Raw genomic sequence first — 56,465 nt, 5'->3', positions numbered from 1 at the left:
ATGGTTGCGCTATCGCGCGGTGATCTGCACCGGCATCCTGACGGGATTGGCCGGTACCTATCTGGCGCTGGCGCAGAATGCCGGCTTCGTGAAGGACATGTCTGCCGGCCGTGGTTTCATCGCGCTCGCCGCTCTCATCTTCGCCAAGTGGAAACCCGTGCCGGTGATGTTCGCCTGCCTGCTCTTCGGCTTCCTCGACGCGACATCGATCCGGTTTCAAGGCACGCCCCTGCCGCTGATCGGCCCCGTCCCGGTGCAGTTCATGCAGGCGCTGCCTTACATCCTGACCGTCATTCTTCTGGCTGGCTTCATCGGCAAGGCGATCCCGCCGCGTGCCGGCGGGCAACCCTATGTCAAGGAGCGCTAAGCATGGCGCATGATCTCTTCGAGGCGGCGGAAGCGGCTATGCGCAAGGCTTATGCGCCTTATTCGAAATTCCCGGTAGGCGCCGCCCTGCGCACCGCCGAAGGCAGAATCCATGCTGGCTGCAATATCGAGAATGCCTCCTATCCCGAAGGCTGGTGCGCGGAGACGACGGCGCTCGGTGCCTTCGTCATGGCAGGCGGCGGGACGATTTGCGAAATCGCGGTCGTGGCGGAGAAGATGCCGCGCATCATGCCCTGCGGCGGATGCCGGCAGCGCCTGTCGGAATTCGTCGCCAGCGATGCGACCCTGCATCTGTGCGACGAGACCGGTATCGTGGAATCCGTCCCGTTCACGTCCGTCTTCCCGCGCGGTTTTAACTTGGAACAGAACCGGTGAAGGAGGCTGTCGATCGTCTCGTCGAAAGGCTGGGCGGGCTTGCGCCGACTGTTGCCGTCGTACTGGGTTCCGGTCTCGGCAGTCTCGTGGAAGACGTCGAAAATGCGCTTCGCATTCCCTATGCGGAGCTTCCCGGCTTCCCGCAGAGCGGCGTGACCGGACATGCCGGGGAACTGGTCGCCGGCATGTTTTCCGGTTCGCCCGTCATCATGCTGGCCGGACGGTCCCATTATTATGAGCACGGCAATGCTGCGGCCATGCGTCCGGCGATCGAAGTCCTTGCGGGGATAGGCGTGACGACGCTGATTCTGACCAATGCAGCGGGATCCTTGCATGCGGAAATGCCGGCCGGCTCCGTCATGCTGATCGAGGACCACATTAATTTTTCCGGCGCGAATCCGCTCATCGGGGAGGCGAGCGACCGGCGCTTCGTTGGTCTGACCGAGACCTATGATGCTGATCTGCGCGCGGCGATACTCGCAGCCGCCGAACGCGTCGGCCTTCGGCTTCACCGCGGCGTCTATATGTGGTTCTCCGGCCCTACCTTTGAGACGCCGGCCGAGATCCGCATGGCCCGCATTCTCGGTGCGGATGCGGTCGGCATGTCCACCGTTCCCGAGGCGATCCTGGCCCGCTTTTGCGGGTTGAAGGTCGCCGCCTGCTCGGTGATCACCAATCTCGCCGCCGGCATGACGGGCGCGGAGATGTCGCATGAGGAGACCAAGGATATGGCCCCCATCGGCGGCGCCCGGCTGGCGATGGTCCTCAAAGAGCTGCTGAAGGCACGGCTGGATGGATGAGCCAGCGCGTATCACCCCCCACGGGGATGGCATAGAACGAGAACTCCCTGGCAAGGCAGCTTGAGCCATGCTCGCCCAGGAGATCATCCGCAAGAAACGCGACGGCGACGCGCTGACCGCCGACGAGATAGCGGCCTTTGTGTCCGGGCTCAGTTCCGGCGTCATCTCCGAGGGGCAGGTTGCCGCCTTCGGCATGGCTATATTCCTCAATGGAATGAGTCGCGAGGAAACCGTCGCGCTGACCCTTGCCATGCGTGATTCCGGCGAGGTGCTCGACTGGTCCTATCTCCCCGGCCCGGTAACGGACAAGCACTCCACCGGCGGCGTCGGCGACAATGTCTCGCTCATGCTGGCGCCGATCGTGGCGGCTTGTGGCGCGTTCGTGCCCATGATCTCGGGACGCGGCCTGGGACATACGGGCGGCACGCTCGACAAGATGGATTCCATCCCGGGCTATCAAAGCCAGCCGGACAATGCCCTGTTCCGCAAGACGGTGCGGGAGGTCGGCTGCGCCATCATCGGTCAGACGGCCGATCTGGCTCCCGCCGACAAGCGTTTCTATGCAATCCGCGACGTCACGGCGACCGTCGAATCCATACCGCTCATCACCGCCTCGATCCTGGCAAAAAAGCTTGCCGCCGGCCTGCAATCGCTGGTTCTCGACGTGAAATCGGGAAATGGCGCGTTCATGGCCGATGCCCGCAAGGCGCGCGCGCTTGCGGGCAGCCTTGTCGAGGTGGCCAACGGCGCCGGGCTTCCTGCCGCTGCGCTCATTACCGACATGAACGAGCCGCTTGCCTCGGCTGCGGGCAATGCAGTCGAGGTGATCAACGCCGTCGATTTTCTTACCGGTCGCAGACGCGATCCGCGACTCGGCGAGGTCGTGATGGCCCTGGCGGCGGAAATGCTTCGGGCCGCGGGCATCGCGGCCTCCGACCAGGAAGCATCTTCACGCACCCGCGAGGCGCTGGATAGCGGCCGCGCGGCAGAAATCTTCGGCCGTATGGTCAAAACCCTCGGCGGTCCCCCGGATTTCATCGAGGATTGTCGGAAGCATATGCCGGAAGCGAAGGTAAAAGTCCCGGTCAAGGCCCGCCGCGACGGGTTTGTTTCGGCGATTGCCACGCGCGATATCGGGCTCGCCGTGGTCGAGCTCGGCGGCGGCCGGAGACGGCCGGAGGACAAGGTCGATCACACCGTGGGTCTGACGGAATTCCTGCCCATCGGCGCCGAAGTGCGGCGTGGCGATCCGCTGGCGATGGTTCATGCCCGCTCGACGGGGGATGCCAAGCAGGCCGTGGCCAGCGTCACCCGTGCATACGGCATTGCCGATGAAAGACCCGTGCCGCGAAATCCCGTCATGCGCCGCATTGCCGGCGAAGAATAGGACCTATTTCGTCCCGTACATCCTGTCGCCGGCATCGCCGAGACCGGGCACGATATAGCCGGACTCGTTGAGACGCTCGTCTATGGCAGCCGTAAATACGGGTACGTCCGGATGCGCTGTCGTGAAGCGTTCGATGCCCTCCGGCGCAGCCAGCAGACACAGGAAGCGGATATTGGTCGCCCCCCGGCTTTTCAACTTGTCGACTGCCGCGATGGCCGAATTGGCGGTCGCAAGCATCGGGTCCACGACAATGACGAGGCGGTCGGCGAGATCGCTTGGCGACTTGAAGAAATATTCCACCGCCTCCAGGGTCTCATGGTCCCGGTAAAGGCCGATATGCGCGACCCGGGCGGCGGGTACCAGATCGAGCATGCCGTCGAGGAGACCGTTGCCGGCGCGCAGAACAGAAGCGAAGACCAGCTTCTTGCCCTCAAGCGTCGGCGCTTCCATGGTCTGAAGCGGCGTTTCGATTATCCGCGTCGTCAGCTGCAGGTCGCGGGTCACTTCGTAGCAGAGCAGCAGCGATATCTCGCGAAGCAACTGTCGGAACCCTGCCGTCGAGGTCTCCTTGTCGCGCATTATGGTGAGCTTGTGCTGCACCAGCGGATGATCGACGACGGTCACGCCGTTCATTTGCACTCTCCGGTAAATATCTGTCGGTTTGATACTAGCGGCTTCGAGCGCCCGACAACACCGCAAAGAAAATCGCGATCACAGCTTTGTCTCGTCGGGCGTGTGCTGCTCGAGGGACGCAAGAAGTCTGGCCCTGGTCCGCTCGTCGACGAATGCGGCCTCGATTGCCACTCGCGTGATGCCGGCGAGTTCTCCTTCCGTCAGCCCGAAATGCTGGGCTGCCACTTCATATTCGCGCGCGAGGCTGGTCGCGAAATAGGGCGGATCGTCGGAATTGAGCGTCAGCCTGCATCCCGCTGTCCGAAGCTGCGGAAAGGGATGGTGGGCAAAATCCGGAAACACCTGCAGCGCGACATTGGAGACAGGACAGACTTCCAGAACCACGCTCTCATCTGCGATCTTGCGCACGAGATCGGGATTCTCGATGGCCCGGACACCGTGGCCGATCCGCGACGGACGGTAATGGTCCAGCGCGGCGGCGACGCTCTCCCAGCCTGCGAGTTCGCCGGCATGGACCGTTATCCCGAGGCCGGCGTCGCGGGCAATGTCGAAAGCCCGGATATAGTCCCGGGAATCGCCAAAGCGTTCTTCGCCCGCCATGCCGAAACCGGTGACCAGCCGATGTCGGCAATCCGCGGCAAAGCGGGCGGCTGCTTCCACTGCTTCGGGGCCGTAATGACGGATGCCGGTCACGATCATCCGGGCTTCTATTCCGGTCTTCTCCTTCGCTCGCCGGATGCCCTCGCCGAGCGCGTCCGTGTATTTGGCAGGCGGCAGGCCTGCCGTTCGCGCATGATCCGGAGAGATGAAGATCTCGGAATAAAGGGCACCCTCCCTGGCCAGGCCGGTCAGATAATGCTCGGCAAGCAAAGCGTAATCTTCCCCGGTCCGGAACAGGCCGGCCGCCGCGTCATAGGTGGCAAGGAAGCTGGTAAAGTCGTGCCAGACGAATGCGCCGTCCCGAACGAAGGCGGAAATGTCCTTACCGTATTTCTGTGCCTGCCGCTCGACCAGTTCCGGCGGAGCCGCCCCTTCGATATGGCAATGCAGTTCGGCTTTTGGAACCATATCCAGGCCCTCTTGTTCTTCCGCCGCGGCGCTTCGATGCGGCGCCGGGCTTGACAATAGCGCCCCCACCAAGGATGGGCTATGGTCCCTCGTTCCATTGGAAGATGACGATGTCCGAACAGCGCACGACAGCACACGGAGGCATGGAGACCAGCTACGGTTTCCGCCAGGTGGGTGAGCATGAGAAGCAGAGGCTGGTCAACGACGTCTTCCATCGCGTCGCCAACCGCTATGACCTGATGAACGATCTCATGTCCGGCGGCCTGCATCGGCTGTGGAAAGATGCCATGATCAGCTGGCTGAACCCGCCGAAACGGCCGGGCTGGAGGGCGCTGGACGTTGCCGGCGGCACAGGGGACATAGCTTTCCGCATCCTCGAGGCTTCCCGCGAAAATGCGCAGGTTACCGTGCTCGACATCAACGGCTCCATGCTTGGCGTCGGGCGCGACCGCGCCGCGAGGGCGCATCCCGGCGCGGCCATCGATTTCGTCGAAGCCAATGCGGAAGAGCTGCCCTTCGAGGATTCGATTTTCGACGCCTATACGATCGCCTTCGGCATCCGCAATGTGCCGCATATCGACCGCGCCCTTGCGGAAGCTTTCCGGGTGCTTCGGCCCGGCGGACGCTTCCTCTGCCTCGAATTTTCGCAGGTGGAGATGCCGCTTCTCGACAAGGTCTACGAAGCCTGGTCGTTCCAGGCCATTCCGAGGATCGGGAACGCCGTTGCAGGCGACGGCGAGCCTTATCGCTATCTCGTCGAATCGATCCGCAAGTTCCCCAATCAGGAGAATTTCGCCGCCATGATACGCCGGGCCGGCTTCGAAAGGGTCACCTGGCGCAATTATTCCGGCGGCATTGCCGCGCTGCATTCCGGCTGGAAGCTTTGAAAATCGCCGCATGAGCATAGTCGGCGCATATTTCCGCCTCGCGCATGCGGGCTGGGTTCTGGTACGCGAGGGCGTCGTCACCGCGCTTCCCGGCGACCAGCTTACGGGCCTGCCCCGTTTCGGCTGGCGGATGGCGAAGCTCCTCTCACGCCGCCGTTCCAGCAAGCGCGACCGGTCGGAACGGCTGGCCAAGGCGGTCGACAGGCTTGGTCCATCCTATGTGAAGCTTGGCCAGTTCCTGGCGACGCGGCCCGATGTCGTCGGTCAGCAACTGGCCCGCGATCTGGCCAATCTCCAGGACCGGATGGATACCTTTCCGATGGCCGAATCCATCGCCGCGATAGAGGATTCCCTTGGCCGGCCGCTGGACGAGATCTACGGCGAGTTCAGCGAGCCCGTGGCGGCCGCATCGATAGCGCAGGTGCATTTTGCAACGATCGACCGGGACGGGGAGCAGGTGCCCGTTGCGGTGAAGGTCATCCGGCCGGGTGTGCGCAGGCGCTTCGCCAATGATCTGGAAAGCTATTTCCTGGCGGCCCGCCTGCAGGAACGCTTCATACCCTCTTCGCGCCGCCTGCGCCCGGTGGAAGTGGCGCGGACGCTTGCCCAGACGACCAAGATCGAGATGGATATGCGCCTCGAGGCGGCCGCCATTTCCGAGCTTCACGAGAACACCAAGGACGATCCCGGCTTTCGTGTGCCATGGGTCGACTGGCAGCGGACGGGCCGGGACGTCGTTACCCTCGAATGGGTCGACGGCATCAAGATGTCCGATGTCGAGGGCCTGCGCGAGGCTGGGCACGACCTCGAACGCCTGGCGACAAATCTCATCCAGTCCTTCCTGCGGCACACGCTGCGCGACGGCTTCTTCCATGCCGACATGCATCCGGGAAACCTCTTCGTGCAGGCCGATGGCACGATCGTCGCGGTCGATTTCGGCATTATGGGCCGGATCGGAAAGAAGGAGCGGCGGTTTCTGGCCGAAATCCTCTACGGTTTCATCACGCGCGATTTCCGCCGCGTGGCCGAAGTGCATTTCGAGGCAGGCTATGTGCCGGCCCATCATGATGTCGCTGCTTTTGCGCAGGCCTTGCGCGCCATCGGGGAGCCGATCCACGGCCAGTCTGCCGAGACCATCTCCATGGCACGGCTGCTGACGCTGCTGTTCGAGGTCACCGAACTTTTCGACATGCAGACACGGCCCGAGCTGCTTCTGCTGCAGAAGACCATGGTGGTGGTGGAAGGCGTGGCGCGCACGCTGGATCCGCATTTCAACATGTGGAGGGCCTCGGAGCCGGTCGTGTCGGACTGGATAGCCGGCAATCTCGGCCCCCGCGCCTTGATCACGGATGCTCGGGAGGGCGTGGCTGCCTTGCTGGCATTGGCCCGCCAGGCGCCCGAGCTCGCCGCCCGCACGGAAAGGCTTTCGCGCGAAATCGACGCCATGGCGGAAAAGGGCCTTCGTTTCGATAGCGAAACGGCCGAGGCTATCGGCCGCTCCGAAGCACGTCATAGCCGTTTTGGGCGCATCGCCCTCTGGCTGATGGCACTGGCCCTGATCTGGATCGCCTGGCAGGTGAGCTGACGCCTGCATGGCATGCAGTGCTAGCATTGCATGCAGATTGTGTCGGCGCTATCTTCCCTGGAAAAGGAAGAGTTCATGGGTACTCTCACGATCCGTAATCTTGATGACACGGTGAAAAAGGAACTGCGCAAACGCGCGGCGGAGCATGGCGTCTCCATGGAACAGGAGGCCCGCAATCTTCTTGCCGAGAGCCTTGGCTTGAGCAAGCGCAGGAAAGTTCCGGTGGAGAAGATCCTGGAACTGGGCATCAAGCCCGAGACGCCGTTCGACCTTAAGAAGGTCAGCGATGAGATGTGGGACGAGGGCCTTCTTTGAAATCTCTTGTTGTGGACACGTCCGTCCTGATCGCAATCCTCAACAAGGAACCCGAGGCCCGTCTTTTTGCCACGACCTGCCATGCGGCGGAGACCTTGTTCGTCAGTGTTGCGACGCTTCATGAGGCTCACTGTGTTGCTGTCCGACGCCGGATGGAAGATGGCCCCGCGCGACTTGACGAATTGGCCGGACGGCTTGAATTGATTTCTGTCCCTTTCGACCGGCCCCAGCTTGCGGCCGCAAGGGTCGGCTACGCGAAATATGGACGCGGCACGGGTCATCCGGCGAACCTGAACATGGGTGACTGCTTCGCCTATGCTCTCGCGGCAACCCGCGACCTGCCGCTCCTTTTCAAGGGCGATGATTTCGTCCATACCGATGTGCGGCCGGCGCTGACGCCGGCATGAGCGAGGGATGCCGGCAGCCCATGATCCTTTCCGGAAAGCGTATCCTCCTGATCATTGGCGGAGGGATTGCCGCCTATAAATGCCTTGATCTCATCCGCCGCCTGCGCGAGCGGGGCGCGTCGGTGCGCTGCGTCATGACTCAGGCGGCGCAGGAATTCGTCACGCCTCTTTCCGTCGGCTCGCTGTCGGCGGATCATGTTTTCACGGATCTCTTCGACCGCAGGGACGAGTACGATGTCGGCCATGTGCGGCTGTCGCGCGAGGCGGATCTGGTCGTGGTCGCCCCGGCGACGGCCGATCTCATGGCGAAGCTTGCGGCCGGCCTTGCCAACGACCTCGCATCCGCCGTCCTTCTGGCGACGGACAAGAAAGTGCTCATGGCGCCGGCCATGAACCCGCATATGTGGAGCCATCCGGCGACCCGGCGCAACCTTGAGACCCTGAAGGGCGACGGCGTCCGCTTCGTCGGCCCGAACCGCGGTGAAATGGCAGAGACCGGGGAGGCGGGCGAAGGCCGCATGGCGGAGCCGCTGGAGATCGTCTCGGCAATCGAAGGCATGCTGGACCCGGGTCCGAAGCCTTTGGCAGGACGCGTGATCGTCATCACGTCAGGCCCCACCCACGAGTCGATCGATCCGGTGCGCTATATCGCCAACCGCTCCTCGGGCAAGCAGGGCCACGCCATTGCTGGCGCGCTCGCCCGTCTCGGCGCCGAGGTTCATCTCGTTTCCGGGCCGGTGGCCATTCCTGACCCCCTCGGCGTTGCGACGACCCACGTCCAGAGCGCCCGCGAGATGCATGATGCCGTCGAAGCGCTGCTGCCTGCCGATGCCGCTATCTTCGTCGCGGCGGTGGCCGATTGGCGGCCGAAGATGGAGAGTGGCGAAAAGATGAAGAAACGCGCCGGAGAAGGTGCGCCCACCCTTCCTCTCGTCGAAAATCCGGACATTCTGGCCTCGGTGGGTCGTCACAAGAAGCGGCCCCGGCTCGTCATCGGCTTTGCCGCCGAGACGGAGAACCTGATCGAGCATGCCCGCGCCAAGCTCGCGAAAAAGGGTGCGGATATCATCATTGCCAATGACGTTTCCCATGACAGCGGACTCGGCCCGTCCGGCGTGATGGGCGGAGACCACAATCTGGTTCGCGTCGTGACCGCCGACGGCGTGGACGAATGGGAGGCCATGGGCAAGGACGAAGTAGCGGAAAAACTCGCGGCGCTCGTGGCGGAACGGTTGACGACGCCGGGGCATGACAAGACAACGGAGAAGCGGAAATGAATTGGCGTCCGACGGAAAACCGGTACGAAACCATGATCTATAACCGATGCGGCCGTTCCGGGCTCAAGCTGCCGGCGATTTCTCTCGGTCTCTGGCACAATTTCGGCGACGCCACGCCGCACACGACCAAACAGGCGATCTGCCGCCGCGCCTTCGATCTCGGCATCACCCATTTCGATCTGGCCAATAATTACGGCCCGCCTCCCGGTTCGGCCGAGATCGCCTTCGGTACGCTCCTGCGCACGGATTTTGCCGGCCACCGGGACGAGATGATCATCTCCACCAAGGCCGGTTACCGGATGTGGCCCGGCCCTTACGGTGAATGGGGCAGCCGCAAATATCTGCTGGCCAGTCTTGACCAGAGCCTGGAAAGGCTAGGGATCGATTATGTCGATATCTTTTACTCACATCGTTTCGATTCCGAAACGCCTCTCGAGGAAACCATGATGGCGCTGGATCAGGCGGTCCGGTCGGGAAAGGCGCTTTATGTCGGCATCTCCTCCTACAATTCGCGCCGCACCCGCGAGGCGGTCGCGATCCTGAAGGAGCTGGGGACGCCGTGCCTCATCCATCAGCCCAGCTATTCCATGATCAATCGCTGGATCGAGGAAGACGGCCTTCTGGACACGCTGGATGAACTCGGCATCGGCTCCATCGTCTTCTCGCCGCTGGCCCAGGGGATGCTGACGGACAAATATCTTTCAGGCATCCCGGAGGAGAGCCGGGCGTCGAAAAAGGCGTCTCTTTCGCAAGACTTCCTGACCGAGCAGAATATCCAGAACATCCGGGCGTTGAACGAGATAGCCAAACGGCGCGGCCAGACACTGGCGCAGATGGCGATTGCCTGGGTTTTGCGCGGCGGACGCGTCACCACGGCCCTTATCGGTGCAAGCCGTCCCGAGCAGGTGGACGACTGCGTTGGCGCGCTGCAGAATCTTGAATTTTCGAACGAGGAACTTTCCGAGATCGACCGCTACGCCCGCGACGCCAACATCAATCTCTGGGCGGCATCGGCGGAACGGAAAGGCCCCGCCCGCCGCAACTGACATGTCCGGAACGCTGTGCATCCAGTGGTGCACAGCGTTCCGGATGTTTGATTGATCACCGGATCATTCCGAAAAACGAATCCGTTTCGATCCGATTGTTCAGGCAAGCGTATAGGCGGTCTTGACCGTCGTATAGAATTCCGCCGCATAGCGCCCCTGCTCGCGCGGACCGTAGCTCGAGCCCTTGCGTCCGCCGAAAGGCACATGGAAATCCACACCTGCCGTTGGAAGGTTCACCATGACCATGCCTGCTTCCGCATTGCGCTTGAAATGCGTCGCATGTTTCAGGCTGGTCGTGCAGATGCCTGCCGAAAGGCCGAAAGGCGTGTCGTTCGCCAGCGCCAGGGCCTCGTCATAATCCTTGGCGCGGATCACGTTCGCCACCGGGCCGAAGATTTCCTCGCGGGAAATGCGCATTTCGTTGGTGGTCTCGGTAAACAATGCTGGCTGCAAATAGAAGCCTGGGGTCTCGCGATTCAGCCGTTCTCCGCCGAAAACCAGTCTGGCGCCCTCCTCGCGGCCTATGCCGATATATTTCTCGTCCTGGGCGAGCTGGTTCTCGTCCACGACGGGACCGATATGCGTGCCCTCCTTCAGGGCATTGTCCACCACCAGCTTCTTCAGCCTCTCGGTGACGGCGTCCACGAAGCGGTCGTGGATGCCCTCCGTCACGATCAGGCGCGAAGAGGCGGTGCAACGCTGGCCGGTGGAGAAGAATGCGCCGTTCACCGCGCATTCGACTGCCGTGTTCATGTCGGCATCGTCGAGCACGACGAGCGGATTCTTGCCGCCCATTTCGAGCTGGAACTTGCGCATGTGCTCGACCGAGGCGGCTGCCACCCGCTTACCCGTCGAGACCGAGCCGGTGAAGGTGATCGCGTCGATATCCGGGCTGTCGAGCATCGCCTGGCCGACGACCGAACCCTTGCCCATGATGAGGTTGAGGACGCCCTTCGGCAGGCCGGCCCGGTGCAGGATATCGACGATCGCCCAGGAGCAGCCGGGCACGAGTTCGGCTGGCTTGAAGACGATCGTATTGCCGTAGCAGAGCGCTGGTGCGATCTTCCAGGCGGGGATTGCAATGGGGAAGTTCCACGGCGTGATGATGCCCACCACGCCGACAGCCTCGCGCGTGATTTCGACACCGACGCCGGGACGCACGGAGGGAACGGTCTCGCCGGAAAGCCTCAAGGCCTCGCCGGCGAAGAAATCGAATATCTGCGCGGCGCGCACGGTCTCGCCAATGCCCTCGGCCAGGGTCTTGCCCTCTTCGCGCGAAAGCAGCCGGCCCAGCTCGTCCTTGCGAGCCAGGATCTCGTCCGAGGCCTTGCGCAGGACCGCATGCCTTTCCAGAAGCCCGGAGCGCGACCAGGAGGGGGCGGCGGCCTTGGCCGCGGCAATCGCCGCTTTGGCGTCGTCCGCCGTTGCCCGCGCATATTCGCCGACCACGTCGTTCGTGTCGGAAGGGTTGATATTCGCAACGCCTTCCCCTTCGATCCATTCGCCGTCGATTAGGTTCTTGTGCAGTGCCATGGAATTCTCCTGAGAAAGGCAGACAGGTCGCCCCTCCTTCAGCATGAAGCCGTCCGCCGCGTCAACCGCTGATCCATTCGGCAAATGCCGGCCGCCACCGGAATCAGGGCTTGCCGTATTGTGGAGCCCGCTGTCATAGAAAGGTAACACAGCGCGCCTACGCCGATTCATCTTCCCTCAATGGCAAGGAGCGTGTGATGCATATAATTGTGAAGGCCTTTGTCGCAGGCGCTGCGCTGCTGGGCGCGGTTTCCGGCGCGGCGGCGGTGGAGGGTACGCTGACCCTGTACACAAGTCAGCCGAACAACGATGCCCAGCAGACCATCGATGCTTTCATGGCAAAATACCCGGACGTGAAAGTGACATTCGTTCGTGACGGCACGACGAAGCTCATGGCGAAGCTGCAGGCGGAACTGGAAGCCGGCTCCTCTCCCGCCGATCTGCTCCTGATCGCGGACAGCGTCACGATGGAGGACATGGCAAAGGACGGCAAGCTGATGGCCTATCCGGAAGCGGACGTTTCCGCCTATGACGAGGCGATCCAGGATCTGGAGCGGATGTGGTTCCCGACCAAGCTGATCACCACCGGTATCGTCTACAACACGAATGCACCAATGAAGCCTGCCTCCTGGAGCGACCTTCTGAAGGAGGAGGCCAAGGGCCAGGTGGCAATGCCGTCTCCGCTGACCTCGGGTGCCGCGCTCATCCATACCCAGGCGATCGTCGCCAACCTGGAGCAGGGCTGGAATTACTACGAGCAACTGGCCGCCAGCGGCGCGCAGGCCTCCGGCGGCAATGGCGGCGTTTTGCAGGCGGTTGCCGGCGGCGAAAAGCTTTATGGCATGATCGTCGATTTCATGCCGATCCGCGAGAAGGCGAAGGGCGCTCCTGTCGATTTCGTGTTCCCTGAAGAGGGCGTCTCCGCCATTTCCGAGCCGGTCGCCATTCTCGCCAATACGAAGAACCCCGAGGCCGCCAAGGCATTCGTCGATTTCCTGATCTCGCGCGAAGGTCAGGAAATGGCGGTGTCTCAGGGTTACATGCCGGCTCATCCCGATGTGGCGCCGCCGGATGGCTTCCCTCCGCTTTCCGAGATCAAGGTCATGCCCTTCGATCCGCAGAAGGCATTGGAATCCGCGGAAGCCGACAAGGAAAAATTCGCCGGCATCTTCGGCCAGGACTGAGCCGGACGGCATGTGCGAAAGACCGGCATGACATCGCATTCCATCGCTTCCGTTCTCGACCCTGGACGCCGGAGAACGGAAAGCTGGTCGGACAGCGAGGGCGGCTTCATCTCCGCTCTCGTCGTTGCGGCCGTGTTGGTATTCTGCCTCGTGCCGATCATTCAGCTCGTCGCGGCCGCCTCGCACGTCTTTGCATCGGGTGCAGCCGAGGCGGTCGCGCTTTTGACCGAGCCCGCGGTCATGCGGGCGACGCTCAACACGCTGGCAATCGCCGCCGGCTCCACGCTTCTGGCGGTCCCGGTCGGAAGCCTCGTCGCCCTTGCCCTGGCGACGATGGAACTCAAGACCCGGCGCTCGCTCGCCTTTGTGTTCGTGCTCTCGCTGATGGTGGCGCCGCAGGTAACTGCGCTGGCCTTCAAAACGCTGGCGGGGCCTTCCTCTCCGATCCTCAATTTCCTGGGTCTCGCGCCGCCGCCGGGAACCGCCAATCCGATGCTTGGTTTCGGGGGCATTGCCCTTGTCATGGGATTGCACCATGCGCCCCTGGTCGCCATCGTGATCGCTTCGGGGCTTGTCCGCGTCCCGAAAATGCTTGTGGAGGCGGCCATGCTGGATGGCGCCCGTCCCTTGGCGATCGTCAGGGACGTGATCCTTCCCGTCATCCGGCTCAACATTTTCTCGGCCATCCTTCTTTCCTTTGTGGCGGGTGTCGGCAATTTCGGCATTCCAGCATTGCTGGGCCTGCCGGTCGGTGTTTTGACCCTGCCCACGATGGTTTACCGGCGACTGGCGAGTTTCGGAGGCGGCGCGATCAACGACGCCGCTCTGGTGTCCCTGCTGATCGCGCTGATCGCGGGGACGGCCGTGGTCGCTTCGGCCTGGCTGATGTCCCGACGGAATGTCAGAACGGATGCCGAGCGCCAGATGGAGCCGTTCATCCGCCGGCGGGCGGTAACCGGTCCCACCGAGGCTGCCTTGTGGCTCTTTTTCGCGGCAACCATTCTGCTGCCCCTGGCCTCGCTCGTCGCCAGGTCGCTGGTGCCTGCCTACGGCGTGATGCTGAGTTTCGAAACCCTGACCCTGTCCCAATATACCGAAGTGCTGTGGAGGCAGGCGCTCATTCAACGCGCCTTCGCCAATTCGCTTGCCTATGCGGGAGGAGCCGCAGTGATCTTGGCCATCCTGTCATTCCTCCTCGCCTATGTCATCGACCGGCGCCTCGCATGGGCGCGGATGGCGATACTTCCGGTCGTGGAAATGCCCTATGCCCTGCCTGGCGTGGTCGTTGCGATCGCCTGCATACTTCTATTCGTGAATCCCTTGCCGCTGGGCGGCCTCACCATCTATGGCACGGCATGGATCATTGTCTTCGCCTATCTGGCGTCCTTCCTGGCGATTGCCCTGAAGCCGGTCATCGCGGCTGTTTCGTCGCTTGAGCGCGATGTGGAAGAGGCTGCCCTGATAGATGGCGCGGGGGTCGCGGCGCGTCTTTGGACCATCATCCTTCCGCTCGTGCTGCCCTCGGTCGCGGCGGGAGGCTTGATGGTGTTTCTGCTTGCCTTCAACGAACTTACCATTTCCGCTCTCCTGTGGTCGGCGGGCACCGAAACGCTCGGCGTCGCTCTCCTCAATCTCGAGGACGCGGGTCTTGGGGCCGAAGCGGCAGCACTTGCAGTCGTGGCCACCGGCATTATTGCCGCGCTCATGGTCGTTCTCGAAATGGCAAGCTCTTGTTTCCCGGAAAATGCATTGCCCTGGCATCAGTTGGCGGTGCCGGGCAGGCGCCATTGACAATCCCCAGATCGCGCATTTGCACCACGCTGCCGCAGCGGCTGGGCGATCGGGTTCGACGGCCCCAAGTCCTGGAGCGACAATCGTATTGTCGCTCGGGCCGGGAACAATCCTTCATGGCTCAAGTTAGGGCGCGTGGCGGAAAGGAACGCTTCTCCCGGCACCCTCCCTGGCCTCTCCGCTGCGTCACTTTCTCTCTGTGCACCTCCCCGGCCGCCGCGAGTGGCGGCCGGGGCAAGGAACTGCGCAAATGAAGGCTGAAGGCCCCCGCTCGTAAGCGCCCGGCGCATCGCTGACCGCCCAGCCGGATCGGCCATGCAAGCGACGATTCGGGCTTGGACAGGGAAATTTGGGGGGAAAGATGGTGCCCAGGAGAGGACTCGAACCTCCACGCCTCGCGGCACACGGACCTGAACCGTGCGCGTCTACCAATTCCGCCACCTGGGCTAGGTGCGCTGCCGATGTAAGCGGGCGAGCCTACCGTGTCAACGCGGATTTCTTGTCGCGGCAGCAAAATCCGCCTTGCTGGAGCCTCAGCCCTCAAGCACCTCCTTGGAGGCAACGGTCGAATCCGCGTTGAGCTTGTAGATGATCGGAATGCCCGTGCCGATCTCCATCTTCACGATCTCGTCGGCCGAAAGCCCGTCCAGCACCATGACCAGCGAGCGCAGCGAGTTGCCGTGGGCGGCCACGAGGACGCTCTCGCCGCGCAGGACATGCGGCTGGATGGTGCGGATGTAATAGGGCCAGACGCGCGCGCCGGTGTCCTTCAGGCTCTCGCCGCCGGGTGGCGGCACGTCATAGGAACGGCGCCAGACATGCACCTGCTCCTCGCCCCATTTGGCGCGGGCATCGTCCTTGTTCAGGCCGGAGAGGTCGCCGTAGTCGCGCTCGTTGAGCGCCTGGTCGCGCAGAGTCTCAAGCCCGGTCTGGCCAAGCTCCGCAAGGATCAGGTCATTCGTCACTTGCGCGCGCTTCAGAACCGAGGTGAATGCGATGTCGAACCTGAAGCCGCGTTCCTTCAGCTTTCTGCCCGCCGAGCGCGCTTCCTGGTCGCCCTTCTCGGTCAGCCCGGGGTCCTTCCAGCCGGTGAAAAGGTTCTTGAGGTTCCATTCGCTCTGGCCATGGCGGACGAGGACGAGGGTTCCGGACATGTCTTAAGCTTCCTTCCTTACGGTGTGGTTGGAAATGTCAGCTGAGCCCGAGCACGTCGAGCATGGAATAAAGCCCCGGCTTCCTGTCGCGCGCCCATAGCGCCGCCTTTACCGCGCCGCGGGCGAAGATCGCGCGGTCCTCGGCCTGATGCGTCAGCGTCACGCGTTCGCCGCTGCCCGCCAGGATCACCGAGTGGTCCCCGACGACGGAACCGCCCCGCAGGGTGGCGAAGCCGATCGTTCCCGGTTCGCGCGGGCCGGTATGGCCGTCGCGCACGCGAACGCTTTTCTCCGCAAGCCGGATTTCCCGGCCGGCGGCAGCCGCCTCGCCGAGCAGCAGCGCCGTGCCCGAAGGTGCGTCGACCTTGTTGCGATGGTGCATTTCGACGATCTCTATATCGAAATCCTCGTCCAGAGCCCTTGCCGCCTGCTTCACAAGAACGGCGAGCAGATTCACGCCAAGGCTCATATTGCCGGACTTGACCACCGTTGCATGACGCGCCGCAGCCCTGATCTTTGCCTCATGCTCTTCCGAGCAGCCGGTCGTGCCGATGACATGTACGATGCGAGCCTGCGCCGCATAGCCGGCAAATTCCACCGTGGCATCCGGCGTAGTGAAATCGAGCACGCCGTCGGCGCGGGCGAAGACTGGCAGCGGGTCGTCCGAGATCGGCATGCCCAGGCTGCCGAGGCCGGCAAGCTCTCCGGCATCCTTGCCCAGATGCGGCGAGCCCGAACGCTCCACGGCCCCAACGATGCGGACGTCTTCCATGGAATGAACGGTCCGGACCAGCGTCTGGCCCATGCGGCCGCCGGCGCCAACGATGACAAGGCCCATATCGCTCATCTGCGATCCTCCTGGTCCGCCGTTTCCGTCCTTGCAGGTTCCTTCATTCCGCCGGCATCGCCCGAAACGTCCTCGAGAAGGTTCTCGCTTTTTTCGCGCTGCATCCTGTGGAAGCGGGCATAGACGCCGCCGGGCTTCCTCACAAGCGACTTGTGCGTCCCCTGTTCCACGAGACGACCGTCTTCCAGCACGACGATGTGATCGGCGTTGACGACCGTGGAAAGGCGATGCGCGATGACCAGCGTCGTGCGCGTGCGCATGATCCCCTCGAGCGCCTCCTGCACTTTCGCTTCCGATTCGCTGTCGAGTGCGGATGTCGCCTCGTCGAGGAGCAGGATCGGCGCATCGCGGACGATGGCACGCGCAATGGAAAGTCGCTGCCGCTGGCCCCCCGACAGGGTCATGCCGTTCTCCCCCACCATGGTGTCGTAGCCGTTCGGCTGCTGGCGGATGAATTCGTCGGCATGGGCGAGGCGCGCCGCTTCCTGGATCTCCTCATCGGTGGCGTCCGGCCGGCCGTAGCGGATATTGTCACGGATCGACCCTTCGAAGAGGTAGGGCTGCTGCGAGACATAGGCGATCGAGCGGCGGAGCGACTTCTTCGTCACCCCGGCAATATCGCATCCGTCGATCTCGATGCGCCCGCCATCCACGTCATAGAAACGTTGCAGGAGCGCAAAAAGCGTCGATTTTCCGGCGCCGGAGGGGCCGACGATTGCCGTCGTCTTGCCCGCCTTCGCCTCGAAGCTCACGCCCTTCAGGATGCGCAGCTTTTCGGCATAGGAGAAAACGACCTTGTCGAACCTTATATGGCCCCGATCGACCGTCAGTTCGGACGCCCCCGGAACATCGCCCTGCTGCGGCTCGATGTCGAGGATCTCGTAGATCATGCGCGCATTGACGAGCGCGCGCTCCAGATTGACCTGCACCCGCGCAAGCCGGCGGGCGGGGTCATAGGCCAGCAGCAGCGCGGTTATGAAGGCGAAGACGGAGCCGGGCGGCTCGGSGGCGGTGGTCGCCCGGTAGCCGGCATAGGCCAGCACACCGGCAATGGCGAGGCCGGCGAGAATTTCCGTTATGGGGCCGAGGCGTTCCGAGACGCGGGAAATCCGGTTGGCGCGCGCTTCCGCATTGGAGATCAGCGTGCTCATCTTCTCGGCAATCTGATCCTCCATCGTGAAGGCCTTGATGATGGCAATCCCCTGAGTGGATTCCTGCATGGCCCCGAGCAGGCGAGAATTGATCTCCACCGCTTCGCGCGTCGCCTTTCTCAACCGCCGCATCAGGTAGTTGACGGACAGGATGAGGGGCGGGCCGATGGTAAGAGCAATCAGGGACAGGAACGGATCCTGCATGATCATGACTGCCACCAGCCCGATCAGGGAGAGCGCGTCGCGGGCGACGGAGGTCAGCGTCATGTTCAGGAGGTCGCGCACGCCGGTCACATTCTGGCTGATCTGCGCGGCAAGCTGGCCGGAGCGGGTCGTCGTGAAGAAGCCGATGCCGAGCTTCATCAGATGATCGAAGATGCGGCGCTGATAGCGGGCGACGATATTGTTGCCGATCCTGGCGAGGAGGACCGCCTGACCGTAGGTCGCCAGCCCGCGAATGGTGAAGGCGGCGATGATGGCGAGGCAGATGCTCCACAGCAGGTTCCATCGTTGCCGGTAGAAGACCTCGTCTATGATGTCGCGCATGATCCAGGCCGTGAAGGCCGTGGTGGCGGCGATTGCCACCATGCAGATAACCGCCAGCACATAAGACGGGACATATTCGCGGCCGTTCTCCGAGAGCACCCGCCTGAGGACGGCAATGACCTCGCCTGGATCCGCCTTTTTCCCTGTTCTTGAGCCCAACAACCAGATCCGCTCTTGATTCCCGCCGCCCCCTCAGGGGGCAATCGGCATTGCCGGGATGCGTATGCCTGCTCCCGGCGGCCGTTGCAATCGCAGAATTGCCGAGGGTCCGCGCAATCAGGCCTTGCTCAAGCGCCCCGCCATCTTCTTCCGGCAGTCTCGACACCAAATCGTGCAGGCGTGCGGGCGTATGCCGCGATGCCCGTCAATGCCGCGGTCGGATGCGTGATGACGAAGACCGGCATGGCCGACAGAAGCGCTCTGTGAGGCGCCTTGTCCTCGAACGCGGCGCGGAATTTGCCGTTCTTCAGCGCGGGAACGATCTTCTGCGCGATGCCGCCGGTAAGATAGACGCCGCCGCGGCTCATGAAGATCAGAGCCAGGTCGCCGGCGAGCCGGCCCAGGCAGGTCACGAATATGTCGAGCGATTCGACCGCGATCGGATCGGCGCCTTCCAGCCCGGCCGCCGTGATTTCCGACGGGGTGGAAAAGGCCGGCTCCTTGTCGTCAGCTTTCGCCACCGCGCGGTAGATATTCACCAGACCGCGGCCGCACAGCAACTGCTCGGCCGAAATCCGGCCTTCGATCGGCTCCAGATGCGGAAAGACCTGGAAGTCCCGCGGTGAACGCGGGCCGAGATCGACATGCCCGCCTTCTCCGGGCACGGGAATCCAGATGCGGCGGGAGTTGACGAGGCCCGCCACGCCCAGGCCGGTACCGGGACCGAGCACCACCCGGCTGCCGGCTTCTTCCGCAATGCCGCTGCCTATCCTTTCGAGATGTTCTTCGCCAAGCGCGACCACGGCGAGCGCCTGCGCCTCGAAATCGTTGAGGATCACGATATCGGAAAGGCCCAATTCGGAGATCAGCTTGCGCGGGCGAACCACCCAGTCGCAATTGGTCAGGTCGATCTCGTCGCCGTCCACCGGTCCGGCGACGGCCAGAACGGCCGAGCGCGGTTGCAGCGAGGTCCGGTCCAGGACCGCTGCCTGGATAGCTTCGTCGATCGTGGCGTAATCCGCGGTCTGGACGACAGGAAACGCCTTCGGTTCGGCATAGGAATCGACCAGTATCGCGAACCTGGCGTTGGTTCCGCCGATATCCCCGATCAGGATCGGAAAACTGAGGACGTCGTTCTGGATGGACATTTCAGACGGATCCGGCTCCCGAATATTGTGCGTGACTGCCTGCGTATAACAATTTTCGCAGCCGCTTCGTTCGATGCCATCCCATGACACAACCGATTGCAAGCCGCATCAGCGCCTGCGCTCTACATCACGCAGCACGGGTGTAAATCGGTTGAAGCTATATGCAAGGCCGCCGGCAAGGGAAAGACCTTTCCGGCAAGTTCAGCGCCCTGTCGGTCGGGGCATGGGCAGGGGGATCGCCGAAGCCGGAATGCTCGAAAGGGCTTCCGCCGGGTCGATGGTGTCATAGGCCTTTACCGTGGTGGCCATGACCGGGGCCTCGGGCCCCGTGACCGTCACGGCAAGTTCGGACGGCGGCGAAGCGGCGGCCAGCACGGTGCGGCAGGCCGGCGGCAATTGCGCCAGGGTCATGATGTCGCGCGCCTTGGGCTTCTCCGGACCTTTGGCGGGCCGCCACGGTTCCTCGGTGAACCACCAGGCAAGAGACTGATCGCAGCCGTCACCTCGAGGCGGCGGATTCTGTGAGCTGCAACCGGGCGAGCCTTTCGGACATGAGATTCGGATGTGAAAATGATAGTCGTGCCCCCAGAAGGGCCGGACCTTGCGCAGCCAGGAGCGATCGCCTCTCACGGTATCGCAGAGCTTCTTCTTGATGCCGGGATGGACCAGTATGCGTTCCACCTCCGGATAGCGGGCCGCGTTCTTCAGAAGCGCCGCATGCAAGGGCGTCCATTTCCGGTCGTCCACATGGAGCGAGCCGTCCCGCAGCATGGAAACCGCGCTGACGGACTCGCGCTCGGCCGCCGTAAGCCTGCGGTTCGGCATGGGCGTGAACCAGATATCCGCGTCAAGCCCGATCTGGTGCGAGGCATGGCCGGTCAGCATCGGTCCGCCGCGCGGCTGGGAGATGTCGCCGACCAGCAGGCCGGGCCAGCCAGCCTTTGCCGCATCGCGCGAAAGCCGCTCGATCAGCCGGATCATATCCGGATGGCCCCAGCGACGGTTGCGCGAAAGCCGCATGGCCTGCCAGTGCGGCCCGTCGGTGGCGATTGCCATGCCGCCGGAGAAGCATCCCTTGGAATAAAATCCGTATGATGCTGGTTCTGCGGCGGCGGGAAGCGTTTTGGCGCCGAAAAGCTCCTTTGCAAGCGGTTCGCCCGCTGCATCGGAGGAAAAGGCCCCAAGGACCAGGCTGGCGGCGAGAGCAAGAAGCCGCAGGCTCGAATTCCACATTCGGTCGCAAATCCCCTTCCGGGCCCCTCGCGGCGAATCATACCATGTCTGGCCCTGATTTTCGAGGATGTCGGGTTCAGGCTTGGCCGCGCCACGCGCCTCGCCGCCACATGTCGTCAAGCGCGGCGATATAGTCGGGATACCGAAATCGGTATCCTGCCGCCTTGATGCGGCCATTCGCCACGCGCTTGCACTCGTCGTAGAAGGAACGCGCCATCGGACTGAGCCCGGCGCTCTCGAAGGGAACCTCCGGCGGAGGTTCGATACCCATCAGCCGGGCGGCATGTTCCACCACGTCCTGCGGCGGGGATGGCTTGTCGTCGCTGACGTTGAAGATGCCCCCGATGCGGCCCTGCGCGAGATGGAGCAGTGCGCCGGCAATATCATCGACATGGATGCGGTTGAAGACCTGGCCGGGCTTTATGATCCGCCGCGCAGTGCCCCGTTCGAGATTGACGAAGGCATTCCTTCCGGGCCCGTAAATTCCCGAAAGGCGCAATATTGCGAGCGGACAGCCGCGCTCCCTTCCGAGCCCCAGCCATCTTTCCTCGGCCTGGAGCCGCGCCGCCGACCGGCGCGAGACCGGCCGGCATTCGCTTTCCTCGTTGACCCATGCACAGCCATGGTCGCCATAGACCCCGACGGTCGAAAGATAGCCGATCCATTCAAGGGCCGGCATGGAGCACAGGATCGTCTCGCGCGCGGCGAGGAATGCCGGATCGGAATCTTCCCCCGGAGCGATCGAGATGACCAGATGCGAGACCGAAGAGAGCGCGGATGCGATTTCGGCCGAAAGGGCATTTCCCTCGAAAAGAAAGGGCTTCATGCTGCATCTCGCCAGGGCCGGCGCTTTTTCGCGCGAGCGGGTCGTCCCACCGACGAACTCCGCAGTGCCTGCGATCTCTTTCGCAAATGCCTGGCCGGAAAAGCCGGCTCCGAAAACAAATACCCGCACCTCTACGCCTCTATCATCGCATCGGGCGCAAGAACCGCGTCCCATTCCTCCAGCACGTCCGCATCCCGTTCCAGAAGCCGGGCCCGCTCGGCGAATTTCCTCAATTCGGCCGCGGGAAGAAGGCGCGACAGGGCCCATGCGGCCGCGCCGCGCACAAGGGGCGAGGCATCCTCGGCGAGCCTCCGGCAGGCGGGGGCCAGATCGCGGTCGCCGGAATTGCTTGCGGCGATCAGCACGTTGCGGATGAAGCGGTCGCGGCCGATGCGCTTCACCGGCGAGCCGGAAAAGAGGCTGCGGAAGGCGGCGTCGTCAAGCAGCAGAAGATCCCCGATCCGCGGCTCCTTCAGATCCTCGCGCGCCTTCAGTTTCGCTTCCGAAGCCTCCTCCGCGAACTTGTTCCAGGGGCAGACGGCGAGGCAGTCGTCGCAGCCATAGATGCGATTGCCCATCTCGCTGCGGAATTCGGCCGGGATCGGCCCTTTATGCTCGATCGTCAGATAGGAAATGCAGCGCCGCGCATCGAGTTGATAGGGTGCCGGGAAGGCGTCGGTCGGGCAGATGTCGAGACATGCCCGGCACGAGCCGCAATGGTCGGTTTCGGCTTCGTCGGGCGTCAATTCCGCCGTCGTGAAGATCGATCCCAGGAACAGCCACGAGCCCAGCCGCCTGCTGACGAGATTGGTGTGCTTGCCCTGCCAGCCAAGTCCCGCCGCGGCGGCCAGCGGCTTTTCCATCACCGGCGCCGTGTCCACGAAGACCTTCACCTCGGCTCCGCTGCGGGCGGCAAAGCGGCCGGCCAGCTCCTTCAGGCGGCCCTTGATCACATCATGATAGTCGCGATTGCGCGCATAGACAGAGATCGCCGCGCGATCCTTCTTTTTCAGGATGTCGAGCGGGTTCCCGGCCGGCCCGTAATTCATGCCGAGCATGATGACGGAGCGGGCTTGCGGCCAGAGATTTTCAGGCGCGGCGCGGCGTTCGGCCGTTTCGGCCATCCAGTCCATGGTCCCGTGGCGGCCCTTGCGCAGGAATTCGGAAAGCCTTTCGCCGCTTTCGGGCACGGCACCGGGTCTCGTCACCGCCACGACGTCGAAGCCGGCCCTTTCCGCCTCGGTCTCGATGAATGTGCGGAGCCGGTCTGCCTTGTGGGAGATGCCGGCGGGTTTCATCAGAAATCGAGGTCCGCGTAGTGGGAGACGGGCGACAGGCCGCGCACGCGATCGGCGAGCAGCGGGCGGAAGGAGGGCCGCGATTTCATGCGGCTGTACCAGTCGCGGGCTGCGGCATATTCGCTCCAGTTGATCTCGCCGAGATAGTCGAGGACCGAAAGCGTGGCGGCGGCGGCCAGGTCGGCATAGCTCAACCGCGGCCCCGCGAGCCAGTCGCGCGTGCCGGCGAGCCAGTTCGTGTATTTGAGATGCTGGCGTATGTTGGCGCGCGCGGCGCGGATGGCTGTGGAATCCGGCGAGCTGCTGCCGTGCTCGCTCCCCATGAGCGGCTTCAGTGCCCTTTCGCGCACAAGATGGCGCGCAACGTCGCTGTCCGTTTTCACGAGGTACCAGTCCATGAGCCGGCGGATCTCGGCACGCTGGATGGGATCTTCGGCCATGAGCCGCCTTTCGCGCCGCAAGGCGCCGCGGGTCTCGTCGAGATATTCGGCGATCACGTTCGCGCCGACGATCGGATGATCGCCTTCGGCGAGGAGTACCGGCACCGTGCCGGCCGGATTGATGGTGAGGAACTCCTTGCGCCGCATCCAGGGCCGTTCCTCGATGAGGGCAACTTCCTCGCCATATTCGCCAAAGGCAAGCCGGATGAAGCGGCAGGATGCATAAAGAGGATGATGGAACAGGGTCAGCATGATCGGCTAATTTTTATGATCGCTCTGGCCATTTCGTGGCCGCAACGCTAATCCTCAGGCGCCCGATTCCCCGGGCGCTGGAACGTCGCTCCGAGCTATAGGGGCGTTAAAAGGCCATTACAAGCGGCTCCCGCTCCGGAGGCATCTTGGACCATCAGACCATTGTGGAAGCGCTTCTGCTCGGGCTCCTTGAGGGACTGACGGAGTTCATACCCGTCTCCTCCACGGGCCATATCCTGCTGGCCGGCCATTTCCTGGGTTTCGAATCGACCGGCAAGACCTTCGAGGTGCTGATCCAGCTCGGTGCGATTCTCGCCATTCTCAGCGTCTATTTCGGGCGCCTGCGGCAGATGGTGGTGGATCTGCCGCGCGACCCCCGGACCCGGCATTTCGTCGCCGGCATCCTGCTCGCCTTCCTGCCGGCGGCGGTGATCGGCGCGCTGGCGCATGGCTTCATCAAGACCGTGCTCTTCGAGACGCCGATGCTGATCTGCATCATGCTCATCCTGGGCGGCTTCGTGCTGTTGTGGGTCGATGGCTGGGCCACCCAGCCGAAATACAAGGACGTGACCGCCTTTCCCATGCGGGTCTATTTCGCGATCGGCCTTTTCCAGTGCCTGTCCATGATCCCCGGCACCTCGCGTTCAGGCTCGACCATCGTCGGGGCGCTGCTCTTGGGGGCCGACAAGCGCTCGGCGGCGGAGTTCTCCTTCTTCCTCGCCATGCCGACCATGGTGGGAGCCTTTGCCTACGACCTGTTCAAGAACCGCGGCATCCTGACTGCCTCGGATTTCACCCTCATCCTTGCCGGCTTCATCGCGGCATTCGTCATGGCCGTCATCGTCGTGCGCTGGCTGCTGGATTATGTCTCCAGGCGCGGCTACCGCCTTTTCGGCTGGTGGCGGCTCGCCGTCGGCACCTTGGGCCTGATCGCCCTGCTGATCTGGGGCTGATCCTAAAGAAGTCCCATGATCCCGCGCCGGACGAGATCGAGCGCCAGCAGCGTGAGGCCGATCCGGAACCAGCGGCGGAAGGTCTCCTCGGGCAGCCTTTCCAGCCAGCGCGTGCCGTAGACGGTTCCCAGATAGCCCGACAGCACCATCAGGGCGATCAGGGGCAGCCAAGCCGCGAAAGCAAAGCCGGCAAAGCCGAAGACGACGATCTTGAGCGCGTGCTGCACGGTCATTCCCGCGGCATGGGTGGCGACCAGGGCCTTGCGGTCGCCGGCGAATATCTGCGCCAGCAAGGCCGAGAGCAGGGGGCCGGTGGCGCCGACGAACATGCTCAGAAGCGCCAGAAACGCGCTGCCGACCGCAAGCCCGGCGGCGCTCAGCTTCTCCACGCCCGGCAGTTTCGCCCAGGTGACCGCGATGACGAACAGGCCGAGCACGAGCTTCAGAACCGCGTCGGGGATCTGGAAGACGAAAAAGACGCCGACAATGGCGCCGAGCAGGCTTCCCGCCACGAAAGGCACGGCTATGTCGAGGCGGATATTTGCCCGCTGATGCCATGCGCGTCCGGTATTGGAGCCAAGCTGCACGGCCCCATGGACCGGGATCAGCGCCGCGACCGGCAGAAAGAAGCCCATGAGCGTCAGCATGGCGACGCCGCCGCCGACCCCGAAGGCGGCCGTCAGCGCCGATGTGAAGAAGCTGGCGGCGACGAGAAGCAGGGCCGGAAGGGCGGCGAGCCCGTCCGGCAGCAGGATTTCGCCCAGCCCCAACGGTGCCGCCTCAGTGCTGCGGTTTGGTGAATTGTCCGGCCGGACGATAGGTCCACAGATAGGAAGGCACGATGGCGTCGATGGAATGGGCGCCGATCCCCAGCCCGTTCAGGGTGCGTTTTTCCTCTTCGGCGGCCTGCGAGACGACATTGTCGATCTGCAGCAGCTTCACCTGATCCGGCGTGAGCGGCGGATTGGGCAGCATGCCCAGCACCTTCGCCTGAAGGCGCGCCACTGGCCACGGCACGGAGACGAACATGCGCCTGCGGTTGATGATCCGCAGCATCTCCTCCATGCATTCGCGGAAGGTGAGGACTTCCGGGCCCCCGAGCTCGTAGATGCGGCCGCCCTCTACATCGCCATCGACGGCGCGCGCATAGGCTTCGGCCACGTCCCCGACATAGACGGGCTGGAGCCTGTTCGAGCCGCCGCCGAGCAGCGGCAGGACGGGCGAGATCCGCGCCATGGCGGCGAAACGGTTGAAGAACTTGTCCTCCGGGCCGAACACGATCGAGCTGCGGAAGATCACGGCCTCGGGGACGATTTCCCTCACCGCCGCCTCGCCGAGCGCCTTCGTCCGGGCGTAGGAGGAGGGGGAATTGATGTCGGCGCCGATCGCGGAAACCTGCGTCAGCGGCGCGCCTGCCGCGCGTGCCGCCTCGGCCACCGCGCGCGCTCCCAGATGCTGCACGGCGTCGAAACGCTGGTGGCCGCTCTCGGCGAGGATGCCGACCAGGTTTATGACATGGTCGGCGCCTTCCACCGCCCGGTCCACCGACCAGCGATAGCGCAAATTGGCCTGGATGGGCTGAATCTGCCCCATGCTGCCGAGCGGCTGCAGGTAATTCGCAAGCTCCGGCCGGCGGCAGGCCACGCGCACCCGGTAGCCCCGCCGCGCCAGCGCCTGCACCAGATGCCGCCCGACGAAACCGGAGCCGCCAAACACTGTTACGAGCTTCGGCTTTGCGCTGATCGTGACCATGATCTTCCCGATTTCCTTGGTTTTTCCGGGGCTTCATAATCGGTTTTGGACGAAAGGCAAAGGGTGCTGTGAGCGACTTCGGCAACCGTCCCGCTCTGCCGCTTTGCATGACGGTACCGGCTCACCGATTACAACAAGGGCGATCCGGTCAGGATGGCGATCCTCGTTAAAGGAAAGCCGGTCGACGCGCCATTCGCCGGAGACGCAGGGATCCTCGCAGACGGTGTTCTTCGAGCAAATGAGATGAGGGATTGGCCACTTGCAAAACCCTCACGGGATTTTGGGCAAGCACCCCCCCTAAACGCCCTCCTGGCTCGACTCTTCGACAGGCACACCACTCACCGTCAAGGGCCATTGCCACACTCTGCATCATTTGGAAGAAATGTGGCCAAAGGAGTTTTCTCTCAGCCCATGCGATCCCTCATCCAGCGCGTCTCCTCCGCCTCCGTCACCGTTGACGGCACTGTCACCGGTTCCATCGGTCCCGGCCTCCTGATCCTCGTCTGCGCAATGCAGGGCGACACGGAGAAACAGTCCGAATGGCTGGCGCGGAAGGTCGTCAATCTGCGCATCTTCCGGGATGATGAAGGCCGGATGAACCGCTCGCTTATCGATACGGGCGGTGCGGCGCTGATCGTCAGCCAGTTCACGCTGGCGGCGGAAACGAAAGGCAATCGCCCCGGTTTCTCCACTGCCGCCCCGCCGGAGGAGGGCAGGCGCCTTTACGAGCACTTCTCGGCGCAAGTCGCCTCGCATGGCGTGACCGTCGCCAACGGCGTCTTCGGCGGGGATATGAAAGTGGCGCTCGTCAATGACGGGCCGGTCACCATCTGGCTCGAAACCCCAGGCTGAGCCTGGCTTTGCGGGCCTTCGAGCCCGCCTCCCTGCCGGTGGCCGCCATCCGTAAACCGGCCAATTTATCCCCGCCCGTTTTTTCTCCCTTATGATTGTTCGCGTTCCTCCCGCCGGGGACGCATCTCGAGACGTCGTTGTGCGGGGAGGGGCCGGCGCCTCCGTCCTGCCCTCGTAAGGCGGGGCCGGGGAGGTTCCGTCCAAGGGTTCCCCTCCCGGTACTAYGGCCGGGGCGTGCTGGACGAGCACACAGCCCTGCGATGGCAAGCAGGGGCAGCGGAACGGGCGGAAACGGAAATCGCCGGACGGGCGGTTGCGAGATCGCACCAAACAACAAAAAGATGAGCGATCCTTCGACCGCCCGTCTCCCCCAAATTTTCAACAACCCGGCCTGCGGCGCGGGAATGCCTGCGCGCGGCCGTCATTTCCCCAACCGACAAACGAGAGGCAGGAAAGATGGACGACGAGAAAGACAATGGCTTCGACCCGGACTGGACCATCGCCGGTGCTGCGGCCGGAATGGGGTTCGATCCGGAGGAGGACTGGGACAGGATCCCGATGAAGGTCCGGCCGCTGGCGGATTACCGGACGCCGAAGCCCGTATACAAGCCGATGGACTGGAGCAATCACGAGGTCACGGACCGCTACGACTTTGTCCATATCCCGGCCGACGATCCCTGGCCGCGCTTCAAGGTCCGCCATTTGCCGCGCCGTCCCGGCGAGACCGATGCGCAACACGCGGTGAACCGGCGACTGGCGGAGGAGGACCACCGCTGTATGGGCGTCTATCTCGGGCTGGCACAGCACGCTTCGACCTTGTGCGATCATTTCCGCGATTGCCGCGAGGGGGTATGCCGGCGCGCCGGAAAATGCCTATCCCGGCGCCCGGAGGACGACTGGACCCTCCTTGGCGGACCGATGATACCGCCCTGCTGCGACACGGAGGAACGGGTCGAGAGGGTCCACGGCATGATCCGCGATATGGTCGATGAGCTGATGAACCAGCCGGCCGATGGGCCAGCGGATGGGCCAGCGGATGGGAAAGCGGATCGGGAGGGCTGAATCAGCGCCTTGCGTGACCGTCTGCCGACCAAAATCGGGAACCCCGACGGCGTTCGGCGGTTTTATGCGGCGAGGGACGTGAAAACGACCAAGGAACGAAAGGAAGAATAATGCGTAAGCTTCTTCTCGCTACTGTGGCCCTTGCCGCTCTCGGTGCCGCTCCCGCCATCGCGCAGGATCCTCCCGCCGTGTCGCAAAGGGACAATGGCGCTGTGCAGACCGAGCGTGAAACGACCGAAACCAGAAGCCGCGGCGTCGGTGCTGCCGGCGGCGCGGCCACCGGCGCCATTGCCGGCGCGGTTGTCGGCGGACCGATCGGCGCCGTGGTCGGCGGCTTTACCGGCGCGGTGATCGGCGCCGAGACGGCCGTGCCGGAACCCGCCGTCGAATATGTGGTCTCCAACCCGGTCGAGCCGGTGACGCTGGAAGGCCGCATCGTCGAGGGCGCTGTCGTGCCCGAGACCGCGACGCTGCAGCCGATCCCCGACTATCCGGACTATGCCTATGTCTATGCGGATGGCCGTCCGGTCATCGTCAAGGCGCAGACGCGCGAAGTCGTCTATTCGCCGGGCTATGTCGTGCCCGACCAGACGGTGACCTATGTCGAGCAGAACCCGGTCGATCCGGTAACGGTCGACACCACCATCACCACCGGTTCCGTCGTGCCGCCGGAGGTGGAGATCAGGCCAGTGCCGGAAGACCCGGCCTATGGCTATATCTACACCGAGACCGGCCCGGTTCTGGTCCAGCGCGACACGCGCACCGTCGTGTGGACGCGCTGACGCACAGGCATACTGCAATCATTGCGCCGTCGCGGGAAACCGCGGCGGCTTTCCTATGTGCCGAAGCTGCGGTAGGAGCATTGATCCTGAAGCGGGGAAATTGTCCCCGGTGCGGGAAAAGCCGTTACGATGCACACAAGGAACCAGCCGGCCGGGCCGCTCAGCCTGGGCATAGACACCGGCGGCACCTATACCGACGCCGTTCTCTTCTCCGAGGCGGCCGGCGCCATGGCCAAGGCCAAGGCGCTGACCACGCGTCACGATCTGGCCGTCGGCATCGCGGGCGCCGTGGATGCGGTGCTGGCGGAATCGGGGATCGATCCGGCGCGGATCGGGCTGGTCTCCATGTCCACCACGCTCGCCACCAACGCCCTGGTGGAAGGCCAGGGCGGGCGAGTGGCGCTGGTCATGGTGGGCTTCTCCGAGGCCGATCTCGCCCGCGACGGGTTGAGGACGGCGCTCGGAGCCGATCCGGTGATCTTCCTGCCCGGCGGCCATGACGTCCACGGCAACGAGACTCCGCTTGATATGGAGGCTCTGGAGTCGGAGCTGGATGCTCTCGGCCGATCCGTCTCCGCCTTCGCGGTCTGCGCCTATTTCGCCGTCCGCAATCCGGCGCATGAGATTGCCGTGCGCGAAAGGGTGCGGGAGGCGACGGGCCTGCCGGTGACGGCAAGCCACGAGCTCTCCTCCCGGCTCGGCGGCCCGCGCCGGGCCCTCACCACGCTTCTCAATGCCCGCCTCGTCTCCCTCATCGACCGCCTGATCGCCGCCACCGAAACGTTCCTTCAGGATCGTGGCATCTCCGCCCCGCTGATGGTGGTGCGCGGAGACGGCGCTCTGGTCTCGGCCGGCTTCGCCCGCCAGCGCCCGATCGAGACGATCCTGTCCGGCCCCGCCGCCAGCCTCGTCGGTGCCCGTCACATGACCGGCCTCGACGATGCGATCGTGTCGGATATCGGCGGCACCACCACGGATGTCGCCGTGCTCGACAAGGGGCGTCCGCGCATCGACCCGGAAGGGGCCACCGTCGGCGGCTTCCGCACCATGGTGGAGGCGGTTGCCATGCGTACCTTCGGCCTTGGCGGAGATTCGGAGATCGGGCTGGAGGAAGGCGCGCTCGATCCGCGCCTCGTGCTCGGTCCGCGCCGGCTGGTCCCGCTTTCGCTGGCCGCCCACCTGCATGGCCGGGTCGTGCTGGAGGGGCTGGAACGCCAGCTCCGCCAGCCCAATCCCGGCCGCTTCGACGGGCGCTTCGCCTTCCGTGCGGGCATCCCCGACCGCTTTGCCGCCGGCCTCTCGCAGGCTGAGGAAAAGCTTTATGGCCGCATCGGCCCCGAGCCTGTAGCATTAGACGGGCTTTTGACATCGACGGCACAGCTTGCGACCCTGAACCGGCTCGTTTCGCGCGGCCTCGTCCACATAGCCGGCTTCACGCCCTCCGACGCCGCGCATGTTCTCGGACGGCAGGAAACCTGGAACCGGGAGGCCGCCCGTCTCGGCGCGGGCCTCTTCGCCCGCCGCCGCGATGGCCGGGGCCAGGCCATAGCGGACACTCCCGAGGCGCTTTGCAAGCGCGTTCTGGCCGCGCTTGCCCGCCGTTCGGCGGAAGTGATCTTCGAGACGGCTTTCGCCGAAGACGGCATGGATGGTCCGGCGACCGTCGCCCATGCACTGGTGCGCCGCGCCGTCGATGGCGAAAAGGGCATAGCGCGTTTCTCGCTCACCCTCGACCGTCCGGTCATCGGCCTCGGGGCGTCCGCGCCGCTGCACTATGCCCGGCTGGGCGATCTGGTCGGCAGCGAATGCATCGTGCCGGCCGATACGGACGTCGCCAATGCGCTGGGTGCGGTGGTCGGCCAGGTGCGGGTGAGCGCCGAGGCGAGGGTGAGCCAGCCCAACGAGGGGCTTTTCCGCGTCAGTGCCGGCACGACGATCCGCGATTTCCCCGACGAGGAGGCGGCCATGGCCTTTGCGCAGGAGACGATTCGCAGGATCGCCCGGGAAAGAGCCGAAGCGGCGGGCGCCGAGGAAGCGAGAACGGTGCTGGAGAACGATATCCGCGCCGCCACGGTTGAAGGGCAGCGCAAGTTCATCGAGGCGATCGTCACCGCTGTCGCCTCCGGCCGGCCGAGAATTGCGCAATGAGATATGCATGAGCAAGAAAGACCTTCACGCCCGGAATGAATTGACCGTTCGGCCCTGCCGTGGTGAAAGCGCATGAGACCATGCAGGATGACGAAGCGGAGGTTAGCCATATGACGGATCGCGTCGAGATCGAGGGACTGGCGGTGGACCGCCGGTTGCACGACTTCCTGGTCGGCGAAGCGTTGCCCGGAACGGGTGTCGAGGCTGCCGCCTTCTGGAAGGGGTTTTCGGCCATCGTGCACGATCTTGCGCCGAGAAACCGCGAACTCCTCGCCATGCGGGACCGCATGCAGGAAAAGCTCGATCAATGGTATCGCGACAATGGCGCCCCCTCCGACCTCGCGGTATACGAGGATTTCCTGCGCGAAATCGGCTATCTCCTGCCCGAGGGCCCTGATTTCCAGGTAACGACCGCGAATGTCGATCCGGAGATCGCCGCGGTTGCCGGCCCTCAGCTCGTCGTGCCGGTGATGAATGCGCGCTATGCCTTGAACGCGGCCAATGCGCGCTGGGGCTCGCTTTATGACGCGCTCTACGGCACCGATGCGATCCCCGAGGACGATGGCGCAGAGAAAGGAAATGGCTACAATCCGAAGCGGGGCGAGAAGGTCATCGCCTGGGCGCGGAGCTTCCTCGATGAAGCCGTGCCGCTGGCATCCGGCTCGTGGAGCGATGCGACGGATCTTGCCGTAGAGAGCGGCAGGCTCGTGGTCGGGACGGATGCGGGCCGGACCGGCCTCAAGGATCCGGCCAGGTTTGCCGGTTATATCAGTGACCAGGCGAATCCGGATGCCGTCCTTTGCGTGAATAACGGCCTGCATGTGAAGATCGTGATCGACCGCAACCATCCGATCGGCAGGACCGACAAGGCCGGTATCGCGGATGTGGTGCTGGAAGCCGCATTGACGACAATCCAGGATTGCGAGGATTCGGTTGCTGCCGTCGATGCGGAAGACAAGGTCGTAGTCTACCGCAACTGGCTCGGCCTGATGAAGGGCGACCTGAAGGAGACGTTCGAAAAGGGCGGCAAGACGGTTACCCGCGCGCTTGCGGAAGATCTGCGTATCACCGCGCCGGACGGCACAGCGATTACCTTGCCCGGCCGCTCTCTGATGCTGGTGCGCAATGTCGGCCACCTGATGACCAATCCGGCAATCCTTGACCGCGACGGCAACGAGGTGCCGGAGGGCATCATGGATGCGATGTTCACGGCGCTGATTGCGCTGCACGACATCGGACCCAACGGCCGCCGCGCGAATTCCCGCGCCGGCTCCATGTATGTGGTGAAGCCCAAGATGCACGGTCCCGACGAGGTGGCCTTCGCTGTCGAGCTGTTCGGCCGCGTCGAGGATGCGCTCGGCATGGCCGGAAACACCATCAAGATGGGCATCATGGACGAGGAGCGGCGCACGACGGTCAACCTCAAGGAATGCATCCGCGCCGCTAGCGAGCGGGTGGTCTTCATCAATACAGGCTTCCTCGACCGCACCGGCGACGAGATACACACCTCCATGGAAGCCGGGCCGATGATCCGCAAGGGCGATATGAAGCAGGCCGCCTGGATCCAGGCATACGAGAACTGGAACGTCGATATAGGTCTCGAATGCGGGCTTTCCGGCCACGCTCAGATCGGCAAGGGCATGTGGGCCATGCCCGACCTGATGGCTGCGATGCTGGAGCAGAAGATCGGACATCCGAAGGCCGGGGCCAATACGGCATGGGTGCCTTCGCCCACCGCCGCAACGCTTCATGCCACTCACTATCACAAGGTCGATGTGCAGGCCGTACAGACGCAGTTGAAGGACAGGCCGCGCGCCCAATTGTCGGACATTCTCTCGGTCCCGGTCGCCTCGCGGCCGAACTGGTCGCCCGAGGAAATCCAGAAGGAGCTCGACAACAATGCTCAGGGCATCCTCGGCTATGTGGTGCGCTGGGTGGACCAGGGTGTGGGCTGCTCCAAGGTGCCGGACATCAACGATGTCGGCCTGATGGAGGACCGCGCCACGCTGCGCATATCCTCTCAGCATATCGCCAACTGGCTGCATCACGGCGTCTGCACGCGCGAGCAGGTGATGGAGACGATGAAACGCATGGCGGCCGTCGTCGACCGGCAGAATGCCGGCGACCCGCTCTATCGCCCGATGGCCCCGGATTTTGACAATTCCATCGCCTTCCAGGCAGCCTGCGATCTGGTGTTCAAGGGCCGCGAGCAGCCGAACGGCTATACCGAGCCGGTTCTCCATGCTCGCCGGCTGGAATTGAAGGCGCGGGACGTCGATGCTGCGGCTGAGACCTCCGTTACCTGACGAAGGTCCGGCTCTCACCGAGCTCTGCCTGCGATCGAAGGCGGTGCATGGCTATGACGCGGCGTTCATGGAGGCCTGCCGGGGCGAACTAACGGTCGATCCTGCCAGGCCGGCATCCCGGATCATGGTCGCCGAAATGGATGGTGTCCGCGCCGGCATCGCCGAGATATCCTTTGCCGGCAACGAGGCCGAATTGGACAAGTTGTTCGTGGAACTGGCCTGTCAGGGAAAGGGCGTGGGCAAAGTGCTTCTCGATTGGGCGAAGTCGGAGGCGATAAAGCATGGCGCCGGAGCGCTGGTCTTCGACGCCGATCCGGGCGCGTGCGATTTCTATGAAAAACAAGGCGCGATTCTGGAAAGCCGGACGCCGTCGGGCTCCATTCCAGGGCGGTTCCTGCCGCGCTACCGGCTGCCGCTGCGGGGAGGCTCCGCATGAAGCTCCTCGCCATCGACACCGCCGCGGACCTTTGTGCCGCTTGCGTTTTCGACACCCAGAGCGGGGAGCTTGGCCGCTCGGTTCTCGACATTGGCAAGGGCCATGCGGAGCACCTGATGGCGGTGGTGACGGAAGCCCTGCAGGCGGCAGGTGCAGCCTATGCAGATCTCGACGGACTTGCGGTGTCCATCGGTCCGGGCTCCTTTACCGGCGTGCGGGTCGGAGTGGCGGCCGCGCGCGGTTTCGCCCTCGCCCTGAAGATACCGGCTCTGGGCGTAACGACGCTGGAAGCAGTCTCAGCCGAGACGGCGGAGGATTGGCCGGGGCGGTCGGTCATGGTTGCGATCGGCAGCCGCCCCGAAGGCCTGTCCGTCCAGCTTTTCGACGGGAGCGGTACTGCCTTGATCGAGGCTTCGGCCATGCCGGCGCAAGCCGCGGCGAAAGAAGCTCTGCGCGTCGGCGCCGTTCTTGCGGGCAATGGCGCTTGCCTGATCGCTGAAGCAGCCGGCGGCGGCTTCGATCTGGGTCCGGCGGCGGCGACAGCCGATATCGCCACCTATGCCCGCATTGCTTCCGTGAAGAATTTCGGCGGACCGCCGCCAAAGCCGCTTTATCTGCGCGAGCCGGATGCCAAGCCGCAGGCCGGTTTCGCGCTTGCGCGGAAAGAAAGATGATTCGCATCCCGTTCATCTCCCAGCCGCGCGAATATGCCGTCCGACCGCTGACACAGGAGGACAGCGGCCGGCTGTCCGAACTTCACGAAGAGGATTTCGTCCGTCCCTGGAGCGAGGAGGAGTTTTCCTCCCTTCTCCTGCAGGATCCGGCTTTCGGCTTTGGGGCCGTTGAGATCGGTCGGCGTGGAGCGCCCCTAGTCGGCTTCGTGCTGGCGCGGCTTGCGGCCGGCGAGGCGGAAATCCTCACATTGGCGGTAGCGCGTTCCCATCGCAGAGCCGGCATAGGCCGTCAGTTGATGGATGCAGTGCTGCGCGAACTGCATGCCGCTCGCGCCGAGGCTCTGTTCCTCGAAGTCGACGAAACCAATGCACCGGCGATCGCGCTCTACCGCCGGCTCGGCTTCCGGCAGGTCGGCAATCGCCCCGACTATTACCGGGACGCGCTGAACCGTCCGACCGGCGCGCTGGTCATGCGCCGCGACCTTCGCTAGCACAGCAGATCGAGGCGACGAAGATGACGAGCGCAATCGGCAATATGCGGATGGCAGTGGGGCTGACGACCATGGCGGTCGCCACGCTGCTGCTTCTCCCCATACAGCTTTTCGCGCTGCGTACCGGCTGGATACGGGACGGGCGCGTGCCGCGTCTATGGCACAGGCTGGCCGCCCGCGTGCTCGGATTGCGTGTCCGGACCCACGGCAGGATTGCGGAGCGCCGCCCGTTGCTGATCGCCGCCAATCATGTCTCCTGGAGCGATATCGTCGTGCTCGGCTCCATCGCGGAGGTGCATTTCGTCGCCAAGTCCGAGATGGCCGGATGGCCGATATTGGGCACCTTCGCCCGGCTGCAGCGTTCCGTCTTCGTGGAACGGGAAATGCGCCGCAAGTCGGGGGATCAGGCGCGCGAGCTTTCCGCGCGCCTGGCCAACGGCGATCCGATGGTACTCTTCGCGGAAGGCACCACCGGTCCGGGCAGCGGGGTCATGCCGTTCAAGAGCACGCTGTTCGGCGCAGCCCAGATGGCGCTGCAGAACCTGCCCGGCGACAGCGTGCTCGTCCAGCCGGTCGCCATCGCCTATACAAGGCTTTACGGGTTGCCGATGAGCGGCCGCGAACGTGCCGAAATCGCCTGGATCGGCGACACGCCCCTGGTGCCCCATCTGAAAAGCCTGTTTGCCAGACGGGCAATGGATGTGGAGGTGTATTTCGGCGAACCGGTGCTGTTCGCTTCCGGCAATGACCGCAAGGCGGTGACGCGGGAGGTCGAAAGCAGCGTGCGGACTATGCTGGCCAAGGCGCTCAGGGATCCGCCGGTCGCCGGCCGCTGACCTTTTTCATGCAGAATCGTCTGTTTTTTGTCACCGAAAACCGGTAGAGAGCCCGGCATGGAACAGAATGCGACACTGGCAGAACCGCGCGAGGAAGCAGCCGAGGCCAATGGTCCGGTAACGGCCAGGGCCAAAAAGGTCTTCGTCAAGACCTATGGCTGCCAGATGAACGTCTATGACTCCCAGCGCATGGCCGATGCGCTGGCGCGTGACGGCTATCAGCCGACCGAGGTGATGGAGGAGGCCGATCTGGTTCTTCTCAATACCTGTCATATCCGCGAAAAGGCGGCGGAGAAGGTCTATTCGGAGCTCGGCCGCATCCGCAAGCTGAAGGAGGAGCGCGCCGAGAAAGGCGACGAGCTCATCATCGGCGTTGCCGGATGCGTCGCACAGGCGGAAGGCCAGGAGATCATCCGCCGTGCGCCGGCCGTCGATCTGGTGATCGGTCCGCAGACCTATCATCGCTTGCCGGATGCGGTGGGCCGCGCCCGGCGCGGCGAGAAGATCGTCGAGACGGATTATGCGATCGAGGACAAGTTCGAGCACCTGCCGGCGCCCGAGCGCAGGGCTGTCCGCAGCCGCGGCGTGACCGCCTTCCTCACCGTTCAGGAAGGCTGCGACAAGTTCTGCACCTTCTGTGTGGTGCCCTATACGCGCGGTTCGGAGGTCTCGCGGCCGGTGGCGCAAATCCTCGACGAGGCGCGTCGGCTGGCCGATGCCGGCGTGCGGGAACTGACCCTGCTCGGCCAGAACGTCAATGCCTGGCATGGCGAGGGACCGGACGGCGAATGGGGACTCGGCCGGCTGCTCTTCCGTTTGGCAGAGGTGCCCAGTATCGAGAGGCTGCGCTACACGACCAGCCATCCGCGCGACATGGACGACGAACTGATTGCCGCCCATCGCGATCTCGACAAGCTGATGCCTTATCTGCATCTGCCGGTACAGGCGGGTTCCGACCGTATCCTGAAGGCGATGAACCGCCGCCACAAGGCCGTGGACTATCTTCGCCTGATCGACCGCATCCGTGCGGCACGGCCGGATATCGCCATGTCGGGCGATTTCATTGTAGGCTTCCCGGGTGAAACCGACGAGGATTTCGAGGCCACCATGCGGATCGTGCGAGAGGTCACCTATGCCCAGGCCTTCTCGTTCAAATATTCGCCGCGGCCGGGAACACCGGGCGCAGACATGCCGTTTCAGGTGGCGGAAGAGGTGAAGGACGAGCGGCTGCAGCGCCTGCAGGCGCTGCTGACGGAACAGCAGAAGGCCTTTGCGGCTGGCCTGGTCGGCAAGGAAATGGATATATTGATCGAGAAGCCCGGACGCCGGACCGGTCAGATTGTGGGCCGGTCGCCTTGGCTGCAGCCGGTGATTGTTGATGAAACGGCTGGCGAAATAGGTGACATTGTCCGGGTGCGAATCACGGAGGCGGGGGCAAACAGCCTCTTCTCCGAGCCGGTCCTATAGAGGAGACGCGCTTGACCGCCACGACGGAGTTGAAGAACAGGCCCTCCGGGGCCTCGGACATGGCGCATATCGTACTGACTTTCGACAATAACAAACTCGCCAGCGCGCTTTACGGCCCGTTCGATGAGAATCTGGCAAGACTGGAGCAGAAGCTCGGGGTCGACATCCGCTCCAAGGGAAACCAGCTTTCGATCAAGGGGGATTCTACGGCCGCCGAGCAGGCGCGCCGGGCTCTCGACCACCTCTACGAGCTGGCGCAGAAGGGCGTGGAGCTTTCGCCTTCCGATGTCGACGGCGCCGTTCGCCTTTCGCTTGCCGCCGACGACCAACTCACCTTGCCGACCATGGAGCGCAAGGGCAAGATGGCCGCTGCCCAGATCTCGACCCGCAAGCGCACCATCTATGCGCGCTCGGCCAACCAGGATGCCTATATGCGCGCCCTGGAGCGGGCGGAACTCGTCTTCGGCATCGGACCCGCAGGAACCGGCAAGACCTTTCTCGCCGTCGCCTATGCCGCAATGCTTCTGGAACGCGGCATGGTCGAGCGCATCGTGCTTTCCCGCCCGGCGGTGGAGGCCGGGGAACGGCTGGGCTTCCTGCCGGGCGATATGCGCGAGAAAGTGGATCCCTATCTGCGTCCGCTCTATGACGCGCTTTACGACATGATGCCGGCCGAAAAGGTGGAGCGCTCGCTGGCCGCCGGCGTCATCGAGGTCGCCCCCCTTGCCTTCATGCGCGGCCGCACGCTGGCCAATGCCGCCGTGATCCTGGACGAGGCGCAGAACACCACGCCGATGCAGATGAAGATGTTCCTGACGCGCCTCGGCGAGAATGCGCGCATGATCGTCACCGGCGATCCGAGTCAGATCGATCTGCCGCCCAACACCAAGTCCGGTCTGGTGGAGGCGCTGCGCGTGCTGGACGAGGTGCCGGGCATTGTCACGGTCCGCTTCAATGAAAGCGACGTGGTGCGTCATCCGCTGGTGGCGGCGATCGTGGCGGCCTATGACCGCGACGCGACCGGCGTCGGAACAGCGGGGAAGCCGCCGCAAAGCTGATGTCCGCTGACCCTCGGATTGACAGCCGCGAGGAGAGTGGCGTTTCGGTCGATTGCATGATCGAGGCGGGCGACTGGCCGGAACCGGAAGGACTTTACGCGCTCGCCGGGCGGGCCATCCACGCGGCGGCGCGGGAGGCAGGAGCCGCCCTGCCCGAAGGAGCGGAAGTCAGCATCGTCTTTACCGACGACGCGCATATACGCGGCCTGAATGCCGAATGGCGCGGCAAGGACAAGCCGACCAATGTCCTGTCATTTCCGGCCGGGCCGACGCTTCCCGGCAGTGTGCAGCCCCCGATCCTGGGCGACATCGTGCTCGCCCGCGAGACGATTCTTCGGGAGGCACAGGAACAGGCCAAGCCCGTCGAGGACCATCTTTCGCACCTTGTCGTTCATGGTTTTCTGCATTTACTGGGCTATGATCATGAGACGGATGACGAAGCGGAAGCGATGGAGGCGCTGGAACGGCAAATCCTGCAAGGTCTTGCCATCGCCGATCCTTATGCATAACTGAGGGTGTCAAACGACCGAAAGACGATGAACGAACATTCCCAGATGGCTGTGGCGGACGCTCCTGCGGTCCAGCCGGCCCAGCCCGAAGAGGGCGAAGAGGGATCGAGTAGATCCTCCGGCGAAATCGAAGGCCGAAGGCGGCTGCGCGAGCGCATTTCGAGCCTGTTCCGATGGCGGAACGGCTCGTCGCTCCGCGAGGACCTGGCCGATGCGCTCGCCGAACAGACAGGCGACACGGCTGCTTTCTCGCCCGGCGAAAGGGCGATGCTCAAGAACATCCTGCGGCTGCGCGAGTTGCGTGTCGAGGACGTCATGGTGCCGCGTGCCGATATCGTGGCGGTCGACCTTTCCACCACGCTTGGCGATCTCCTGGCCGGTTTCGAGCAGTCCGGCCATTCCCGCATGCCGGTCTATGGCGAGACACTGGACGACCCGCGCGGCATGGTCCATATCCGCGACGTGGTCGCCCATATCACGCGTTCGGCAAGGCAGAAGAGGCGCGGCAGCCGCAAGCCGGCCATGGGTGCGCTCGATCTTGGCAATGTCGATCTCTCCCGCAAGATCTCCGACCTCAACCTCGTGCGCCCCATCCTTTTCGTGCCGCCTTCCATGCTGGCTTCCGACCTGATGGCCCGCATGCAGGCCGGCCGCATCCAGATGGCCCTTGTCATCGACGAATATGGCGGCACGGACGGGCTCGTCTCGCTGGAAGACATCGTCGAGATGGTCGTCGGCGATATCGAGGACGAGCATGACGAAGACGAGGTGATGATCAAGCAGGCTGGTGACGGCGTCTTCATCGTCGACGGCAAGGCCGAGATCGAGGAAGTGGCCAAAGTCATCGGCGACGCTTTCAAGGCCGGCGAGCATGCCGAGGACGTGGATACGATCGGCGGCATGATCTTCAACGCGCTCGGCCGCGTGCCGGCGCGCGGCGAAGTGGTGCAGGCCATTCCCGGTTTCGAATTGCAGGTCATGGATGCCGATCCGCGCCGGGTGAAACGCGTGCGCATCGTCCAGAACCGGGCGGGCGAACGCCGGCGTCGGGTTCTCCGTCCGGCGGAGGCCGGAGAGGGCCCGCAATCGGATACTGTCTGACGGCTGCGGGGTTTTGAAGACGCGGCGGGACTGTTAAGAGTCCGCCGTGATTCTCGCTATGCGGACGTCTTGATGGGGGCCATGGGAACTCTGGCAGGCCGGGTGATCCTGCTTCGGGGGTGGAAGCGGGTTCTCGCCGCCTTTTTGGCCGGCGCATTGGCCGCGTTCGCACAGGCCCCTTTCGATTTCCTCGCCGTCTGCTTCATATCCTTCCCGGTTCTCGTCTGGCTGCTCGACGGCGTGGTGAGCACGAATGGCGGCGGCATCATGCGCCGCGCACTGCCTTTCTTCGCGACCGGCTGGTGGTTCGGCTTCGGTTATTTCGTCGCCGGCCTGTGGTGGACGGGGGCAGCGGTCCTGGTGGAGGGCTACGCATTCGCCTGGGCTCTGCCTTTCGCCGTTCTTGGCCTGCCTGCGCTGCTTGCTCTTTTCTACGGATTTGCCTGTTTCGTCGCCTGGTTCTTCTGGAGCGAAGGGATAGGCCGGATATTGGGCCTGGCATTCGCTTTCGGCCTGGCCGAGTGGCTGCGGTCCTTCGTTCTCACCGGTTTTCCATGGAACGCCGTCGGCTATGCGGCCATGCCCATCCCTCTTCTCATGCAATCGGTGAAGATCGTGGGCATGAACGGCATGAACGTGCTTTCGGTCTTCCTGTTTTCGCTCCCCGCATTGCTCGTTTCCCGCAATCATCTGCGCCCTGGATTTGCCTGCGGCCTCGCGCTCGTCCTCCTGCATCTCGGCTACGGCTATGCAAGCCTTGCCGCCGCGCCGCCGGCCGAGCGCATGCTGCCGGTGCGGATCGTGCAACCCTCCATCGAACAGTCCGAGAAGTGGGACGAAGATATACGTGACAGCATCTTTAAGACGTATCTCGATCTTTCCTCCGAGCCGACGAGCGAAGGTCGGGCCAGCCCTCGGCTGATCATCTGGCCCGAAACGGCCGTTCCATTCCTTTTCACCGACAGACCGGACGCGCTGGTGGCTGTCGGCGAGGTGATCAAGGATGGCCAGATGCTGTTTGCCGGCGCGGTCCGTTCGGAGGCGCCTGCGACCAGCGGCGGCCAGACGCGCTATTACAATGCGGTCGTCGCGATCAACTCCGCTGGAGAGATCGTGGATGCGGTGGACAAGGTGCATCTCGTCCCGTTCGGGGAATATGTGCCTCTGGGCGGCCTGCTGAGAAAGCTCGGCATCACGGAGCTTGTGGAAAGCGTGGGACCGTTTTCGCCCGGCAGCCTGCGCAGCACGCTTATCCTGGACGATGGCATTCGCGCCTTGCCTTTCATCTGCTACGAGATCATCTTTCCCGATCTGGTGCTCGCGGATGCCGCGGGAGCTGATTTCATCCTGAACCTGACGAATGATGCCTGGTTCGGCGACACGCCGGGGCCTTACCAGCATTTCCGGCAGGCACGGATCCGGGCAGTCGAGGCCGGGCTGCCGCTGGTGCGGGCGGCCAATAACGGGATATCGGCGGTGGTCGACCCCCATGGGCGTATTGTGAACGCTTTTGCCCTCAATGCTTACGGAGTTCTGGACGCCGACGTGCCGCTCGGCCCTGCCGGAGGACCGAGCATTGGTAAGCCAGGTGTTAACGGTTTCATGTTATTGGCACTTTTCGGAATTTCAGCCTTGATCGTCAGCGTCCGGTACCGCTTCAAGTCGAATTGACACCGGAACTTTCCGGCAGACATAGTGAAACGCCGACCTTCGACCGCAATGCCTGCCATAAAGGTATGCGCGCGGCCATTAACGAGCCGGCACCGAACGGCGAGGGAAAAATGAGAGAAAACAAGAAGAAGCCGAATCCCATAGACGTCCATGTGGGCGGCCGGATTCGTTTGCGCCGTAACATGCTGGGAATGAGTCAGGAGAAGCTGGGAGAAGCTCTCGGCATCACGTTTCAGCAGATCCAGAAATACGAGAAGGGCACCAACAGGGTCGGCGCCAGCCGGCTGCAGGCGATCTCCTCCATCCTGAACGCACCGGTCTCCTTCTTCTTCGAAGGCGCGCCCGGACAGGAAGAAGGCAGTCCCGCAACCGGCATGGCGGAAGAGGCTTCAGCGAACTATGTCGTTGACTTCCTCAATACCGGCGAAGGGATGCAGCTGAACCGGGCCTTTGTCCGCATTCAGGACCCGAAGGTGCGGCGCAAGGTCATCGATCTGGTGAAGGCGTTGGCCTCTGAGGAAGAAGACTCAAGTTCCTGACGGGCCCGACCGGTACACACCGTGTGCTTTTGGCTGGAGCGGAAAACTATTTCACATCCGCGACTTCCTGCCTGCTACTGCGCGCTTGACGAATTCCATCCGGCTTGGCTAACAGGGTTCCGGCTTACGCCGGCATGATGCCGGCTTTTCTTTCGAGAGGGGACACCCGTGTCGCGCCGCGATTATCTCTTTACAAGTGAATCCGTATCCGAAGGGCATCCGGACAAGGTCTGTGACCGCATCTCGGACGAGATTGTCGATCTCGTCTATCGAGAGGCAAGGAAATCCGGGATGGATCCCTGGAAGGTCCGTGTCGCATGCGAAACGCTGGCGACTACAAACCGCGTCGTCATAGCAGGCGAGGTTCGCGTTCCCGACAGCCTGCTCAAGAAGGACAAGAACGGCAATGTGGTGACGGACAGCCGCGGCCATCCGCTGGTCAATCCGTCGAAATTCAAATCCGCGGCCCGTCGCGCCATCCGCTCCATCGGCTATGAGCAGGACGGCTTTCACTGGAAGACGGTCAAGATCGACGTGCTTCTGCACGGCCAGTCGCCGGATATCGGCCAGGGCGTCGACAATGCGGCCGATCGGCAGGGCGAGGAAGGAGCGGGCGACCAGGGCATCATGTTCGGCTATGCCTGCCGCGAAACCCCGGACCTCATGCCGGCCCCGATCTACTATTCGCACAAGATACTCGAACTGCTCGCCGCCGCCCGCAAGAATGGCGGTGGCGATGTCGCCAGGCTTGGCCCCGACGCCAAGAGCCAGGTGACGGTGCGCTATGTCGATGGACGTCCGTCCGAAGTCACCTCGATCGTGCTCTCGACGCAGCATGTCGATTCCGGCTGGGACAACAAGAAAGTGCGCCAGGTGGTCGAGCCCTATATCCGCGAGGCGCTCAATTCCGGCGGCATCACGATCGCCGACGATTGCGCCTGGTATATCAACCCGACCGGCAAGTTCGTCATAGGCGGTCCGGACGGCGACGCGGGCCTTACCGGCCGCAAGATCATCGTCGACACCTATGGCGGCGCAGCGCCGCACGGCGGCGGTGCCTTCTCCGGGAAGGACACCACCAAGGTCGACCGCTCCGCGGCCTATGCCGCCCGCTATCTGGCGAAGAATGTCGTGGCCGCGAAGCTTGCCGATCGCTGCACCATCCAGCTTTCCTATGCGATCGGCGTGGCGCAGCCGCTATCGATCTATGTCGATCTCCACGGAACCGGCAAGGTATCCGAGGAGCAGGTGGAAAAGGCGATCCGCAAGGTGATGGATCTTTCTCCGTCCGGCATTCGCAGGCACCTCGACCTCAACAAGCCGATCTATGCCAAGACGGCGGCTTACGGCCATTTCGGCCGCAAGGCGAGCCGCGACGGCTCCTTCTCCTGGGAACGGACCGATCTGGCAAAGGCTCTGAAGGAAGCGGTCGCATCCTGAGGCGGCCGCAACGGGAAAATGGCTGAAGAACGACGGCGCAGGGCCACCGAGGCGTTTTTCGGCCGCCGGCGAGGCAAGGCCCTGCGGCCGCAACAGTCGGCCGCGCTGGCCTCGCTTTTGCCGTCTTACCTAATTGATCCAGGTCGGTCCCCGCCGACGCCTCTGTCGGATCTGTTTGTTGATCGCGTAACAGAAATCCGTCTGGAAATCGGATTTGGCGGAGGCGAGCACCTCCTGCACGAGGCGCGGTGTCACCCCGATACGGGCTTCATCGGCGTCGAGCCCTTCGTGAACGGCATGGCAAAGCTGATGGCCGCTCTGGAAAGCACGCCCGCCGGCAATATCCGTGTCTATAACGACGATGCGACACGCCTGCTCGACTGGCTTCCGGAGGCTTCGATCACGCAGATCGACCTTCTGTATCCCGATCCCTGGCCGAAGAAGAAGCATTGGAAGCGCCGCTTCGTGAACCGGTCCAATCTCGATCGTTTCGCCCGGGTTCTCCGCCCCGAAGGCACCTTCCGTTTCGCCTCCGATATCGACACCTATGTCAACTGGACGCTGCTGCAATGCGACAGGCATCCGGCATTCGAATGGCAGGTGGCAAGCGCCGATGACTGGCGGCAACCCTATGAGGGTTGGCCGGGGACGCGCTACGAGGCAAAGGCGATGCGCGAAGGCCGGGTGCCGGCATATCTGACCTTCAGGCGCGTCTGACGCGGGAACCAGACTGCGATTTGCGGTATAACTGGTAAAGGTGACGGCGACCGGCACCTCGTCAGGCCATCAGGAGGACAGCAGAATGGCACACAGGGTCCGGATACTCGAAACCGGCGAGGTGACGCATAATGTGCGCCGCTTCAAATTCGAGCGGCCGGCCGGGTTCAAATTCGAGCCGGGCCAGGCGACTGAGGTTGCGATCGACCGCGACGGCTGGCGTGAGGAGAAGCGCCCGTTCACCTTCACCGGGCTCAGGGACTGGGATCACCTCGAATTCACCATCAAGATCTATTCCGGCCATAACGGCGTGACCAACCAGCTCGCCGGCCTCAAGGCCGGCGACGCGCTGCTCATCGACGATCCCTGGGGAACCATCCGCTACAAGGGCAAGGGCACCTTCATCGCCGGCGGCGCCGGCGTGACGCCCTTCATCGCGATCCTGCGCGACCTGGCCGACAGGGATGAGATCGCCGGCCACCGGCTGATCTTCTCCAACAGGACGGAACGCGACATCATCATGCGCGACACCTGGGAGCGGATGGACGGGCTGGATTGCCTTTTCGTGGTGACCGATGAGCCCGGCAGCAGCCTGTCCGGCGGCCGCATCGACCGGGATTTCCTGCGGCGGGGAGTGAGTGATTTCGGCCAGAACTTCTACGTCTGCGGACCGGACAGGATGGTCGAGGATGTCAACGCCGCCCTGGAGGAGCTGGGCGCCGAGCCCGACGCGCTGGTGTTCGAGAAATAGGAAGCGACGCCCGCTTCATGGCCGCCACCGGCAACATTGACAAGTCGCCGGCGCCAGCGAATAAGTGGCGCAGGCGCCAGGGGGAGCTTCGTGGGGCCGCCGCGGACGCGGCAACGCGCCGCGGAACTTCCGTCTGTACGCACCGGCAGCGGAGGGAAAAGAGGAGGAATCCATGCGCAGACTGTTCTTCGCCGCCCTTGCCGTTGGCGGCATTGCCCTTTCGACCCAGGCCTTTGCGGCCGACTACAAGATCATGGCGCCGGCCGCCCCCGGCGGCGGCTGGGACCAAACCGCCCGCACCATGCAGGCCGCGCTGCAGGACGAAGGCATCTCCGGCAACGTGCAGGTGACGAACGTGCCCGGCGCCGGCGGCACGATCGGGATCGCCCAGTTCGTAAACAGCACCAATGGCGATCCCAGCCAGCTCATGGTCGGCGGCTATGTCATGGTCGGCGCCATCCTCACCAACAATTCGCCTGTCACGCTCGATCAGGTGACGCCGATCGCAAGGCTGACCGGCGAATATGAGGCGATCGTGGTGCCCGCCTCGTCCGACATCCAGGACATGGCCGGCCTGATCGAGAAGCTGAAGGCCGATCCCGGAGCGGTTTCCTGGGGCGGCGGCTCCGCCGGCGGCACCGACCACATCACTGCCGGGCTCATCGCCAAGGCGGTCGGCGTCGACCCGACCAAGGTCAATTACGTCGCCTTCTCGGGCGGCGGCGAGGCACTTGCCGCGATCCTGGGCGGGCAGGTGACGGTGGGCATTTCGGGGTATGGCGAGTTCGCCTCGCAGATAGAGGCCGGCCAGCTCCGCATCATCGGCATTTCGAGCGACGAGCGGGTCGAGGGCATCGACGCGCCGACCTTCAAGGAAGCGGGCGTCGACGTCGCCATACAGAACTGGCGTTCGGTCTCCGCCGCTCCCGGCATCAGCGCCGAGCAGGAGGCCGCCATCGGCGAGGACATCCGCAAGATGGTCGAATCGAAGTCGTGGCAGGACGCGCTCGCCAAGAACGGCTGGGCCGACACCTATCTCGCCGGTGACGAGTTCAAGGCGCAGCTTGCCGAGGACATCGAGGCGACCGCGGCCATTCTGAAAGACATCGGCCTCGTCAAATGAGCCTGCCGCACGAGCAGGACGGCCGGCGCCGCCCCGACCGGGCGGGGCTGGTCATCGCGGCCGGGCTGGCGGTGCTGGCCGCGGTCATCTTCTGGGATGCGCAGCGGCTCGGCGGCGTGGCGACTTATGCCCGCATCGGCCCGAAGACCATGCCGATGGTCATCGGTATCTGCCTGGCGGCACTTGCCGTCTGGACGGCGATCGAGGCCTGGCGCGGCGATTTCCCGGAACGCGAGCGGCAGAACCTGCCGCCGCTCGTCTGGGTCGTCGGCGGGCTCGCAGCCCAGATGCTGCTTCTGAAGGCGGCTGGCTTCTCCATTGCCACCGGGCTGCTGTTCGCCGCCACCGCCCGGGCTTTCGGCAAGGGGCCGCTCTGGAAGACGGTCCCGATCGGGATTCTGCTCGCCTTCGTCGTCTGGTTCGTCTTCGCCAAGGGGCTGCAGCTCTCGCTGCCTCCAGGTCCGATCGAACGGCTGATCTGAGCGGGGGCCGGACGCGTGGACACTTTTTCGCTACTGGCCCAGGGCCTGCTCACCGCCTTCGAGCCGGCGAACCTGCTCTACGCGCTGATCGGCGTCACGCTCGGCACCGCCGTCGGCGTCCTGCCCGGCATCGGCCCGGCGCTCACGGTGGCGTTGCTGCTGCCTGTCACCTACAAGCTCGATCCCGCCGGTTCGCTCATCATGTTTGCCGGCATCTATTACGGCGGCATGTATGGTGGCTCGACCACCTCGATCCTGCTGAACACGCCGGGCGAGAGCGCTTCCGTCGTCACCGCGCTCGAGGGCAACAAGATGGCGCGAGCCGGCCGCGGCGGCCCCGCGCTGGCGACCGCCGCCATCGGCTCCTTCGTCGCCGGCCTGATCGCCACGCTGGGCCTTGCCTTCATCGCGCCCTGGGTTGTCAGCTTCGCGCTCTCCTTTGGCCCCGCCGACTATTTCGCGCTGATGGTGCTCGCCTTCATGACCGTTTCGGCCGCTTTCGGCGAATCGACGCTGCGCGGGCTGACCGCGCTCTTCGTCGGCCTCGCGCTCGGCCTCGTCGGTATCGACTTGCAGACCGGGCAGGCGCGGCTCGCCTTCGGCGTTCCGGACCTGCTGGACGGCATCGAGGTGACCACGCTGGCCGTGGCGCTCTTTGCCATAGGCGAGACGCTTTCCGTCGTCTGCTCGCCCTCGCGTGCGGTCGAGAAGGTCGAGGCGGTGAAGGGCTCGGTGATGATGACGCTCGCAGACTGGCGGCGCTCCTGGAAGCCGTGGCTGCGCGGCACGGCGATCGGCTTCCCGATCGGCGCCATGCCGGCAGGCGGCGCCGATATTGCGAGCTTCCTCTCCTATTCGGCGGAGCGGAGCTTCGCCAGCCGGCCGGAGGAGTTCGGCACCGGGGCCATCGAGGGGGTGGCGGGCCCGGAGGCCGCCAACAACGCATCTGCCGCCGGCACGCTCGTGCCGCTGCTGACGCTCGGCCTGCCGACGACGGCGACCGCCGCCATCATGCTGGCCGGCTTCCAGCAGTTCGGACTGCAGCCCGGGCCGCTGCTCTTCGCGACCAATGCGCCGCTGGTCTGGGGGCTGATCGCCAGCCTGCTGGTGGCGAACCTGATGCTGCTGGTGCTCAACCTGCCCCTGATCGGGTTGTGGGTGCGGCTCCTCACCATCCCCACCCACTGGCTCTATCCCGGCATCCTCGTTTTCGCCACGCTGGGCACGATCGGCGCCAATCCGTCTTCCTTCGAGCTGGGCATCCTGCTCGTCTTCGGCCTTATGGGCTACGGCATGCGCCGCTTCGGCTATCCGCTGGCGCCGGTCGTGGTGGGGCTGATCCTTGGCCCGATGGCGGAGCAGCAGCTTCGCCGCGCGCTCGCCATAAGCCAGGGCGATCCCGTCGTGCTGGTGCAGTCGCCGATCTCGGTCGTGCTTCTGCTGCTGGCCGCCGCGGCAGTGATCCTGCCGCTCGTGCTGCGCGCCCGCGGACGCGGCAAGGTGCTGGCGCAGCTTGCAGGCGATGAGGACTGAGCGGTCCGCGACCGCATCGCATCGGAAAAGGAAAAAGGCGGATGACGTTTCGCGTCATCCGCCAGTCGTCACTGCCACGGTGCGTTGCCCGAGGGGCAGGGAGCGCGCGGGCAACCGCGACCGGTCAGACCTCAGTAGCTTGAAATCTTGGGGAACTGCTCCGGATCGATGCCGAGCCGCCGCAGCGTCTGCGCGTCCGGCTGACGGTGCGCGCGAACGGCGGCGGCGGCCGCGATCGCATCACCCATGAGCGAAAAGACCATGCCCAAGGTGCTGCGTTTCATGATGCGGGGCATTTGACTTTCCTTTGTATTGTGCATTGCACAATAGATATGATGCGAGTGCAAAAAGCGGGAGTAGCAAATCGGCAGGGCTGCCATGCCACGCTTGCATGGGTGGCGCCCTGAAGACGCCTTCAAGGAAGGCGACGTCGAGGCTGTGCCTCATCCTGCTTGCATTTGCGTCCTGTCGCGACTATATCAGTTTCAAATTCTTGGTCGTTATGGCGAAGAGTGGGTCCGACCGGTCCCGCTCTTTTTTGTTAGCCGACGGCCCTGTCTGGAGTGTCGATGACCGAAACTGCGCAGAATGCACCCCTCGACGAGGAGCGTATTGTCCGCGAAAGCGGCATGGATGCGCGTGTGGCTGCGATCGTGGAGCCGGTGTTGCGCACCGTAGGGTATCGTCTCGTACGGGTGCGACTTACGTCCCAGAACGGCCAGACGCTGCAGATCATGGCCGAGCGCCCCGACGGCACGATGACCGTAGAGGATTGCGAGGAAGCCAGCAAGGCCGTTTCACCGGTGCTGGATGTCGAGGACCCGATCGACGGGGCCTACAATCTCGAGATTTCCTCGCCCGGTATCGACCGGCCGCTGGTGCGCAGGTCGGACTTCGTGGCTGCGGTCGGCCATCTGGTGAAGCTGGAGACGGCGATTCTCGTCGCCGGGCGCAAGCGCTTTCGCGGTCGTGTCACGACCGTCAGCGATGATGGCTTCGCCATCCTACGGGATCAGCCCGCCTATGGCGAGGAACCGAACGTGTCCATTCCGTTCGATGCTGTGGCCGAGGCCAGGCTGGTGCTGACGGACGAACTGATCCGTGAGGCGCTGAAGAAGGACAAGAAAGCGCGTCGCGAATGGAAGAAGGGCGATGGTGCCGCCGACGACGCCCAGGATGAACACTGAACAGAAATGCACAGCCCGGCGCGCCGGAAACGCGCCGCTTGCCCAGGGAGAATGAAATGGCAGTCAGTGCAAACAGGCTAGAGCTTTTGCAGATCGCCGATGCGGTGGCACGCGAGAAGGCGATCGACAAGAAGATCGTGCTCGCCGCCATGGCCGACGCAATCCAGAAGGCGGCGCGCTCGCGCTACGGCCAGGAGACCAATATCCGCGCCGACATCAATCCGAATACCGGCGAGATGAAGCTGCAGCGGCTGATGGAAGTGGTGGAGGAGGTCGAGGAACCTGCCCGTCAGATTTCCATGGCCGAGGCGCGCGAGCGCAATCCCGATGCGGAAATCGGCGATTTCATCGCCGAGCAGCTTCCGCCGATGGATTTCGGCCGCATCGCCGCCCAGTCGGCCAAGCAGGTCATCGTGCAGAAGGTGCGCGAGGCCGAGCGTGACCGTCAGTACGAGGAATACAAGGACCGTATCGGCGAGATCGTGAACGGCACGGTCAAGCGCGTCGAATATGGCAATGTCATCGTCGATCTCGGCCGTGGCGAAGCTATCATCCGTCGTGACGAGCTGATCCCGCGCGAAAACTTCAAATATGGCGATCGCGTCCGTGCCTATGTCTATGACGTGCGGCGCGAGCAGCGCGGCCCGCAGATATTCCTGTCGCGCACGCATCCGCAGTTCATGGCCAAGCTCTTCACCATGGAAGTGCCGGAGATCTATGACGGCATCATCGAGATACGCTCGGTTGCCCGCGATCCGGGTTCGAGGGCCAAGATCGCCGTCATCAGCCACGATTCCTCGATCGATCCGGTCGGCGCCTGCGTCGGCATGCGCGGCAGCCGCGTCCAGGCCGTCGTGGGCGAACTCCAGGGCGAAAAGATCGACATCATCCCGTGGAACGAGAATGCCGCTTCCTTCATCGTCAATGCCCTGCAGCCTGCCGAAGTGGCCAAGGTGGTCCTCGATGAGGAGGCCGAGCGCATTGAAGTCGTGGTTCCGGACGACCAGCTTTCGCTGGCAATCGGACGCCGCGGCCAGAATGTCCGCCTTGCTTCGCAGCTTACCGGCTGGGACATCGATATCCTGACCGAAGAAGAGGAATCGCAGCGCCGTCAGAAGGAATTCACCGAGCGCTCCACCCTCTTCATGGAGGCGCTCAACGTCGACGAGATGGTCGGCCAGGTGCTTGCCTCGGAAGGCTTCACCAGCGTTGAGGAAGTCGCTTATGTCGATCTGGACGAAATCTCCTCGATCGATGGTTTCGACGAGGATACGGCGACCGAAATCCAGACCCGCGCCCGCGAATATCTCGAGCGGATCGAGGCCGAGCATGAAGCCAGGCGCAAGGAACTGGGCGTCGCGGACGAGTTGCGCGAAATCCCGGGCATCACCACGGCCATGATGGTGAAACTTGGCGAAGACGGCGTGAAGACGGTGGAAGACTTCGCCGGCTATGCCGCCGACGACCTTGTCGGCTGGAAGGAGCGCAAGGACGGGGAGACGAAGTTCTTCACCGGCGTTCTTTCGGACTTCGACGTCTCGCGCGCCGATGCAGAGCAGATGGTGGTCGCCGCGCGGCTCAAGGCCGGCTGGATCTCCGAAGAAGACCTGGCCGCCGAGGAGGCCGGCGACGAGGAAGCCGCCGAGACCGCGGAAGCCTGAGATGGTTGCCGTGCCGGCAGGGGTTGCCCTTGAACGAGATGAACGACCGCACATGCATAGTTACACGCCGGGCAATGGCGCCGGAGGATCTCATCCGGTTCGTTGCCGGCCCGGACGGCTCGGTCGTTCCTGATCTCAAGGGAAATCTGCCTGGCCGGGGCTGTTGGGTTACGGCTGATCGTTCCCATATAGACAAGGCGGTGGCGAAGAATCTCTTCGCCCGCGCCCTGCGCGCGCCGGTCAGCGTGCCGAAGGATCTCGGCGCGACGGTCGATAATTTGCTCGCAAGGTCGGCGCTTGGTGCGCTTGGCCTTGCGCGAAAGGCCGGTGCCGTGGCATTGGGTTCTGCCAAGGTCGAAACTGCGGTCCGAAGCGGCAGGGCGGCGGCCGTTCTGCATGCGATCGAGGCGTCGCCGGACGGCATCCGCAAGATTGCGGCTGCCCGTCGCGCCACCGTCCATCTCGGTGGCCCGGACATACCGGCCTACAAACTCTTCTCCGAGGCGGATTTGAGTTTGGCATTGGGCGGCACAAATGTGATACATGCTGCCTTGCTCGAGCGGGATGCCGGCATGGCGGCGCTTAAGCGTATGGTAGCGCTTGACCGTTATCGGGGCGGTTCCCCGGATGACCGGCTCACGGTTGCGGCGCATGCCGCAGAGGATACGGAATGACTGATACGAAGACTGGTGACGACAAGACGCTGAGCGTCAACACGAAGAAGACGCTGACGCTGAAGCGGCCCGGCCTGGAGCAGGGCACGGTGCGTCAGAACTTCGCGCATGGGCGCACGAAATCTGTCGTCGTCGAGACGAAGAAGCGGAAATTCTCGCGCCCGGACGAGCGGAGCGATGCCGGTGTGGCBGCCCAGGTGTTCAAGCCGAAGCCGCAACCACAGGCCGCGCCCGCGACAACACCACCGCGGCCGGCGCCTGCGCCTGAGCGGCCCAGCGTGGAGCGCTCCGGCGTCGTTCTGAACGAGCTTTCCAGCGAGGAAATGGACGCCCGTCGCCGGGCGCTGCAGGATTCCAAGGTTCGCGAAGCCGAAGAGCGCAAGCGCGCCGCCGAGGAAGCCAGGATCCGCGCCGAGGAAGAGGAGCGCCGCCATCGCGAGCGCGAGGAATCCGCCCGCCGTCAGGCCGAGGAGGAAGCGCGCCTCAAGACCGAAGCCGAGGCGCGCAGCCGGGCCGAGGAAGAGGCGCGCCGCCGCGCGCCGGTCGTGGAGCCGGTTGTCAGCGGCGATGACGAGGAGGAAGAAGATCGCAGCCGCGGAGCTGCGGCGAAGCGGGGGGTTCCGGCAAAACCTGAAGTGCCGCGCCCGACCCGTCCGAAGGGCGAGGAGGAGCGCCGCCGTGGCAAGCTCACCCTCAATTCCGCGCTTTCGGAGGATGGCGATTCCCGTGGCCGTTCCCTGTCCTCGATGCGCCGCCGCCAGGAGAAGTTCAAGCGGGCGATGCATCAGGAGCCGCGCGAGAAGATTTCGCGCGAGGTGATTCTACCGGAGACCATCACGGTTCAGGAACTCGCACAGCGCATGGCCGAGCGCTCCGTCGACCTGATCAAATATTTCATGAAACAGGGCCAGATGCTGAAGCCCGGCGACGTCATCGACGCCGACACGGCCGAGCTCGTCGCAGCCGAATTCGGCCACACGGTCAAGCGCGTTGCCGAATCGGATGTCGAAGGCAATCTCTTCAATATCGAGGACAGGCCCGAGGACATGAAGCCGCGCTCGCCGGTAGTCACCATCATGGGCCATGTCGATCACGGCAAGACCTCGCTGCTCGACGCGATCCGCCATGCCAATGTCGTGGCCGGCGAGGCCGGCGGCATCACGCAGCATATCGGCGCCTATCAGGTCGAGCAGAACGGCCAGAAGATCACCTTCATCGATACGCCCGGCCACGCGGCATTCACCGCCATGCGTGCCCGCGGCGCGCAAGCGACCGACATTGCCGTTCTGGTAGTGGCGGCGGATGACAGCGTCATGCCGCAGACGGTGGAATCGATCAATCACGCCAAGGCGGCGGGAGTCCCGATCATCGTCGCGATCAACAAGATCGACAAGCCGGAAGCCAATCCGCAAAAGGTTCGCACCGAACTCCTCCAGCATGAGGTGTTCGTCGAATCCATGGGCGGCGACGTGCTTGACGTCGAGGTGTCCGCCACCAAGGGCACCAATCTCGACAAGCTCCTGGAGGCCATCCTGCTGCAGGCGGAAATTCTGGAGCTCAAGGCCAATCCGGATCGCACTGCCGAGGGCGTGGTTGTCGAAGCCAAGCTCGACCGTGGCCGCGGCCCGGTGGCGACCGTTCTCGTCCAGGCCGGCACGCTGCATCCGGGCGATATCATCGTCGCCGGCAACGAATGGGGCCGCGTGCGCGCCCTGATCAACGAGCGTGGCGAGCAGATGAAGGAGGCGCCGCCTTCGACGCCGGTCGAGATACTGGGTCTTCAGGGAACGCCGCAGGCCGGTGACCGGTTTGCCGTTGCCGAGAACGAGGCCCGCGCCCGCGAGATTTCCGAATACCGGCAGCGCCTGGCGCGTGAAAAGGCGGTCGCGAAACAGGCCGGCCAGCGCGGCTCTCTGGAGCAGATGATGTCGCAACTCCAGACCTCGGGTCTGAAGGAGTTCCCGCTCATCATCAAGGGTGACGTGCAGGGTTCCATCGAGGCGATCATCAGCGCCCTCGACAAGCTGGGCACGGACGAGGTGCGGGCCCGTGTCGTCCACTCCGGCGCAGGCGCTATCACCGAAAGCGATGTTTCGCTCGCCGAAACCTCGCAGGCGGCCATCATCGGCTTCAATGTACGCGCCAATAAGCAGGCCCGCGATGCGGCCGAACAGGCAGGCATCGAAATCCGCTACTACAATATCATCTACGATCTCGTGGATGACATCAAAGCCGCGATGTCCGGTCTCCTGTCGCCAGAGCGTCGCGAGACCTTCCTCGGCAATGCGGAAATCCTGGAAGTCTTCAACATCACGAAGGTCGGCAAGGTTGCCGGCTGCCGCGTGACCGAAGGCAAGGTGGAGCGCGGCGCCGGTGTGCGCCTGATCCGCGACAATGTCGTCATCCACGAAGGCAAGCTGAAAACCCTCAAGCGTTTCAAGGACGAGGTGGCCGAGGTTCCTGCCGGTCAGGAATGCGGCATGGCCTTCGAAAACTACGAGGATATCAGGGTCGGTGACATCATCGAGGCCTTCCGTGTGGAGCATGTGACCCGCACGCTTTGAGCAGGCCTTGCGAGAATGATCCTGCCGGCCGGGAACACTTCCGGCCGGTTTCGTTTAGGGGCCGGGAAGCGATGCTGAAGTGAAGTCGGAGGTTTCCGACCTGCATTGGAAATGACTGGCATAGGCTGGAAGATGAGGTTCGTGACCGATGCGGTCCCCGCGAGAACGGGGCCGCCGAGCCTCGTGGTCGAAAGAGTAAAGGATGAGTGATCGAGGAAAAGGTCCGTCGCAGCGCCAGTTGCGGGTTGGCGAGCAGGCGCGGCACGCGCTGGCCGAGCTGCTCCAGCGCGGCGAGGTGCGTGACGAGGTCATCGAAAAGACGGTCATCTCCGTTTCGGAAGTGCGTATGTCGCCCGATCTTAAGATAGCCACCGCCTTTGTGTCGCCGCTCGGCGATGTGGACGGGCAGGCTGTGGTCGATGCCCTGAACAGGAATGCGAGATTTATCCGCGGCCGGGTTAGCCAAGCATTGCGTCAGATGAAGTACATGCCGGAATTCCGTTTCCGCCTCGACACCAGCTACGAGAATTTTGCCAGGATCGATCGGCTCCTGAAGTCGCCGGAAGTGGCGCGGGATCTGAGCGGGAACGGTGAAGGAGACGGCGAATAATGGCATGGCGCGGCAAGAAGAGGGGCCGTCCCGTTTCGGGCTGGCTGGTGCTGGACAAGCCGGCGGGCATGGGCTCCACCGAGGCTGTCTCGAAGGTGAAATGGCTCTTCAAGGCTGACAAGGCCGGTCATGCCGGCACGCTGGACCCGCTCGCCTCCGGCATGCTTCCGATCGCGCTAGGAGAGGCGACGAAAACGGTTCCCTATGTCATGGATGGAGCCAAGATCTACCGCTTCACCGTCGCCTGGGGAGAGGAACGCAACACGGACGACCTGGAGGGGGAAGTGACGGAAACCTCTGCCGACAGGCCATCCGAACAGGCCATCCGAAAACTTTTGCCACGATATACCGGTCTCATAATGCAGACCCCGCCGCAATTCTCCGCGATCAAGATCGGCGGCGAGCGTGCCTATGACCTGGCACGGGATGGGGAAACGGTGGAGATCGCCGCACGCGAGGTCGAGATCGGCCGTCTCGACCTGGTCGAGATCCCCGATGAAAACCATGCCATTTTCGAGGTGGAATGCGGCAAAGGGACTTATGTAAGGTCGCTGGCGCGCGACATGGGGCGCGATCTCGGCTGCTACGGCCATATTTCCGAATTGCGGCGTGTCGAGGTCTATCCTTTCGGCACCGACGACCTGGTGACGATGGAGGATCTGCTTGCGGCGGCCGAGGAGACGGCGGAGCAGGATTTTCGCGCCCTTGACCAGTTGCTGATCGATACGGCGGCGGCGCTTGATTGTCTGCCGGAGGTCCGGGTCAGCGACGATGCGGCGACGCGGCTGCGTCTTGGCAACCCGGTCATCATCCGTGGTCGCGACGCTCCTGTCGACGCCCCGGAAGCCTGGGCCAGCGCCCATGGACGGCTGGTTGCGATCGGTATCGTGGAAGCCGGCATGTTCAAACCGAAGCGGGTTTTTGCGGGATAGCTGACGGTGGATCTTCCGCAGGACCCAACAAACATCTTGCCCTGCCGGTCATGGCACGGATATTTGGGTCGATGGTCATCGGCGAGACGAATGAAAATAGTGGCAGTGCCGCTAGGATAGGAAGCCGAGCCAGAGAGCTTAGCGCATGGCTCGGAAGGCCGAAACCTATCGGCTTCTATCTGTTTTTGCTGATATTCGTGACGTTGCTGCCCGCCATCGGCGTGTCACTCGTGCTGCTGGAGCGCAATAACGAGGCGCAACGCGAGGTGCTTACGACGCTCGCCGAAGCGACCGCCGGCTCGATTGCCGAAGGCGTTGATCGCGAATTGATCAGCATGGTGACGACATTGCGGGTGCTTTCCACCACGCCATCGCTGACGGAAGGGGACATAAAGGATTTCTATGAGCGCGCCCAATCGGCGCTG

55 protein-coding genes and 1 tRNA gene (2 of these 56 cut by a window edge) are annotated in these 56,465 nt (G+C 63.9%); 41 read left to right on the top strand and 15 right to left on the bottom strand.

Features of this window, described 5'->3' with window-relative positions; all coding sequences use genetic code 11:
- The 4 genes from L598_RS15790 to deoA all read left to right on the top strand — a co-directional run.
- Positions 1-367, top strand: the 3' end of a protein-coding gene (locus L598_RS15790) for an ABC transporter permease (protein WP_144864050.1). 605 nt of this gene lie to the left of the window's left edge; the window shows 367 of its 972 coding nt (coding positions 606-972); the start codon falls outside the window, past its left edge; its stop codon occupies positions 365-367.
- Positions 368-369: 2 nt separating this feature from the next.
- Complete coding sequence (locus L598_RS15785) at positions 370-762, top strand: cytidine deaminase (RefSeq protein ID WP_144864048.1); 393 nt, start codon at positions 370-372, stop codon at positions 760-762.
- Positions 759-1,562: a purine-nucleoside phosphorylase gene (locus tag L598_RS15780; RefSeq protein WP_144864047.1), complete on the top strand. Its 804-nt coding sequence runs from the start codon at positions 759-761 to the stop codon at positions 1,560-1,562. The genes L598_RS15785 and L598_RS15780 overlap by 4 nt, the downstream gene beginning before the upstream one ends.
- Positions 1,563-1,629: 67 nt before the next feature.
- Complete coding sequence (deoA, locus tag L598_RS15775; protein WP_144864045.1) at positions 1,630-2,949, top strand: thymidine phosphorylase; 1,320 nt, start codon at positions 1,630-1,632, stop codon at positions 2,947-2,949.
- 3 nt (positions 2,950-2,952) lie between these two features.
- Here the strand turns inward: deoA and upp are convergent, their stop codons facing one another.
- Both upp and L598_RS15765 read right to left on the bottom strand, forming a co-directional pair.
- A complete protein-coding gene (upp, locus tag L598_RS15770; RefSeq protein ID WP_144864043.1) occupies positions 2,953-3,582 on the bottom strand; it encodes a uracil phosphoribosyltransferase in 630 nt (209 codons plus the stop codon).
- 78 nt (positions 3,583-3,660) lie between these two features.
- Positions 3,661-4,650 (bottom strand): adenosine deaminase, encoded by a 990-nt coding sequence (locus tag L598_RS15765; protein ID WP_144864041.1) that lies wholly within the window; start codon positions 4,648-4,650, stop codon positions 3,661-3,663.
- Positions 4,651-4,760: 110 nt separating this feature from the next.
- On the opposite strand from L598_RS15765, the gene ubiE reads away from it, so the two are divergent.
- From ubiE to mgrA, 6 genes are all read left to right on the top strand, one after another.
- The gene (gene ubiE / locus L598_RS15760) at positions 4,761-5,537 is read left to right on the top strand and encodes a bifunctional demethylmenaquinone methyltransferase/2-methoxy-6-polyprenyl-1,4-benzoquinol methylase UbiE (protein ID WP_144864038.1); all 777 of its coding nucleotides are present in this window, start codon (positions 4,761-4,763) and stop codon (positions 5,535-5,537) included.
- A 10-nt stretch (positions 5,538-5,547) separates the two neighbouring features.
- A complete protein-coding gene (gene ubiB, locus L598_RS15755; protein ID WP_144864036.1) occupies positions 5,548-7,122 on the top strand; it encodes a 2-polyprenylphenol 6-hydroxylase in 1,575 nt (524 codons plus the stop codon).
- Positions 7,123-7,197: 75 nt separating this feature from the next.
- The gene (locus L598_RS15750; protein WP_144864034.1) at positions 7,198-7,437 is read left to right on the top strand and encodes a hypothetical protein; all 240 of its coding nucleotides are present in this window, start codon (positions 7,198-7,200) and stop codon (positions 7,435-7,437) included.
- Positions 7,434-7,844 carry a type II toxin-antitoxin system VapC family toxin gene (locus tag L598_RS15745; protein WP_144864032.1) on the top strand — a complete coding sequence of 137 codons (411 nt, stop codon included), beginning with the start codon at positions 7,434-7,436 and terminating at the stop codon, positions 7,842-7,844. The genes L598_RS15750 and L598_RS15745 overlap by 4 nt, the downstream gene beginning before the upstream one ends.
- A 20-nt stretch (positions 7,845-7,864) precedes the next feature.
- Positions 7,865-9,121 (top strand): bifunctional phosphopantothenoylcysteine decarboxylase/phosphopantothenate--cysteine ligase CoaBC, encoded by a 1,257-nt coding sequence (gene coaBC, locus L598_RS15740; RefSeq protein WP_144864029.1) that lies wholly within the window; start codon positions 7,865-7,867, stop codon positions 9,119-9,121.
- Complete coding sequence (mgrA, locus tag L598_RS15735) at positions 9,118-10,167, top strand: L-glyceraldehyde 3-phosphate reductase (protein ID WP_144864027.1); 1,050 nt, start codon at positions 9,118-9,120, stop codon at positions 10,165-10,167. The genes coaBC and mgrA overlap by 4 nt, the downstream gene beginning before the upstream one ends.
- 99 nt (positions 10,168-10,266) lie before the next feature.
- Here the strand turns inward: mgrA and L598_RS15730 are convergent, their stop codons facing one another.
- Positions 10,267-11,700, bottom strand: a complete 1,434-nt coding sequence (locus tag L598_RS15730) for an aldehyde dehydrogenase family protein (RefSeq protein ID WP_144864025.1) — start codon at positions 11,698-11,700, stop codon at positions 10,267-10,269.
- A 197-nt stretch (positions 11,701-11,897) separates the two neighbouring features.
- Between L598_RS15730 and L598_RS15725 the strand changes: the two genes are divergently transcribed.
- Positions 11,898-12,884 carry an ABC transporter substrate-binding protein gene (locus tag L598_RS15725; protein ID WP_144864023.1) on the top strand — a complete coding sequence of 329 codons (987 nt, stop codon included), beginning with the start codon at positions 11,898-11,900 and terminating at the stop codon, positions 12,882-12,884.
- Between the two features lie 27 nt (positions 12,885-12,911).
- Positions 12,912-14,675, top strand: coding sequence for an iron ABC transporter permease (locus L598_RS15720; protein ID WP_144864021.1), 1,764 nt, complete (start codon positions 12,912-12,914; stop codon positions 14,673-14,675).
- Positions 14,676-15,037: 362 nt separating this feature from the next.
- Here the strand turns inward: L598_RS15720 and L598_RS15715 are convergent.
- The 9 genes from L598_RS15715 to L598_RS15675 all read right to left on the bottom strand — a co-directional run bounded on the left by L598_RS15715 (position 15,038) and on the right by L598_RS15675 (position 23,729).
- Positions 15,038-15,122: transfer RNA gene (locus L598_RS15715), tRNA-Leu, on the bottom strand.
- 86 nt (positions 15,123-15,208) lie between these two features.
- Positions 15,209-15,829 carry a 2,3-bisphosphoglycerate-dependent phosphoglycerate mutase gene (locus tag L598_RS15710; protein WP_144864019.1) on the bottom strand — a complete coding sequence of 207 codons (621 nt, stop codon included), beginning with the start codon at positions 15,827-15,829 and terminating at the stop codon, positions 15,209-15,211.
- Positions 15,830-15,866: 37 nt separating this feature from the next.
- Positions 15,867-16,676, bottom strand: a complete 810-nt coding sequence (gene dapB / locus L598_RS15705; protein WP_144864017.1) for a 4-hydroxy-tetrahydrodipicolinate reductase — start codon at positions 16,674-16,676, stop codon at positions 15,867-15,869.
- On the bottom strand, positions 16,673-18,532 hold the full coding sequence (locus L598_RS15700; protein WP_246658778.1) for an ABC transporter ATP-binding protein: 1,860 nt from the start codon (positions 18,530-18,532) through the stop codon (positions 16,673-16,675). The genes dapB and L598_RS15700 overlap by 4 nt, the downstream gene beginning before the upstream one ends.
- 128 nt (positions 18,533-18,660) lie before the next feature.
- The gene (locus L598_RS15695) at positions 18,661-19,680 is read right to left on the bottom strand and encodes a glucokinase (protein WP_144864015.1); all 1,020 of its coding nucleotides are present in this window, start codon (positions 19,678-19,680) and stop codon (positions 18,661-18,663) included.
- Positions 19,681-19,881: 201 nt separating this feature from the next.
- Positions 19,882-20,913 (bottom strand): penicillin-insensitive murein endopeptidase, encoded by a 1,032-nt coding sequence (mepA, locus tag L598_RS15690; protein ID WP_144864013.1) that lies wholly within the window; start codon positions 20,911-20,913, stop codon positions 19,882-19,884.
- A 76-nt stretch (positions 20,914-20,989) separates the two neighbouring features.
- Positions 20,990-21,913: an SDR family NAD(P)-dependent oxidoreductase gene (locus tag L598_RS15685; protein ID WP_144864011.1), complete on the bottom strand. Its 924-nt coding sequence runs from the start codon at positions 21,911-21,913 to the stop codon at positions 20,990-20,992.
- Positions 21,871-23,037 (bottom strand): tRNA epoxyqueuosine(34) reductase QueG, encoded by a 1,167-nt coding sequence (queG, locus tag L598_RS15680; protein WP_144864009.1) that lies wholly within the window; start codon positions 23,035-23,037, stop codon positions 21,871-21,873. The genes L598_RS15685 and queG overlap by 43 nt, the downstream gene beginning before the upstream one ends.
- Positions 23,037-23,729 (bottom strand): glutathione S-transferase family protein, encoded by a 693-nt coding sequence (locus tag L598_RS15675; RefSeq protein WP_144864007.1) that lies wholly within the window; start codon positions 23,727-23,729, stop codon positions 23,037-23,039. The genes queG and L598_RS15675 overlap by 1 nt, the downstream gene beginning before the upstream one ends.
- 146 nt (positions 23,730-23,875) lie before the next feature.
- Between L598_RS15675 and L598_RS15670 the strand changes: the two genes are divergently transcribed.
- Positions 23,876-24,682 carry an undecaprenyl-diphosphate phosphatase gene (locus L598_RS15670; protein WP_144864005.1) on the top strand — a complete coding sequence of 269 codons (807 nt, stop codon included), beginning with the start codon at positions 23,876-23,878 and terminating at the stop codon, positions 24,680-24,682.
- 2 nt (positions 24,683-24,684) lie between these two features.
- Here L598_RS15670 and L598_RS15665 read toward each other — a convergent pair whose 3' ends face one another.
- On the bottom strand, positions 24,685-25,452 hold the full coding sequence (locus tag L598_RS15665) for a sulfite exporter TauE/SafE family protein (RefSeq protein WP_144864003.1): 768 nt from the start codon (positions 25,450-25,452) through the stop codon (positions 24,685-24,687).
- 10 nt (positions 25,453-25,462) lie between these two features.
- Positions 25,463-26,434, bottom strand: coding sequence for a complex I NDUFA9 subunit family protein (locus L598_RS15660; protein ID WP_144864001.1), 972 nt, complete (start codon positions 26,432-26,434; stop codon positions 25,463-25,465).
- 411 nt (positions 26,435-26,845) lie between these two features.
- Between L598_RS15660 and dtd the strand changes: the two genes are divergently transcribed.
- The 21 genes from dtd (at position 26,846) to L598_RS15555 (ending at position 48,412) form a co-directional block, all read left to right on the top strand.
- Positions 26,846-27,286 carry a D-aminoacyl-tRNA deacylase gene (gene dtd / locus L598_RS15655; protein ID WP_144863999.1) on the top strand — a complete coding sequence of 147 codons (441 nt, stop codon included), beginning with the start codon at positions 26,846-26,848 and terminating at the stop codon, positions 27,284-27,286.
- Between the two features lie 456 nt (positions 27,287-27,742).
- Positions 27,743-28,348, top strand: coding sequence for a hypothetical protein (locus L598_RS15650; protein WP_144863997.1), 606 nt, complete (start codon positions 27,743-27,745; stop codon positions 28,346-28,348).
- Between the two features lie 110 nt (positions 28,349-28,458).
- A complete protein-coding gene (locus tag L598_RS15645) occupies positions 28,459-29,130 on the top strand; it encodes a DUF1236 domain-containing protein (protein WP_144863995.1) in 672 nt (223 codons plus the stop codon).
- Between the two features lie 129 nt (positions 29,131-29,259).
- Complete coding sequence (locus L598_RS15640) at positions 29,260-31,278, top strand: hydantoinase/oxoprolinase family protein (protein WP_144863994.1); 2,019 nt, start codon at positions 29,260-29,262, stop codon at positions 31,276-31,278.
- Positions 31,279-31,388: 110 nt separating this feature from the next.
- Positions 31,389-33,584: a malate synthase G gene (locus tag L598_RS15635; RefSeq protein WP_144863992.1), complete on the top strand. Its 2,196-nt coding sequence runs from the start codon at positions 31,389-31,391 to the stop codon at positions 33,582-33,584.
- On the top strand, positions 33,556-34,020 hold the full coding sequence (locus L598_RS15630) for a GNAT family N-acetyltransferase (RefSeq protein ID WP_144863990.1): 465 nt from the start codon (positions 33,556-33,558) through the stop codon (positions 34,018-34,020). Before L598_RS15635 ends, L598_RS15630 begins: the two co-directional genes overlap by 29 nt.
- The gene (gene tsaB / locus L598_RS15625) at positions 34,017-34,694 is read left to right on the top strand and encodes a tRNA (adenosine(37)-N6)-threonylcarbamoyltransferase complex dimerization subunit type 1 TsaB (protein WP_144863988.1); all 678 of its coding nucleotides are present in this window, start codon (positions 34,017-34,019) and stop codon (positions 34,692-34,694) included. Before L598_RS15630 ends, tsaB begins: the two co-directional genes overlap by 4 nt.
- Positions 34,694-35,185, top strand: a complete 492-nt coding sequence (gene rimI, locus L598_RS15620) for a ribosomal protein S18-alanine N-acetyltransferase (RefSeq protein ID WP_144864146.1) — start codon at positions 34,694-34,696, stop codon at positions 35,183-35,185. The genes tsaB and rimI overlap by 1 nt, the downstream gene beginning before the upstream one ends.
- Before the next feature lie 23 nt (positions 35,186-35,208).
- Positions 35,209-36,021, top strand: a complete 813-nt coding sequence (locus L598_RS15615) for a lysophospholipid acyltransferase family protein (RefSeq protein WP_144863986.1) — start codon at positions 35,209-35,211, stop codon at positions 36,019-36,021.
- A gap of 165 nt (positions 36,022-36,186) precedes the next feature.
- Positions 36,187-37,488 (top strand): tRNA (N6-isopentenyl adenosine(37)-C2)-methylthiotransferase MiaB, encoded by a 1,302-nt coding sequence (gene miaB, locus L598_RS15610; RefSeq protein WP_246658785.1) that lies wholly within the window; start codon positions 36,187-36,189, stop codon positions 37,486-37,488.
- Positions 37,489-37,547: 59 nt separating this feature from the next.
- On the top strand, positions 37,548-38,546 hold the full coding sequence (locus tag L598_RS15605) for a PhoH family protein (RefSeq protein WP_144864144.1): 999 nt from the start codon (positions 37,548-37,550) through the stop codon (positions 38,544-38,546).
- Positions 38,546-39,055 (top strand): rRNA maturation RNase YbeY, encoded by a 510-nt coding sequence (ybeY, locus tag L598_RS15600; protein WP_186445063.1) that lies wholly within the window; start codon positions 38,546-38,548, stop codon positions 39,053-39,055. Before L598_RS15605 ends, ybeY begins: the two co-directional genes overlap by 1 nt.
- Positions 39,056-39,082: 27 nt before the next feature.
- Entirely contained in the window at positions 39,083-40,156 is a 1,074-nt protein-coding gene (locus L598_RS15595) for a hemolysin family protein (RefSeq protein ID WP_144863982.1), read from the top strand.
- An 81-nt stretch (positions 40,157-40,237) separates the two neighbouring features.
- Complete coding sequence (lnt, locus tag L598_RS15590; RefSeq protein WP_144863980.1) at positions 40,238-41,827, top strand: apolipoprotein N-acyltransferase; 1,590 nt, start codon at positions 40,238-40,240, stop codon at positions 41,825-41,827.
- Between the two features lie 110 nt (positions 41,828-41,937).
- Positions 41,938-42,366: a helix-turn-helix transcriptional regulator gene (locus L598_RS15585; RefSeq protein WP_144863978.1), complete on the top strand. Its 429-nt coding sequence runs from the start codon at positions 41,938-41,940 to the stop codon at positions 42,364-42,366.
- A 168-nt stretch (positions 42,367-42,534) separates the two neighbouring features.
- The gene (gene metK / locus L598_RS15580) at positions 42,535-43,806 is read left to right on the top strand and encodes a methionine adenosyltransferase (RefSeq protein WP_144863976.1); all 1,272 of its coding nucleotides are present in this window, start codon (positions 42,535-42,537) and stop codon (positions 43,804-43,806) included.
- Positions 43,807-43,824: 18 nt separating this feature from the next.
- Entirely contained in the window at positions 43,825-44,523 is a 699-nt protein-coding gene (locus L598_RS15575) for a tRNA (guanine(46)-N(7))-methyltransferase TrmB (RefSeq protein WP_144863974.1), read from the top strand.
- 85 nt (positions 44,524-44,608) lie between these two features.
- Positions 44,609-45,274 carry an FAD-binding oxidoreductase gene (locus tag L598_RS15570; RefSeq protein ID WP_144863972.1) on the top strand — a complete coding sequence of 222 codons (666 nt, stop codon included), beginning with the start codon at positions 44,609-44,611 and terminating at the stop codon, positions 45,272-45,274.
- A 172-nt stretch (positions 45,275-45,446) separates the two neighbouring features.
- Positions 45,447-46,397 (top strand): tripartite tricarboxylate transporter substrate binding protein, encoded by a 951-nt coding sequence (locus L598_RS15565; RefSeq protein WP_144863970.1) that lies wholly within the window; start codon positions 45,447-45,449, stop codon positions 46,395-46,397.
- Complete coding sequence (locus L598_RS15560; protein ID WP_144863968.1) at positions 46,394-46,879, top strand: tripartite tricarboxylate transporter TctB family protein; 486 nt, start codon at positions 46,394-46,396, stop codon at positions 46,877-46,879. Before L598_RS15565 ends, L598_RS15560 begins: the two co-directional genes overlap by 4 nt.
- Before the next feature lie 15 nt (positions 46,880-46,894).
- Positions 46,895-48,412, top strand: a complete 1,518-nt coding sequence (locus tag L598_RS15555) for a tripartite tricarboxylate transporter permease (RefSeq protein ID WP_144863966.1) — start codon at positions 46,895-46,897, stop codon at positions 48,410-48,412.
- A 131-nt stretch (positions 48,413-48,543) separates the two neighbouring features.
- Here the strand turns inward: L598_RS15555 and L598_RS21480 are convergent, their stop codons facing one another.
- A complete protein-coding gene (locus L598_RS21480) occupies positions 48,544-48,708 on the bottom strand; it encodes a hypothetical protein (protein ID WP_186445062.1) in 165 nt (54 codons plus the stop codon).
- 273 nt (positions 48,709-48,981) lie between these two features.
- Here L598_RS21480 and rimP point away from each other — a divergent pair, with 273 nt between their 5' ends.
- The 7 genes from rimP to L598_RS15520 all read left to right on the top strand — a co-directional run.
- Positions 48,982-49,599 (top strand): ribosome maturation factor RimP, encoded by a 618-nt coding sequence (gene rimP / locus L598_RS15550; protein WP_144863964.1) that lies wholly within the window; start codon positions 48,982-48,984, stop codon positions 49,597-49,599.
- Between the two features lie 56 nt (positions 49,600-49,655).
- Positions 49,656-51,260 (top strand): transcription termination factor NusA, encoded by a 1,605-nt coding sequence (nusA, locus tag L598_RS15545; protein WP_144863962.1) that lies wholly within the window; start codon positions 49,656-49,658, stop codon positions 51,258-51,260.
- 38 nt (positions 51,261-51,298) lie between these two features.
- Positions 51,299-51,934, top strand: a complete 636-nt coding sequence (locus L598_RS15540) for an RNA-binding protein (RefSeq protein WP_144864140.1) — start codon at positions 51,299-51,301, stop codon at positions 51,932-51,934.
- Positions 51,931-54,498 (top strand): translation initiation factor IF-2, encoded by a 2,568-nt coding sequence (gene infB, locus L598_RS15535; protein ID WP_144863960.1) that lies wholly within the window; start codon positions 51,931-51,933, stop codon positions 54,496-54,498. Before L598_RS15540 ends, infB begins: the two co-directional genes overlap by 4 nt.
- A 202-nt stretch (positions 54,499-54,700) precedes the next feature.
- Entirely contained in the window at positions 54,701-55,108 is a 408-nt protein-coding gene (gene rbfA, locus L598_RS15530; RefSeq protein WP_144863958.1) for a 30S ribosome-binding factor RbfA, read from the top strand.
- Positions 55,108-56,040, top strand: coding sequence for a tRNA pseudouridine(55) synthase TruB (gene truB / locus L598_RS15525; protein ID WP_144863956.1), 933 nt, complete (start codon positions 55,108-55,110; stop codon positions 56,038-56,040). The genes rbfA and truB overlap by 1 nt, the downstream gene beginning before the upstream one ends.
- A gap of 197 nt (positions 56,041-56,237) precedes the next feature.
- Positions 56,238-56,465, top strand: the start of a protein-coding gene (locus L598_RS15520; RefSeq protein WP_246658777.1) for a sensor histidine kinase. 1,389 nt of this gene lie beyond the right edge of the window; the window shows 228 of its 1,617 coding nt (coding positions 1-228); it begins with the start codon at positions 56,238-56,240; its stop codon lies off the right edge, out of view.

The organism is Mesorhizobium sp. J18 (assembly GCF_007829525.1).
In the GTDB taxonomy this organism is placed as follows: domain Bacteria; phylum Pseudomonadota; class Alphaproteobacteria; order Rhizobiales; family Rhizobiaceae; genus VLJP01.
The sequence above is the reverse complement of the archived record's forward strand: the minus strand, read 5'-3'. Positions and strand labels throughout refer to the sequence as shown.

What these genes read in the sequence shown, in the direction of transcription:
- L598_RS15565 (WP_144863970.1), top strand. Translation starts at nt 45,447, where the DNA reads ATGCGCAGACTGTTCTTCGCCGCCCTTGCCGTTGGCGGCATTGCCCTT.
- L598_RS15730 (WP_144864025.1), bottom strand. Translation starts at nt 11,700, where the DNA reads ATGGCACTGCACAAGAACCTAATCGACGGCGAATGGATCGAAGGGGAA.
- ybeY (WP_186445063.1), top strand. Translation starts at nt 38,546, where the DNA reads ATGTCCGCTGACCCTCGGATTGACAGCCGCGAGGAGAGTGGCGTTTCG.
- L598_RS15720 (WP_144864021.1), top strand. Translation starts at nt 12,912, where the DNA reads ATGACATCGCATTCCATCGCTTCCGTTCTCGACCCTGGACGCCGGAGA.
- L598_RS15640 (WP_144863994.1), top strand. Translation starts at nt 29,260, where the DNA reads ATGCACACAAGGAACCAGCCGGCCGGGCCGCTCAGCCTGGGCATAGAC.
- L598_RS21480 (WP_186445062.1), bottom strand. Translation starts at nt 48,708, where the DNA reads ATGCCCCGCATCATGAAACGCAGCACCTTGGGCATGGTCTTTTCGCTC.
- dapB (WP_144864017.1), bottom strand. Translation starts at nt 16,676, where the DNA reads ATGAGCGATATGGGCCTTGTCATCGTTGGCGCCGGCGGCCGCATGGGC.
- L598_RS15560 (WP_144863968.1), top strand. Translation starts at nt 46,394, where the DNA reads ATGAGCCTGCCGCACGAGCAGGACGGCCGGCGCCGCCCCGACCGGGCG.
- L598_RS15725 (WP_144864023.1), top strand. Translation starts at nt 11,898, where the DNA reads ATGCATATAATTGTGAAGGCCTTTGTCGCAGGCGCTGCGCTGCTGGGC.
- truB (WP_144863956.1), top strand. Translation starts at nt 55,108, where the DNA reads ATGGCATGGCGCGGCAAGAAGAGGGGCCGTCCCGTTTCGGGCTGGCTG.
- L598_RS15675 (WP_144864007.1), bottom strand. Translation starts at nt 23,729, where the DNA reads ATGCTGACCCTGTTCCATCATCCTCTTTATGCATCCTGCCGCTTCATC.
- L598_RS15710 (WP_144864019.1), bottom strand. Translation starts at nt 15,829, where the DNA reads ATGTCCGGAACCCTCGTCCTCGTCCGCCATGGCCAGAGCGAATGGAAC.
- L598_RS15605 (WP_144864144.1), top strand. Translation starts at nt 37,548, where the DNA reads ATGGCGCATATCGTACTGACTTTCGACAATAACAAACTCGCCAGCGCG.
- nusA (WP_144863962.1), top strand. Translation starts at nt 49,656, where the DNA reads ATGGCAGTCAGTGCAAACAGGCTAGAGCTTTTGCAGATCGCCGATGCG.
- L598_RS15595 (WP_144863982.1), top strand. Translation starts at nt 39,083, where the DNA reads ATGAACGAACATTCCCAGATGGCTGTGGCGGACGCTCCTGCGGTCCAG.
- L598_RS15785 (WP_144864048.1), top strand. Translation starts at nt 370, where the DNA reads ATGGCGCATGATCTCTTCGAGGCGGCGGAAGCGGCTATGCGCAAGGCT.
- L598_RS15540 (WP_144864140.1), top strand. Translation starts at nt 51,299, where the DNA reads ATGAACGACCGCACATGCATAGTTACACGCCGGGCAATGGCGCCGGAG.
- L598_RS15660 (WP_144864001.1), bottom strand. Translation starts at nt 26,434, where the DNA reads ATGGTCACGATCAGCGCAAAGCCGAAGCTCGTAACAGTGTTTGGCGGC.
- L598_RS15630 (WP_144863990.1), top strand. Translation starts at nt 33,556, where the DNA reads ATGCTGCGGCTGAGACCTCCGTTACCTGACGAAGGTCCGGCTCTCACC.
- mepA (WP_144864013.1), bottom strand. Translation starts at nt 20,913, where the DNA reads ATGTGGAATTCGAGCCTGCGGCTTCTTGCTCTCGCCGCCAGCCTGGTC.
- L598_RS15695 (WP_144864015.1), bottom strand. Translation starts at nt 19,680, where the DNA reads ATGTCCATCCAGAACGACGTCCTCAGTTTTCCGATCCTGATCGGGGAT.
- rimP (WP_144863964.1), top strand. Translation starts at nt 48,982, where the DNA reads ATGACCGAAACTGCGCAGAATGCACCCCTCGACGAGGAGCGTATTGTC.
- L598_RS15750 (WP_144864034.1), top strand. Translation starts at nt 7,198, where the DNA reads ATGGGTACTCTCACGATCCGTAATCTTGATGACACGGTGAAAAAGGAA.
- ubiB (WP_144864036.1), top strand. Translation starts at nt 5,548, where the DNA reads ATGAGCATAGTCGGCGCATATTTCCGCCTCGCGCATGCGGGCTGGGTT.
- L598_RS15685 (WP_144864011.1), bottom strand. Translation starts at nt 21,913, where the DNA reads ATGGGACGCGGTTCTTGCGCCCGATGCGATGATAGAGGCGTAGAGGTG.
- upp (WP_144864043.1), bottom strand. Translation starts at nt 3,582, where the DNA reads ATGAACGGCGTGACCGTCGTCGATCATCCGCTGGTGCAGCACAAGCTC.
- coaBC (WP_144864029.1), top strand. Translation starts at nt 7,865, where the DNA reads ATGATCCTTTCCGGAAAGCGTATCCTCCTGATCATTGGCGGAGGGATT.
- L598_RS15650 (WP_144863997.1), top strand. Translation starts at nt 27,743, where the DNA reads ATGGACGACGAGAAAGACAATGGCTTCGACCCGGACTGGACCATCGCC.
- mgrA (WP_144864027.1), top strand. Translation starts at nt 9,118, where the DNA reads ATGAATTGGCGTCCGACGGAAAACCGGTACGAAACCATGATCTATAAC.
- rbfA (WP_144863958.1), top strand. Translation starts at nt 54,701, where the DNA reads ATGAGTGATCGAGGAAAAGGTCCGTCGCAGCGCCAGTTGCGGGTTGGC.
- lnt (WP_144863980.1), top strand. Translation starts at nt 40,238, where the DNA reads ATGGGAACTCTGGCAGGCCGGGTGATCCTGCTTCGGGGGTGGAAGCGG.
- L598_RS15575 (WP_144863974.1), top strand. Translation starts at nt 43,825, where the DNA reads ATGGCTGAAGAACGACGGCGCAGGGCCACCGAGGCGTTTTTCGGCCGC.
- queG (WP_144864009.1), bottom strand. Translation starts at nt 23,037, where the DNA reads ATGAAACCCGCCGGCATCTCCCACAAGGCAGACCGGCTCCGCACATTC.
- deoA (WP_144864045.1), top strand. Translation starts at nt 1,630, where the DNA reads ATGCTCGCCCAGGAGATCATCCGCAAGAAACGCGACGGCGACGCGCTG.
- L598_RS15570 (WP_144863972.1), top strand. Translation starts at nt 44,609, where the DNA reads ATGGCACACAGGGTCCGGATACTCGAAACCGGCGAGGTGACGCATAAT.
- L598_RS15585 (WP_144863978.1), top strand. Translation starts at nt 41,938, where the DNA reads ATGAGAGAAAACAAGAAGAAGCCGAATCCCATAGACGTCCATGTGGGC.
- L598_RS15615 (WP_144863986.1), top strand. Translation starts at nt 35,209, where the DNA reads ATGACGAGCGCAATCGGCAATATGCGGATGGCAGTGGGGCTGACGACC.
- miaB (WP_246658785.1), top strand. Translation starts at nt 36,187, where the DNA reads ATGAACGTCTATGACTCCCAGCGCATGGCCGATGCGCTGGCGCGTGAC.
- L598_RS15635 (WP_144863992.1), top strand. Translation starts at nt 31,389, where the DNA reads ATGACGGATCGCGTCGAGATCGAGGGACTGGCGGTGGACCGCCGGTTG.
- dtd (WP_144863999.1), top strand. Translation starts at nt 26,846, where the DNA reads ATGCGATCCCTCATCCAGCGCGTCTCCTCCGCCTCCGTCACCGTTGAC.
- L598_RS15765 (WP_144864041.1), bottom strand. Translation starts at nt 4,650, where the DNA reads ATGGTTCCAAAAGCCGAACTGCATTGCCATATCGAAGGGGCGGCTCCG.
- tsaB (WP_144863988.1), top strand. Translation starts at nt 34,017, where the DNA reads ATGAAGCTCCTCGCCATCGACACCGCCGCGGACCTTTGTGCCGCTTGC.
- ubiE (WP_144864038.1), top strand. Translation starts at nt 4,761, where the DNA reads ATGTCCGAACAGCGCACGACAGCACACGGAGGCATGGAGACCAGCTAC.
- L598_RS15645 (WP_144863995.1), top strand. Translation starts at nt 28,459, where the DNA reads ATGCGTAAGCTTCTTCTCGCTACTGTGGCCCTTGCCGCTCTCGGTGCC.